The 56,217-nt window shown below is 57.3% G+C and carries 59 protein-coding genes, 4 tRNA genes, 1 rRNA gene and 1 pseudogene (1 of these 65 only partly in view); 7 read left to right on the top strand and 58 right to left on the bottom strand.

Going from position 1 to position 56,217, the window contains the following annotated elements; translation table 11 throughout:
• A protein-coding gene (locus tag K7431_RS10280) for a DEAD/DEAH box helicase (protein ID WP_015886119.1) crosses the window boundary here: on the top strand, nt 1-4,235 show its 3' portion. 25 nt of this gene lie to the left of the window's left edge; the window shows 4,235 of its 4,260 coding nt (coding positions 26-4,260); the start codon falls outside the window, past its left edge; the stop codon is at nt 4,233-4,235.
• 133 nt (nt 4,236-4,368) lie between these two features.
• On the opposite strand, the gene K7431_RS10275 is transcribed toward K7431_RS10280, so the two are convergent.
• Nucleotides 4,369-6,474 carry a mechanosensitive ion channel family protein gene (locus K7431_RS10275; protein ID WP_043205975.1) on the bottom strand — a complete coding sequence of 702 codons (2,106 nt, stop codon included), beginning with the start codon at nt 6,472-6,474 and terminating at the stop codon, nt 4,369-4,371.
• Between the two features lie 185 nt (nt 6,475-6,659).
• Here K7431_RS10275 and K7431_RS10270 point away from each other — a divergent pair.
• The 4 genes and pseudogenes from K7431_RS10270 to K7431_RS10255 all read left to right on the top strand — a co-directional run.
• A pseudogene (locus tag K7431_RS10270) lies at nt 6,660-6,874 on the top strand (hypothetical protein); the annotation flags it as partial.
• 132 nt (nt 6,875-7,006) lie between these two features.
• Nucleotides 7,007-7,786 (top strand): endonuclease/exonuclease/phosphatase family protein, encoded by a 780-nt coding sequence (locus K7431_RS10265; protein ID WP_015886121.1) that lies wholly within the window; start codon nt 7,007-7,009, stop codon nt 7,784-7,786.
• On the top strand, nt 7,783-9,045 hold the full coding sequence (gene clsB, locus K7431_RS10260) for a cardiolipin synthase ClsB (RefSeq protein WP_015886122.1): 1,263 nt from the start codon (nt 7,783-7,785) through the stop codon (nt 9,043-9,045). The genes K7431_RS10265 and clsB overlap by 4 nt, the downstream gene beginning before the upstream one ends.
• Nucleotides 9,035-9,991: a lysylphosphatidylglycerol synthase domain-containing protein gene (locus tag K7431_RS10255; RefSeq protein ID WP_015886123.1), complete on the top strand. Its 957-nt coding sequence runs from the start codon at nt 9,035-9,037 to the stop codon at nt 9,989-9,991. Before clsB ends, K7431_RS10255 begins: the two co-directional genes overlap by 11 nt.
• 65 nt (nt 9,992-10,056) lie before the next feature.
• Here K7431_RS10255 and K7431_RS10250 read toward each other — a convergent pair whose 3' ends face one another.
• The 3 genes from K7431_RS10250 to K7431_RS10240 form a co-directional block, all read right to left on the bottom strand.
• The gene (locus K7431_RS10250; protein ID WP_015886124.1) at nt 10,057-10,812 is read right to left on the bottom strand and encodes an alpha/beta hydrolase family protein; all 756 of its coding nucleotides are present in this window, start codon (nt 10,810-10,812) and stop codon (nt 10,057-10,059) included.
• On the bottom strand, nt 10,802-11,911 hold the full coding sequence (locus K7431_RS10245; protein WP_015886125.1) for a DUF3182 family protein: 1,110 nt from the start codon (nt 11,909-11,911) through the stop codon (nt 10,802-10,804). Before K7431_RS10245 ends, K7431_RS10250 begins: the two co-directional genes overlap by 11 nt.
• A gap of 171 nt (nt 11,912-12,082) precedes the next feature.
• Complete coding sequence (locus tag K7431_RS10240) at nt 12,083-13,042, bottom strand: GlxA family transcriptional regulator (protein ID WP_043205977.1); 960 nt, start codon at nt 13,040-13,042, stop codon at nt 12,083-12,085.
• A 96-nt stretch (nt 13,043-13,138) separates the two neighbouring features.
• On the opposite strand from K7431_RS10240, the gene K7431_RS10235 reads away from it, so the two are divergent.
• Nucleotides 13,139-13,699 carry a cysteine hydrolase family protein gene (locus tag K7431_RS10235; RefSeq protein WP_015886127.1) on the top strand — a complete coding sequence of 187 codons (561 nt, stop codon included), beginning with the start codon at nt 13,139-13,141 and terminating at the stop codon, nt 13,697-13,699.
• Nucleotides 13,700-13,720: 21 nt separating this feature from the next.
• Here K7431_RS10235 and tam read toward each other — a convergent pair whose 3' ends face one another.
• The 4 genes from tam to K7431_RS10215 all read right to left on the bottom strand — a co-directional run bounded on the left by tam (nt 13,721) and on the right by K7431_RS10215 (nt 17,435).
• Entirely contained in the window at nt 13,721-14,482 is a 762-nt protein-coding gene (gene tam, locus K7431_RS10230) for a trans-aconitate 2-methyltransferase (RefSeq protein ID WP_015886128.1), read from the bottom strand.
• A 105-nt stretch (nt 14,483-14,587) separates the two neighbouring features.
• Nucleotides 14,588-15,346 carry a DUF4365 domain-containing protein gene (locus K7431_RS10225; protein ID WP_015886129.1) on the bottom strand — a complete coding sequence of 253 codons (759 nt, stop codon included), beginning with the start codon at nt 15,344-15,346 and terminating at the stop codon, nt 14,588-14,590.
• Between the two features lie 169 nt (nt 15,347-15,515).
• Nucleotides 15,516-16,031 (bottom strand): single-stranded DNA-binding protein, encoded by a 516-nt coding sequence (locus tag K7431_RS10220; protein WP_015886130.1) that lies wholly within the window; start codon nt 16,029-16,031, stop codon nt 15,516-15,518.
• 9 nt (nt 16,032-16,040) lie between these two features.
• Nucleotides 16,041-17,435: an MFS transporter gene (locus K7431_RS10215; protein WP_015886131.1), complete on the bottom strand. Its 1,395-nt coding sequence runs from the start codon at nt 17,433-17,435 to the stop codon at nt 16,041-16,043.
• A gap of 178 nt (nt 17,436-17,613) precedes the next feature.
• Between K7431_RS10215 and uvrA the strand changes: the two genes are divergently transcribed.
• Nucleotides 17,614-20,448 (top strand): excinuclease ABC subunit UvrA, encoded by a 2,835-nt coding sequence (uvrA, locus tag K7431_RS10210; RefSeq protein ID WP_015886132.1) that lies wholly within the window; start codon nt 17,614-17,616, stop codon nt 20,446-20,448.
• A 65-nt stretch (nt 20,449-20,513) separates the two neighbouring features.
• Here the strand turns inward: uvrA and bfr are convergent, their stop codons facing one another.
• The 50 genes from bfr to rrf all read right to left on the bottom strand — a co-directional run bounded on the left by bfr (nt 20,514) and on the right by rrf (nt 56,215).
• The gene (bfr, locus tag K7431_RS10205) at nt 20,514-20,978 is read right to left on the bottom strand and encodes a bacterioferritin (RefSeq protein ID WP_015886133.1); all 465 of its coding nucleotides are present in this window, start codon (nt 20,976-20,978) and stop codon (nt 20,514-20,516) included.
• 155 nt (nt 20,979-21,133) lie between these two features.
• Nucleotides 21,134-22,582, bottom strand: coding sequence for a catalase (locus tag K7431_RS10200; RefSeq protein WP_015886134.1), 1,449 nt, complete (start codon nt 22,580-22,582; stop codon nt 21,134-21,136).
• A 238-nt stretch (nt 22,583-22,820) separates the two neighbouring features.
• Complete coding sequence (gene rplQ, locus K7431_RS10195) at nt 22,821-23,207, bottom strand: 50S ribosomal protein L17 (RefSeq protein WP_003176402.1); 387 nt, start codon at nt 23,205-23,207, stop codon at nt 22,821-22,823.
• A gap of 41 nt (nt 23,208-23,248) precedes the next feature.
• Complete coding sequence (locus K7431_RS10190) at nt 23,249-24,250, bottom strand: DNA-directed RNA polymerase subunit alpha (RefSeq protein ID WP_003176403.1); 1,002 nt, start codon at nt 24,248-24,250, stop codon at nt 23,249-23,251.
• Between the two features lie 22 nt (nt 24,251-24,272).
• The gene (rpsD, locus tag K7431_RS10185) at nt 24,273-24,893 is read right to left on the bottom strand and encodes a 30S ribosomal protein S4 (protein ID WP_003176404.1); all 621 of its coding nucleotides are present in this window, start codon (nt 24,891-24,893) and stop codon (nt 24,273-24,275) included.
• A gap of 18 nt (nt 24,894-24,911) precedes the next feature.
• Nucleotides 24,912-25,301 (bottom strand): 30S ribosomal protein S11, encoded by a 390-nt coding sequence (gene rpsK, locus K7431_RS10180; RefSeq protein ID WP_002555466.1) that lies wholly within the window; start codon nt 25,299-25,301, stop codon nt 24,912-24,914.
• 30 nt (nt 25,302-25,331) lie between these two features.
• On the bottom strand, nt 25,332-25,688 hold the full coding sequence (gene rpsM, locus K7431_RS10175; protein WP_003210063.1) for a 30S ribosomal protein S13: 357 nt from the start codon (nt 25,686-25,688) through the stop codon (nt 25,332-25,334).
• 129 nt (nt 25,689-25,817) lie between these two features.
• Entirely contained in the window at nt 25,818-25,934 is a 117-nt protein-coding gene (rpmJ, locus tag K7431_RS10170; RefSeq protein WP_002555468.1) for a 50S ribosomal protein L36, read from the bottom strand.
• 28 nt (nt 25,935-25,962) lie between these two features.
• Nucleotides 25,963-27,291, bottom strand: a complete 1,329-nt coding sequence (gene secY / locus K7431_RS10165) for a preprotein translocase subunit SecY (protein ID WP_003176406.1) — start codon at nt 27,289-27,291, stop codon at nt 25,963-25,965.
• Nucleotides 27,292-27,729 carry a 50S ribosomal protein L15 gene (gene rplO / locus K7431_RS10160; RefSeq protein ID WP_003176407.1) on the bottom strand — a complete coding sequence of 146 codons (438 nt, stop codon included), beginning with the start codon at nt 27,727-27,729 and terminating at the stop codon, nt 27,292-27,294.
• A gap of 3 nt (nt 27,730-27,732) precedes the next feature.
• Complete coding sequence (gene rpmD, locus K7431_RS10155; RefSeq protein ID WP_003176408.1) at nt 27,733-27,909, bottom strand: 50S ribosomal protein L30; 177 nt, start codon at nt 27,907-27,909, stop codon at nt 27,733-27,735.
• A gap of 2 nt (nt 27,910-27,911) precedes the next feature.
• Nucleotides 27,912-28,412: a 30S ribosomal protein S5 gene (gene rpsE, locus K7431_RS10150; protein ID WP_003176409.1), complete on the bottom strand. Its 501-nt coding sequence runs from the start codon at nt 28,410-28,412 to the stop codon at nt 27,912-27,914.
• Between the two features lie 3 nt (nt 28,413-28,415).
• Entirely contained in the window at nt 28,416-28,766 is a 351-nt protein-coding gene (gene rplR / locus K7431_RS10145) for a 50S ribosomal protein L18 (RefSeq protein ID WP_015886135.1), read from the bottom strand.
• A 10-nt stretch (nt 28,767-28,776) separates the two neighbouring features.
• Nucleotides 28,777-29,310 (bottom strand): 50S ribosomal protein L6, encoded by a 534-nt coding sequence (gene rplF / locus K7431_RS10140; RefSeq protein ID WP_003176412.1) that lies wholly within the window; start codon nt 29,308-29,310, stop codon nt 28,777-28,779.
• A gap of 12 nt (nt 29,311-29,322) precedes the next feature.
• Nucleotides 29,323-29,715: a 30S ribosomal protein S8 gene (gene rpsH, locus K7431_RS10135; protein ID WP_010566853.1), complete on the bottom strand. Its 393-nt coding sequence runs from the start codon at nt 29,713-29,715 to the stop codon at nt 29,323-29,325.
• 208 nt (nt 29,716-29,923) lie between these two features.
• Nucleotides 29,924-30,229 carry a 30S ribosomal protein S14 gene (gene rpsN, locus K7431_RS10130; RefSeq protein ID WP_003176414.1) on the bottom strand — a complete coding sequence of 102 codons (306 nt, stop codon included), beginning with the start codon at nt 30,227-30,229 and terminating at the stop codon, nt 29,924-29,926.
• 13 nt (nt 30,230-30,242) lie between these two features.
• On the bottom strand, nt 30,243-30,782 hold the full coding sequence (gene rplE / locus K7431_RS10125) for a 50S ribosomal protein L5 (RefSeq protein WP_003176415.1): 540 nt from the start codon (nt 30,780-30,782) through the stop codon (nt 30,243-30,245).
• A 20-nt stretch (nt 30,783-30,802) separates the two neighbouring features.
• Nucleotides 30,803-31,117, bottom strand: a complete 315-nt coding sequence (gene rplX, locus K7431_RS10120; RefSeq protein ID WP_003176416.1) for a 50S ribosomal protein L24 — start codon at nt 31,115-31,117, stop codon at nt 30,803-30,805.
• An 11-nt stretch (nt 31,118-31,128) separates the two neighbouring features.
• Nucleotides 31,129-31,497, bottom strand: a complete 369-nt coding sequence (rplN, locus tag K7431_RS10115; protein ID WP_002555479.1) for a 50S ribosomal protein L14 — start codon at nt 31,495-31,497, stop codon at nt 31,129-31,131.
• 23 nt (nt 31,498-31,520) lie between these two features.
• Nucleotides 31,521-31,787 carry a 30S ribosomal protein S17 gene (gene rpsQ / locus K7431_RS10110; protein ID WP_003176419.1) on the bottom strand — a complete coding sequence of 89 codons (267 nt, stop codon included), beginning with the start codon at nt 31,785-31,787 and terminating at the stop codon, nt 31,521-31,523.
• A 2-nt stretch (nt 31,788-31,789) separates the two neighbouring features.
• A complete protein-coding gene (rpmC, locus tag K7431_RS10105; RefSeq protein WP_002555481.1) occupies nt 31,790-31,981 on the bottom strand; it encodes a 50S ribosomal protein L29 in 192 nt (63 codons plus the stop codon).
• A complete protein-coding gene (gene rplP / locus K7431_RS10100) occupies nt 31,981-32,394 on the bottom strand; it encodes a 50S ribosomal protein L16 (protein WP_003176421.1) in 414 nt (137 codons plus the stop codon). The genes rpmC and rplP overlap by 1 nt, the downstream gene beginning before the upstream one ends.
• A 12-nt stretch (nt 32,395-32,406) precedes the next feature.
• Entirely contained in the window at nt 32,407-33,093 is a 687-nt protein-coding gene (rpsC, locus tag K7431_RS10095; RefSeq protein WP_003176422.1) for a 30S ribosomal protein S3, read from the bottom strand.
• 13 nt (nt 33,094-33,106) lie between these two features.
• A complete protein-coding gene (gene rplV / locus K7431_RS10090; protein WP_003103908.1) occupies nt 33,107-33,439 on the bottom strand; it encodes a 50S ribosomal protein L22 in 333 nt (110 codons plus the stop codon).
• Nucleotides 33,440-33,450: 11 nt separating this feature from the next.
• A complete protein-coding gene (gene rpsS / locus K7431_RS10085) occupies nt 33,451-33,726 on the bottom strand; it encodes a 30S ribosomal protein S19 (RefSeq protein WP_003232420.1) in 276 nt (91 codons plus the stop codon).
• A gap of 16 nt (nt 33,727-33,742) precedes the next feature.
• On the bottom strand, nt 33,743-34,567 hold the full coding sequence (gene rplB / locus K7431_RS10080; RefSeq protein WP_003176423.1) for a 50S ribosomal protein L2: 825 nt from the start codon (nt 34,565-34,567) through the stop codon (nt 33,743-33,745).
• A 14-nt stretch (nt 34,568-34,581) separates the two neighbouring features.
• Nucleotides 34,582-34,881, bottom strand: coding sequence for a 50S ribosomal protein L23 (rplW, locus tag K7431_RS10075; protein ID WP_002555488.1), 300 nt, complete (start codon nt 34,879-34,881; stop codon nt 34,582-34,584).
• The gene (rplD, locus tag K7431_RS10070) at nt 34,878-35,480 is read right to left on the bottom strand and encodes a 50S ribosomal protein L4 (RefSeq protein ID WP_003176424.1); all 603 of its coding nucleotides are present in this window, start codon (nt 35,478-35,480) and stop codon (nt 34,878-34,880) included. Before rplD ends, rplW begins: the two co-directional genes overlap by 4 nt.
• Before the next feature lie 12 nt (nt 35,481-35,492).
• A complete protein-coding gene (gene rplC, locus K7431_RS10065; RefSeq protein ID WP_003194649.1) occupies nt 35,493-36,128 on the bottom strand; it encodes a 50S ribosomal protein L3 in 636 nt (211 codons plus the stop codon).
• An 81-nt stretch (nt 36,129-36,209) separates the two neighbouring features.
• Nucleotides 36,210-36,521 carry a 30S ribosomal protein S10 gene (gene rpsJ, locus K7431_RS10060; RefSeq protein ID WP_003186070.1) on the bottom strand — a complete coding sequence of 104 codons (312 nt, stop codon included), beginning with the start codon at nt 36,519-36,521 and terminating at the stop codon, nt 36,210-36,212.
• 157 nt (nt 36,522-36,678) lie between these two features.
• The gene (gene tuf, locus K7431_RS10055) at nt 36,679-37,872 is read right to left on the bottom strand and encodes an elongation factor Tu (RefSeq protein ID WP_003176426.1); all 1,194 of its coding nucleotides are present in this window, start codon (nt 37,870-37,872) and stop codon (nt 36,679-36,681) included.
• Between the two features lie 30 nt (nt 37,873-37,902).
• Nucleotides 37,903-40,008, bottom strand: a complete 2,106-nt coding sequence (fusA, locus tag K7431_RS10050; RefSeq protein ID WP_015886136.1) for an elongation factor G — start codon at nt 40,006-40,008, stop codon at nt 37,903-37,905.
• A 30-nt stretch (nt 40,009-40,038) separates the two neighbouring features.
• Nucleotides 40,039-40,509 (bottom strand): 30S ribosomal protein S7, encoded by a 471-nt coding sequence (gene rpsG / locus K7431_RS10045; protein WP_002555493.1) that lies wholly within the window; start codon nt 40,507-40,509, stop codon nt 40,039-40,041.
• Between the two features lie 118 nt (nt 40,510-40,627).
• Nucleotides 40,628-40,999: a 30S ribosomal protein S12 gene (rpsL, locus tag K7431_RS10040; protein WP_002555494.1), complete on the bottom strand. Its 372-nt coding sequence runs from the start codon at nt 40,997-40,999 to the stop codon at nt 40,628-40,630.
• A gap of 216 nt (nt 41,000-41,215) precedes the next feature.
• Nucleotides 41,216-45,415: a DNA-directed RNA polymerase subunit beta' gene (gene rpoC / locus K7431_RS10035; protein ID WP_015886137.1), complete on the bottom strand. Its 4,200-nt coding sequence runs from the start codon at nt 45,413-45,415 to the stop codon at nt 41,216-41,218.
• A 64-nt stretch (nt 45,416-45,479) separates the two neighbouring features.
• Nucleotides 45,480-49,553 carry a DNA-directed RNA polymerase subunit beta gene (rpoB, locus tag K7431_RS10030; protein WP_015886138.1) on the bottom strand — a complete coding sequence of 1,358 codons (4,074 nt, stop codon included), beginning with the start codon at nt 49,551-49,553 and terminating at the stop codon, nt 45,480-45,482.
• A gap of 219 nt (nt 49,554-49,772) precedes the next feature.
• On the bottom strand, nt 49,773-50,138 hold the full coding sequence (gene rplL, locus K7431_RS10025; protein ID WP_003210093.1) for a 50S ribosomal protein L7/L12: 366 nt from the start codon (nt 50,136-50,138) through the stop codon (nt 49,773-49,775).
• 78 nt (nt 50,139-50,216) lie between these two features.
• Nucleotides 50,217-50,717, bottom strand: coding sequence for a 50S ribosomal protein L10 (gene rplJ, locus K7431_RS10020; protein WP_015886139.1), 501 nt, complete (start codon nt 50,715-50,717; stop codon nt 50,217-50,219).
• A gap of 199 nt (nt 50,718-50,916) precedes the next feature.
• Nucleotides 50,917-51,612 carry a 50S ribosomal protein L1 gene (gene rplA, locus K7431_RS10015; protein WP_003232403.1) on the bottom strand — a complete coding sequence of 232 codons (696 nt, stop codon included), beginning with the start codon at nt 51,610-51,612 and terminating at the stop codon, nt 50,917-50,919.
• Nucleotides 51,612-52,043 (bottom strand): 50S ribosomal protein L11, encoded by a 432-nt coding sequence (gene rplK / locus K7431_RS10010; protein ID WP_003176435.1) that lies wholly within the window; start codon nt 52,041-52,043, stop codon nt 51,612-51,614. Before rplK ends, rplA begins: the two co-directional genes overlap by 1 nt.
• Before the next feature lie 117 nt (nt 52,044-52,160).
• Complete coding sequence (nusG, locus tag K7431_RS10005) at nt 52,161-52,694, bottom strand: transcription termination/antitermination protein NusG (protein WP_003176436.1); 534 nt, start codon at nt 52,692-52,694, stop codon at nt 52,161-52,163.
• 9 nt (nt 52,695-52,703) lie between these two features.
• Nucleotides 52,704-53,072, bottom strand: a complete 369-nt coding sequence (gene secE / locus K7431_RS10000; protein WP_003194658.1) for a preprotein translocase subunit SecE — start codon at nt 53,070-53,072, stop codon at nt 52,704-52,706.
• Between the two features lie 45 nt (nt 53,073-53,117).
• Nucleotides 53,118-53,193, bottom strand: a tRNA-Trp gene (locus K7431_RS09995).
• A gap of 161 nt (nt 53,194-53,354) precedes the next feature.
• A tRNA-Thr gene (locus tag K7431_RS09990) sits at nt 53,355-53,430 on the bottom strand.
• 26 nt (nt 53,431-53,456) lie between these two features.
• Nucleotides 53,457-53,530: transfer RNA gene (locus K7431_RS09985), tRNA-Gly, on the bottom strand.
• 23 nt (nt 53,531-53,553) lie between these two features.
• A tRNA-Tyr gene (locus K7431_RS09980) sits at nt 53,554-53,638 on the bottom strand.
• A gap of 143 nt (nt 53,639-53,781) precedes the next feature.
• Complete coding sequence (locus K7431_RS09975) at nt 53,782-54,228, bottom strand: hypothetical protein (RefSeq protein WP_015886140.1); 447 nt, start codon at nt 54,226-54,228, stop codon at nt 53,782-53,784.
• Nucleotides 54,229-54,235: 7 nt separating this feature from the next.
• A complete protein-coding gene (locus tag K7431_RS09970; RefSeq protein ID WP_015886141.1) occupies nt 54,236-54,985 on the bottom strand; it encodes a pantothenate kinase in 750 nt (249 codons plus the stop codon).
• On the bottom strand, nt 54,975-55,934 hold the full coding sequence (gene birA / locus K7431_RS09965) for a bifunctional biotin--[acetyl-CoA-carboxylase] ligase/biotin operon repressor BirA (protein ID WP_015886142.1): 960 nt from the start codon (nt 55,932-55,934) through the stop codon (nt 54,975-54,977). Before birA ends, K7431_RS09970 begins: the two co-directional genes overlap by 11 nt.
• A gap of 165 nt (nt 55,935-56,099) precedes the next feature.
• Nucleotides 56,100-56,215: ribosomal RNA gene (gene rrf / locus K7431_RS09960) — 5S ribosomal RNA — on the bottom strand.
• Nucleotides 56,216-56,217 lie beyond the last annotated feature (2 nt).

Here is a 56,217-nt window from a genome sequence, read left to right as displayed (position 1 = left end):
CCGCATTGACCGGCTTCCACCCCGCCGTCAGCACCTGGTTCCGCAGCACCTTCCCCTCGGTGACAGGCGCCCAGGCCCAGGCATGGCCGCTGATCCGCCAGCGCCAATCAACACTGATCGCCGCGCCCACCGGCTCCGGCAAGACGCTCACAGCGTTCCTGGCGGTGCTGGATGACTTGGTCCACCAAGGCCTGGCCAACGGCGGTGAACTACCGGATGAAACCCTGGTGGTCTATGTGTCGCCACTCAAGGCGCTGTCCAACGACATCCAGATCAACCTGCAAAACCCGCTGGCCGGGATCACTGAGCATCTGCGGAACCTGGGCCTGCCGCCGCTGGCCATCCGCACCGCCGTGCGCACCGGTGACACCCCGCAAAAAGACCGCGCACTGATGCGCAAGCGCCCGCCGCATATCCTGGTGACCACCCCGGAATCGCTCTACGTGCTGCTGGGCTCGGACTCCGGCCGACAGATGCTCGCCAGCACGCGCACGGTGATCATCGATGAAATCCACGCCATCGCCGCCGGCAAACGTGGCAGCCACCTGGCCTTGAGCCTGGAACGCCTGCAAGGCTTGTGCGCCGAGCCACTGATGCGCATCGGCTTGTCGGCCACGCAAAAGCCCATCGACGCGGTGTCGCGGTTCCTCGTCGGCAGCGGCCGGGCGTGCGCGATTGTGGATATCGGCCACGCCCGCCCGCGCGACCTGGATATCGAGGTGCCGCCCGTGCCGCTCTCTGCGGTGATGGCCAACGATGTGTGGGAGCGGGTCTACGACCGCCTCGCCGAGTTGGCCCGCGAACACCGTACCACGCTGATTTTTGTCAACACCCGGCGCCTGGCCGAGCGCCTGGCGCGGCATTTGAGCGAGCGCCTGGGCAAAACCGCCGTGGCCGCCCACCACGGCAGCCTGGCCAAGGAAATGCGCCTGGACGCCGAACAGCGCCTCAAGGGCGGCGAGCTGCAGGTGCTGATCGCCACCGCGTCCCTGGAGTTGGGGATTGATATCGGCGATGTCGATCTGGTTTGCCAGATTGGCTCGCCCGGCTCCATCAACGGCTTTCTGCAAAGAGTCGGTCGCTCCCGCCACCAGGTGGGTGGCACGCCCAAGGGACGACTGTTCGCCACCACCCGCGACGACCTGATTGAATGCGCCGCCCTGCTCGACTGCGTGCGCCGGGGCGAACTCGACACGCTGCAGATTCCCGTGGCGCCCCTGGATGTACTGGCCCAGCAGATCATCGCCGAGGTCAGCGCCCAGGAATGGTCCGAGCAGGCCTTGCTGGCGCTCATCCACCGCGCCGCGCCCTACGCCACGCTGGATGAGCGCCACTACCAGGCACTGCTGCAAATGCTCTCCGACGGTTACAACGGTCGCCAGGGCATCCGCAGCGCCTACCTGCACCGCGACGCCCTGACTCGCACCCTGCGCGGTCGACGGGGCGCCAAGCTGACCGCCGTCACCAGTGGCGGCACCATCCCCGACAACGCCGACTACAGCGTGTTGCTCGAACCCCAGAGCCTGAACATCGGCAGCGTCAACGAAGACTTCGCGGTGGAAAGCATCGCCGGGGATATCTTCCAGCTGGGCAACACCTCGTATCGCATCTTGCGGGTCGAAGCCGGCAAAGTGCGCGTCGAGGACGCCCATGGCCAACCGCCGACCATCCCCTTCTGGCTCGGTGAGGCGCCGGGGCGCAGCCACGAATTGTCAGCGGCGGTGGCGCGCCTTCAAGGTCAGATGGACGCGCTGCTCAGCGCCACGCCGGGTGACCTGCACGCCGCACAGGATTGGCTTACCGACACCCTCGGCCTGAACCGCGCCAGCGCCGAGCAGATCCTCGATTACCTGGCCCGCGCTCGCCTGGCCCTGAGTGCGTTGCCGTCCCAGGACACGTTGATCATGGAGCGGTTTTTCGACGCGTCCGGTGGCACTCAACTGATCATCCACACGCCGTTCGGCAGCCGCGTCAACCGCGCCTGGGGCCTGGCCCTGCGCAAGCGTTTTTGCCGCACGTTCAATGTCGAATTGCAGGCGGCGGCCAGTGAAAATGCAATCGTGCTGTCGCTGTCAACCAGCCACAGTTTCGAGCTGGACGAAGTGTGGCGTTACCTCAATAGCCAGAGTGCCGAGCACATCCTGATCCAGGCGGTGCTGGATGCGCCGCTGTTTGGCGTGCGCTGGCGCTGGAATGCGGGGGTGGCGCTGGCGTTGCCGCGCTATACCGGGGGGCGCAAAGTGGCGCCGCAGATTCAGCGCATGAAAAGCGAAGACCTGATTGCCAGCGTCTTCCCCGACCAGATCGCTTGCCTGGAAAACCTCGCCGGCGAGCGCGAGGTGCCTGAACACCCGCTGGTCGAGCAAACGCTCGACGACTGCCTGCACGAAGCCATGGACAGCGAGGGTTGGCTTGCGCTGTTGCGGCGCATGGAACATGGCGAGGTGCGCCTGATCAGCCGCGACCTGCCCGCGCCCTCGCCCATGGCCGCAGAAATCCTCAGCGCCCGCCCCTACACCTTTCTCGACGATGCCCCCCTGGAAGAGCGCCGCACCCAGGCCGTGCTCAACCGGCGCTGGAGCGACCCGCAGAGCACCGACGACCTCGGCGCACTGGATGCGGATGCCATCGCCGGCGTGCGCGAAGAAGCCTGGCCGGCGCCCAACGGACCGGACGAAATGCATGAGGCGTTGATGAGCCTGGCGTGCATCGCCGATAACGAAGTCACGCCGCAATGGGCGACTTGGCTGCACGCATTGGCCCAGAGTGGCCGCGCCTATCAACTGCACACTCACTTACACACCCGCCTGTGGGTCGCCGTCGAACGCCTGAGTTGTGTGCAGACGATCTACCCCGGCAACGTGCCGTTGCTGCCCGGCTTCGATGAGCCCTGGACCGTTGAGGAGGCCGTCACGGAAGTGCTTCGCGCGCGCCTCGGTGGGTTTGGCCCGCTGAGCCTGATCGAGATCGCCGCGCCCCTGGCCTTGCCGGTGGCGGATGTCACTCAGGCACTGGCCCGCCTGGAGCATGAAGGCTACGTGCTGCGCGGGCATTTCAGCCCCGGCGCCACCCAGGAGCAATGGTGCGAACGCCATCTGCTGGCGCGCATTCATCGTTACACGGTTAAGCGCCTACGCCGGGAAATCGAGCCGGTGGCGCTGCAGGACTTCATGCGTTTTCTGTTCGATTGGCAGCATTTGTCCGACGGCACCCGTGGCCAGGGCAGCGCGATGTTGCCGCAGATCGTCGGGCAGTTCGAAGGTTACGCCGCCGCCACTTCCGCCTGGGACAGCGATTTGCTCAGTGCGCGGCTCAAGGATTACTCCTCGACCTGGCTCGATGAGTTATGCCGCAGCGGCAAACTGGTATGGACGCGCTTGAGCAACAAGACCAGCGCCATGGCATTGCGCAGCACTCCGGTGGTGTTGCTGCCACGCAACCAAGTGGGACTGTGGAGCGGACTGACCGAACCCACCGACGCCACCACGCTGTCGCCCAAGGCGCAGAAGGTGCATCAAGCCCTGCGCGACCACGGCGCGCTGTTTTTTGATGAACTGGTGCATGAAGCCCACTTACTGCGCAGCGAACTGGAAACCGCTTTGCAGGAACTGGTCGGTGCCGGTGTGGTGAACGCCGACAGCTTTGCCGGGTTGCGTGCGCTGACCACCCCCGCGAGCAAACGCCAGGCGCGCAGCAGTCGGCGCGGGCGCGGCGCGTTTATCGGCGGTATGGACGATGCGGGGCGTTGGGCGCTGATCCGACGCCCGTCGACTGCCGCAGGTCCGCCTTCCGCCGAGACCCTGGAGCATGTGGCGATGACCTTGCTGCGCCGCTATGGCGTGGTGTTCTGGCGCTTGCTGGAGCGCGAGGCGGAGTGGCTGCCGAGCTGGCGCGAGTTGCTGCGCACTTTCCATCGGCTGGAGGCGCGCGGGGAGATTCGGGGTGGGCGGTTTGTCAGTGGTTTGGCGGGGGAACAGTTTGCGTTGCCGGAGGCGATTCCGTTGCTGCGTGAAGTGCGGCGTCGACCCCATGATGGGAGTTTGATTGCGGTGTGTGGCGCAGACCCGTTGAACCTGGTGGGCACGCTGTTACCGGGCACCAAGGTGCCGGCGGTGAGTGGCAATCGCATTGTGTACCGGGATGGGTTGCCCGCGGCGGTCATGGTGGCGGGCAAGCAGCAGGTGTTAGTAGAGGTGGATCGGCAGGCGGTGCAGGAGAGGCTGATCAGGCATTGAGTGTTGGGGTGACTTCCAAGGACCTCATCGGGGGCAAGCCCCCTCCCACAGGTGGACCGAGTCCAACCTTGGAATAGGGCCCACCTGTGGGAGCGGACTTGCTCGTGAAGGCGTCGGCCCAGTCACCGCAGAATTACTGAGGCCTGGGCTGCTCGGTAAGCACCACCGATGCGGGCACCTCCTCATCCGGCTCATCCACCTGCGCCGCACGTTTAGGCAACAGCACCTGCTGTGGATAAGTCTGCGCGAAGTGCACCTCATCACAGTTATCCACAAGCTTTTTGAGGCGCTGATTGAACGCGCGACTCACTGCATACTGCCCGCCCGACACGGTGCGGAACTGCGCGGTAAGCACCACGCCATTGAGGTCCATCTTGTCGACACCGAACACCTCCAGCGGCCCTTGCAGGTTGTACTTGAGGAACACGTCATCACGGATCGACTGCCCCGCTTCGCGAATCAGCTCCACTGCCTTGTCCACGTCGGTGTCGTAGGTGAACTGCACTGAGAAGAACGCATAGGCAAATTGCCGCGATTGGTTGGTGACCGCCTTGATCTGCCCGAACGGCACCGAGTGCACAAAGCCCTTGCCGTCGCGCAGGCGCAGGGTGCGGATGGTCAGGCCTTCGACGGTGCCGGCGTGGCCGGAGTCAAGCACCACCCAGTCGCCGATGGACAGGGTGTCTTCGATGATGATGAACAGGCCGGTGATCACATCCTGCACCAGTTGCTGCGACCCGAAGCCGATGGCCAGGCCGACCACCCCGGCCCCCGCCAGCAGCGGCGCGACGTTGATCCCGAGGTTGGCCATGGTGGTAATCGCGCAGATCACCACCAGGATGATTTTCACCGCGTTGCGCAGCAGCGGCAGGATGGTTTTGACCCGCGTGCTGGGCTGGCGGCTGGAGCGTTTATTGACCGGTGGCTTGAGCGCTTCCTGGATCGCCGTGTCGAGCACCACCCAGAACAGCCAGGTCATCAGCAGGATCAGGCCGATGCTGCTGAGGGAGTCGCTGATCGCCCGGCCCACCGAGTTACGCTGGGCAAATTCGAACAGCGACACGCCCCAGATTCGTCCAAGAATCTCGATAAAGGCGATGGCCATGACGATACGCAGGATCGCGTGCAACAAGCTGAGGAAGCGTTCCTTGTAGGCGCTGCTGCGCTGGATCGCGACCTGGCTGCGGGATTTGAACAGGTGTTGCAGCACGGTGCTCAGGAACACCGTACCAATCAGCAAAATGGTGGTGAACAACGCACAACGCAGGGCCTTCTGGTTATCGTCGCCGGCCCCGATCAAATTGATCGCCGAGACCAGCACCATCAACAGGATCGGCCAGTACCACAACCCGGAAAACACCCGCAGTGATTGCTGCAACGCCGGGTGTTTAAGGCGTTGAGTCAAGGGTCGATTGCGGATCAGGTGGGCCACCGGTCGACGCAGGCGCACCACCAGCACGCCGAAGATCACGGCGGCGAACAGGCCGGTAAACACCGCGATGCTGCTGGTGATATTGCCGCCGAACTGACGGGCGATTTGCGGGCTGGTCAGCGCGTCGCTGAGGGCGACGAGAAAGCCGATCAGGAACAACGGCGTGGGACAGTAGCTGCGGATAATCTGCACCGCCGGGCGCTTGTGGCCGACATTGAACATCACAATCACGCACAACAGCATCGACGTGGAAAAAATACCGCTGCTGGTGGCGTAGGCAAAACACAACGCCAGCGCACGCCCTATCGATGTGGGTAAAAAGTGGCTGACGTACAGCGTCAGCGGCAGGCAGATCAGCGCGGGAATCGTGTAGGGCAGCACATACCCAAGCACCGCTTGCAGGCGCCCGCGCCGGGCGACAAATGGGCGCCGGCTCACGCGTTGGACGATAAAACGCCCTAGCAGCGTCAGCAGGGTAAAGGCGCCGATCCACACCCCTGACAACAGCAGGAAGTTCCCTGCGATGCTCCATGGCGAACGCTCGGACGTCTGGTCGACCAGCCGCCCGACTTCATCCGCCGCACGGTCGGCCCGCAGGCGCCAGGCGTCGATCAGGTTCTGGTTGAGGTCGAGCTTCTCTTGCACATCATCGATGCTGGAGCTGATCGCGCCGAGCAGGCCGCCCTCGACCAGCAATTCCGGCTTGGCCGGCGCTTCAGGTTCCGGAGCGGTGGCCGCGGCTTGCAGTGCGGCACTGGGACAAAACAGCAGCGCGCCGAGCAGTAATGCAGTCTTTAGATTCAGCAAAACACCGGGCTCCTTCAGAAGGGTCTGTAAGGAACTGACGGGTTTGAGCCTTGATCGTTCCCCGTTTGCGGCATCTTTGACTTGCAGGCAACTATCAAATGCCAATCCCTGGCTTTTTCCGCAACAGCCAACACTCGTCACTGCGCTCCTGATTGAAACCCACCGGAGTTGCAGCCATGCCCATTGCCTTTAACCTGGGGATCGCCGGTGGCGCCTGGGGCGGCGGGTTGATCGTGACGCATATGGCGCTCATCCACACGGCCTGGATCGGTTGGGGCCGGTGTACGCAGAGCGTTCGACGCGGATAGTCGCCGGCACTGAATCAGCAGCCATACACATCCAATGTGGGAGGGGGCTTGCTCCCGATAGCGGTGGGGCAGTTGATGCAGGTGTCGACTGATCGACTGCTATCGGGAGCAAGCCCCCTCCCACATGGGTTCTATGCCGTCTGTAGGAAGGTGGAAACTTTCAGCCAAAAATCATAGTCAGCCATAAACGGGGGCCAGGCCCCCACTTTTTCACAGGAGCAATTATGGCTGCGATCCCTGACTGGGTGCCCGTAACCCCCAGCGTCGCCATCAGTCGCTTCACGGTGCTGACGGTCAATATCCACAAGGGTTTCACCGCCCTCAATCGACGCTTCATCCTGCCCGAGCTGCGTGAGGCGGTGCGCAGTGTGGGCGCCGACATGGTGTTCCTGCAGGAAATTCACGGCACTCATGAGCGTCACCCCCAGCGCTTCAGCGACTGGCCGAACATGCCTCAGTATGAGTTCCTTGCCGACAGCATCTGGCCGCAGTTCGCCTACGGGCGCAATGCGGTCTACCCCCACGGCGACCACGGCAATGCCCTGCTGTCGAAATTCCAGATCGTGCACTACGACAACCTCGATATCTCCCAAAGCGGGCATGAAAACCGTGGGCTGCTGCATTGCGTGCTGCGCTTGCCGGGCACCGGGCAGGAAGTGCACGCGATCTGCATCCACCTGGGCCTGCGTGAGGTGCATCGCCAGCAACAGTTGCGCTTGCTGGAGCAGCGCATCAGCGAGATCCCGGCCGGTGCACCGCTGGTGGTCGCGGGCGACTTCAACGATTGGCGCCAGAAGGCCGACCTCAGTCAAAGCGGACTGCGGGAAGTCTTCATCGAAACCCACGGCAAACTCCCGCGCACCTTCCCGGCGCGCCTGCCCTTGCTGCCACTGGACCGCATCTATGTGCGCAATGTGAAAGTGCATAACCCTCGGGTGCTGACCTCACGGCCTTGGTCGCATTTGTCCGACCACGTGCCGCTGTCGGTGGAGATCGAACTATGAACGTTGCCGTAGAACATATTTCCACTGACCAGCCGCCGGATGAAGCCAAGGCCCGTGACCTGGATTACGGCTGGCAGAGCGGCAACCAGGTTGAGTTGCTCGAGAATGGCGAGGCGTACTTTCCCAAGGTGTTCGAGGCACTGCGCGCGGCGCGGCGGGAGATCCTGCTGGAGACCTTCATTCTCTTCGAAGACAAGGTCGGCCATGAGCTGCAGGGCATTCTCATCGAGGCCGCGCAGCGCGGCGTGAACGTGGTGGTCAGCCTCGACGGTTTTGGCTGCGGCGAGTTGAGCCCGGTGTTTCTCAGTGAGCTGGCCGAGGCGGGCGTGGCTGTGCAGATGTTCGACCCTGCGCCGAAAACCCTCGGCATTCGTACCAATTGGTTCCGCCGCCTGCACCGCAAGATTGTGGTGGTGGACGCCGAGGTGGCGTTCATCGGCGGGATCAATTTTTCCGCCGATCACTTGGGTGACTATGGGCCTGAGGCCAAGCAGGACTATGCGGTTCGGGTGACCGGCCCGGCGGTGGCGGACGTGCATCATTTCGCCCTTGCCCAAAGCGGTCGCCAGGTACGTAAGCGGCGCGGTTGGCGGCGGCGCCAGCAGCGACCGGCGTTGTGGTCCACCGACAAGAGCGACGGCCAGGTGCGCTTGATCTACCGCGACAACCTGCAGCACCGCGACGACATCGAAGAAGCGTATGTGTACGCATTGAGCAAGGCACAACATCGCGTGGTGATCGCCAACGCTTACTTCTTCCCCGGCTACCGCTTGCTGCGCGAGATCCGCAATGCAGCGCGCCGTGGCGTGCAGGTGCAAATGATCATGCAGGGCCAGCCCGATGTGCTGCTGGCCAAGCTGGCGGCGCGCATGCTCTACGACTATCTGCTCAAGGATGGCGTGGTGATTCACGAATACTGCCAGCGCCCGCTGCATGGCAAAGTCGCCTTGGTGGATGACGAATGGAGCACCGTTGGTTCGAGCAACCTGGACCCGTTGAGCCTGTCGCTGAACCTGGAAGCCAACGTGCTGATCCGCGACCGTGCGTTCAATCAGCAGCTGTATGAACGCCTGGAAACCCTGGCAAAAAATCATTGCCAGACGATGCCGAAAAACCGTAAGCCGCGCCTGTGGCTCTGGCGATTGACCGTGGGGTTCCTGGTGTTCCATGTGATGCGCCACTTTCCCGCGCTGACGGGTTGGTTACCGGCGCACAAGCCCCGTTTGAAACCTTTCGAGAGCCCGTCCCATGACGTCTGAAACCAAAGGCTCGCGGTTCAAGCGCTGGAAGAAACCGCTGACCATCGCCTTCTTCCTGCTGCTGATCGTACTGTTCACCATGCTCGCCCGGCGTATCGACTGGAGCGAAGTGGTGCAGACCTTGGGCGATTTCAAACTGCGCACGCTGGTGATCGCAGGCACGCTGACGTTATGCAGTTTTCTGGTGTACGCCAGTTTCGACCTGATCGGCCGCACCTATATTCGCCAGCCCCTGGTGTGGAAGCAGATCCTGCCGGTGGGCATCATCAGCTATGCGTTTAACCTCAACCTGAGTGCGTGGGTCGGGGGCATCGCGATGCGCTATCGGCTGTATTCACGGCTGGGCGTGAGCAACAGCAATATCGCCAAGATCCTGGGCCTGAGCCTGGCCACCAACTGGTTTGGCTACATGGCGATAGCCGGGGTGATTTTCAGCAGCGGCCTGGTCACGATGCCGCCGGGGTGGAAGGTCAGTACCCTTGCATTGCAAGGCATTGGTGCGGTGTTAGTGCTGGTCAGCCTCGGGTATCTGGCGGCCTGCCAGTATTCGAAAAAGCGTGCGTGGACGATTCGCGGCATGGAAATCAACCTGCCGTCGCTGCGCATGGCGTGTTTGCAATTGATGTTGGGCGCGCTGAACTGGTCGCTGATGGCTGCGGTGATTTTCACCCTGCTGCCGGCCAAGCTGGACTATCCACTGGTGCTGGGCGTGTTGCTGATCAGCGCGATTGCCGGGGTGCTCACCCACATACCGGCCGGGCTTGGGGTGCTGGAGGCAGTGTTTATTGCGCTGTTGCAGCACGAGGCGTCGCGGGGCAGTTTGCTGGCGGGGTTGATCGCTTATCGGGCGATCTACTTTATTGTGCCGCTGCTGATTGCGCTGGTGATGTACCTCGGCGTGGAAGCCAAGGCCAAGGCATTGCGGGTGAAGAAAACACCGGCTTGAAAGAATGTGGGGTGATCAAGCGCTATCGCAGGCCAGCCGGCGATAGCGATCTAAAGCGCAACAAACTATTGAGCCTGGATGATGCTCAACCGCTCACCCACCACCATCTCCGTGATCCAGTCCACCAGGATGGAGGTGTAGGCCTGCTGGGACACCGGATCGCTGAGGGAATGATCGGCCCCGTCGATGATGCGGTGAGTCAGTGAATGCGTCTGCTGGCACGCCGCGCGGTAACTCATGATGGTGGCGTGGGGCACATGGTCGTCGGTTTCCGACTCGACGATCAGCACGTCGCCGGTAAACGCCGAACACGCGTGCAAGGCGCGATTGGTCTCGGCGTGGACCAGGGTGCTGCGGTAATCCATCAAATCCATCTTGTCCAGATCGCGCTTGGGCTTAAGCCATTCGTCGTCGCGGTACAACGCAGGCACGCGCAACGCCAGCCAGCGCACCGGACGCAAGGAGGTGAGAATCGCCGCCAGGTATCCACCGTAACTGGTGCCGACGACGGCCACCGCCGAGGTGTCGATGGCCGGGTGTGACAACAGCCGGTCGTACGCCGCCAGCAAGTCGCGCAGGTTGTCGTCGCGGGTCACACGGGCTAACGGAATGCCGGAGCCGGCGTGGCCTCGCAGGTCGAAGGTCAGGCACACGCACCCGAGGCCGGCGATGCCCTTGGCACGTTCAAGGTCGCGCTCCTGGCTCCCGCCCCAGCCGTGCACGAACAACACCCCCGGCACTTTGGATTTGGGGCTGAGGAAGGTGCCGCTCATCTGTTCGTCGTCGATATCGATCGCAATGCTTTCGCTTCTAGCCGTCATAAGATTTAACCGTCACGTACTTGAGAAGAAACTCGCTGTTTTCCGCCGGGCCGCGATACACCTCGATGGCATCAGCCGGCAACGGTTCGTCCACGTAGGTTTCCACCGAGGACACATGGATCGCGCGCAGGCCAGGGTTGTTGATAAAACTCTGCAACGCCGCGACTTCCGCACTGCTCGCCCCGCCCATGCGCCAGGACTGCTCGAGCACGCCGCTGCGACGCTGGCCGTCACTGTCCAGGCCTTGGGCGATGTCGTAGTTGCGCCGTGAGGCATAAAAGCCAGGGTAGGCCTCATCGGCGGCATTGTCGAAAACCTGGGCTTGCTCAATGGCTTCACGCACGTCGTCGGGCAAGTCGAGCAGCAACAGGTCGGCGTAGCCTCCCGGCACCACCAGCAGGTCGGAGCCGCCGTAGACGTCTTCGCCCTGCCCGTCTTCCGTCAGGTATTGCTCGCCGCAGTAACTGAACACGTGCCCGCCGATAAAACTTTGGCCGACGCTGTGGGTGACCACATCGTGCAGGTCCTGCTCCAGCACCACGCCTTCGCTGAACAGCTTCGCAGCGTCAGGTCGCGCCAGCACAGCGTCGAATTCGTCGAGGCTGTGGATAACTTCCTGCCCGCGCCCCGCACAGGCGTGCACAGGTTTTATACGGATTGGCCCGCTGTAGAGCAAGCGTGTGGCGGCAGGCCGTGCGTCCTCAAAGGCGAAAACGCTCAAGCCATCCAGCACGACGTTTCGCACACGCTCGCAGAACAGCGCAGACCAACCTTCCGGCGCTTTGGCCTCGGGGCCGAGCAGGCCATGACTGATGGCCTTGGTGCAGATGAAGTCGTGGTCGACGTAGCCGCCCCACAAATCCTCAGGCCCTTTGATATTGAGCGTTCGAGCCTGCGCCGGGCCGACCAGGGTTTGCGTGGGCAGCAGGTAAAGCGCTCGCCCCGCATGCCGGTCGGGGTCATAGCTGCCGCCGAATTTGAGCCCCAGGATCTGCGCCAGCCAGCGCGCCAGGGCGCGGTTGGTCTCGACCTCATGCAGCGGCGCGCCCTCGCGTATGGAATGCGCGACTACCAGCTTCTTGCGTTGAATCGGGGTCATGCGTCCCCCTTGGCCATCCAGCCATGTGTGTGCAGAGAAGGCTGCAGGGATCAGGCCAAGGCTGTTTCAGGGGAGAAGGTTCTCAAATCAAGCAGTTGCCGGAAAACCGATGGCAGTTGGCCTGCCTCATTCTGCACGACAGTGCTTCAGCGCCGCGGCGTTCTGCACGATTCAGACGCCAAAGCGGCTGCGGTAATCGCTGGGCGCCATGCCGGTGATCTTCTTGAAGATAGCGCGAAAGGCACTGGGGTCCTGGTAACCCACGGTCCAGGCAATATGGTCGATAGTGCCGTTGGTGAACTCAAGCATCTGCCGTGCCTTGCCCACGCGCAGGTGCTGGCAGTATTCGGTGGGTTTCAAGCCGGTGGCGTTGCGAAAACGCCGCAGGAACGTACGCTCTTCCAGGCCCGCCTCCTGAGCCATCGCCGCCACGCACACATCCACCGCACCGCTGGCCTGCAGCCAATGCTGAACCTTGAGGATGGCTGCGTCACCGTGGCCGAGAATGGGCGCGAAGTTACTGCCGCACTGGCTGGCGCTGTCACTGTGCTCGATCACCAGGAAACGCGCTGTGTCGGCCGCGACGCTTGGGCCCATCAGGCGATCGACCAGGCGCAGGCCGAGTTCGGACCAGGCCATCAAACCGGCGGTGGTGATCAGGTCGCCGTCATCGACAATGGGTTTGTTCGCTTCCAGGCGTACGGCCGGGTAGCGGGCCGCGAAGGATTCGGCGGAAGACCAATGGGTGGTGGCGCTGCGCCCGTCGAGCAGTCCACTGCGCGCCAGCATGATCGAGCCCACACACACGCCGCCCAACACCGTGCCGGCCGTGTGTTGCCGGCGAAGCCATTCCAGTAGCGCAGGGGGCGCCTGGTCTTCGGTGAACTCACCCATCGACGGCGGTACCAGTACGGCCATCAACGGTTGATCGGGGCCGGGGGCACTGCTGAACACGCGCACGGGTGTGCCGCTCGCCTCCACCTGCCAATGGCTGACCCGCAGCAACGGCAATTGCGCGGACTGGTGCTCGGCGGCGATGCGATTGGCCACGCCGAACAGGTCGGTCAGGCCATGCACGGCCGCCCATTGCGCGCCTTGGTAGATCAACACGCCCAGCTCAACAACGACCATTGTCAGTTTTCCCCCTGTTATTGTCGGTGCAGCCAATCCTAAGTGCAGGCGCCAGCTAACATACTGGGCCCATCAACCCATCACGAGGCAACACACATGGCCAAGCAAGCGCTCATCCTAATCGATATCCAGAACGACTACTTCCCCCAGGGCAAGTGGCCACTCGACGGCGTGGAGGCCGCGGCAGACAAAGCCGCGCAGGTGCTGCATGCTTTTCGCCAGGCCGGCGATGCAGTGATTCATGTGCGTCATGAGTTCACGTCCGATGAAGCGCCGTTCTTCACGCCAGGCTCCGAGGGCGCGCACCTGCATAGCAAAGTGCTGAACGAGGGCAATGAGCCGGTGGTGCTCAAGCATTTCGTGAATGCGTTTCGCGAGACCAACCTGCGTGCCTTACTGGAGCAACGCAGCATCACCGAAGTGGTGGTAGTCGGCAGCATGAGCCACATGTGTATTGACGGCGTGGTACGGGCGGCGGCGGACCTGGGTTACAAGGTCACGGTGATTCATGATGCGTGTGCGACGCGGGATCTGGAATTTAATGGCACGGTGATTCCGGCGGCGCAGGTGCATGGGGCTTATATGGCGTCGCTGGCGTTTGGTTATGCGGGCGTGGTGTCGGCGGATGAATACTTGAAGGCGCAAGCGGCGTCTTGACCACCGCTTGCTCAGGGCATATCAGCGAGTCGCGATGATGAACAAGCGCGGGAATGGCAGCAGTACGGTGCCGTCAGCCAGCGCTGGGTAAGCCTGGGTGATCCGCGCTTTGTATGCCTGAAGAAAAGCGGCTTTTTCTTCATCACTCAACGGCGCCAGGAATGGACGTAGGGCTGAGGCCTTGAACCATTCCACCACGGCGCCGTGGTCCGCCAGCGGGTGCTGATAGGTGGTGCGCCACACATCGACGGTGCTGCAATGTGTGCTCAGCAGCTCGTAGTAGTCACTCGCGGTGTGGCGCTCATTGTGTTTGACCGCGCCGATTTTGGCAGACCATGGGCCATCGGCCGCGACTTCGCGGGCGAGACGGTGGGCGGGTTCATCAAGGTTGTCCGGGGTTTGCACCGCCAGCGTGCCGCCTTGCGTCAGGTGCTTGACCAGGTGCGGATACAGCGTGGCGTGGTCCGGCAGCCATTGCAGGGACGCGTTGGCCAGGATCACATCGAAGGCTTGCGCGGGGTTCCAGGCACCGATATCCGCCAGCTTGAAGTTCAGCGCGGGGAGGCGTTTACGGGCGTCGGCCAGCATGTCGTCGGAGCTGTCCATGCCGGTGACGTGCGCGTGCGGGAAGCGCGCAGCCAGCACCTCCGTGGAGTTGCCGGGACCGCAGCCCAAGTCCACGGCATGGCGCACTTCAGCATTCGGAATGGCCGCGACCAAGTCACGGACAGGACGGGTGCGCTGCTGTTCGAACATCGTGTACTGCTGGGCTGACCAGGTCATCACGGCTTTCCTTGTTTTGAGGGTGGGCGACAGCCTAATTCTTGTGACCTGCAATGCACAAACGCCAGTGCCTGTTCATGCCGGCGGAAAGAGCATCGTCGCCAATTAAAGGTGAGCAACCTCCAGACGCCGCCCCATCACCTCTCCACGATGAAAGGCCGCTATGGCCTGATCGATTTCCTCCTGACACTCAGGGAAAAATTCAATCACCCACTCACGAATTCTCTCGAGTAAACCTTCGTCTCGCTTTATTTCATTTTTCAAAAACACCGCGTACCCATAGGAAAGGGTTAACACTTCATCTGACGCAAAAAAACGTAACCACTTAACCATCGCCTCCACATCACCACCAAAATTCAACATCAGATCAAGGCACCTGATGAGCTGCGCCGACGCGTTGTGCAACGTGTAATCACCCATCGTTAAGCACGCCTGACAGTGTTCGCCGGCAATCTCCTCAAGCAATGCGAAGCCACTCTCATCCAGTTCCTCGGACTCATCCAGACTAATCGCGCCATGGTTTGCCCGATTGCGCTCGGCCAGCAGAAACCTGATCGTGCCGCTCTCCACTTCAACCACGAAAAGGAAGACAGGCAGTGGCGAAATAGAAAGATAGTTTTCAGTACTTTGCTTGAGTTTCAGGGCTCGTACCTTCTTCCTGGAGCCTTTGACTTGAACCTTGAAGAGGATCCCAGTCGCATGACCACGCTCGCTGAATACTTCAACCTCGCCGTCGATGCCATAGTCTTTATCTTTTTCCAGACGGCGATAAATCCAGCCCCTCGCCGTGATAGCCCGTTCTACCAGAGACTCAGCCAGAGTCCCTATGACGTGAGAAGCTGGACGTTTAGGTAATGCCCTCATTGCTAGCTATCCCCCTCCAAAAGTGGCTTACATCATGCGGCCCCTGCTGAGGTCTACAGCGTGGCCAGCCATGTGATCTTTACTTTCTCACAGGCAAAGAAAAAGCCCCGGATGCTTATGCACCGGGGCTTTCAGGGTAAAACTCTACATCAAGTCTCTGAGCCGTATCCTAGAACGGGATATCGTCATCAAAGCTGTCGAAATCCGGAGCCGGTTGCGGAGCGGCCTGTTGTGGCGCTGGACGCGACTCACGTTGTGGCTGCTGGCTTGGCTGTGGACGCGACTGCTGTGGACGCGGTGCCGAGTTGGACATGCCGCCCTGGCCCTGTTGGTCGCCCTGTGGACGGCCGCCCAGCAGTTGCATGGTGCCTTGCATGTCGACCACGATTTCGGTGGTGTAACGCTTGATGCCGTCTTTTTCCCACTCGCGGGTTTGCAGTTTGCCTTCGATGTAGACCTGCGAACCTTTACGCAGGTATTCACCGGCGATCTCTGCAACCTTGCCGAACATCGACACACGGTGCCATTCGGTTTTCTCGACCTTCTGGCCGCTCTGCTTGTCGGTCCACTGCTCGCTGGTCGCCAGACTCAGGTTGGTCACGGCGTTACCGTTAGGCAAGTAGCGAACTTCGGGATCCTGGCCGCACGTACCGACCAATATGACTTTGTTAACCCCACGGGCCATAACGTTCTCCTAGGCTGGGCGCGCTGTCGGCACTGGGTTGACCAGTTGCTCGAGCGTCGCGCGATCCAATAATTCGGTGTCCAATTTGATGTAAATGGCCGCCTCTTCTGCGACCACAACTGCATCTGTTACCCCTACGACGGCCTTCAGGCGCTCTACCAGGCCGCTTTCACGGATCGCCTCAGGCGATAGCGGCAGACGCAGACTTGTGACGTAGGGAGGTTCGCGCATGGTAACAGCAAAGGCGAGCCAAAGTGCAGCCAGCCCGGCGCATCCGAGGAAGACAACCGACAAACCGCCATGCTGGAACATCCAGCCCCCCATGATGCCGCCCAGTGCCGAACCCAGGAACTGGCTGGTGGAATACACCCCCATGGCCGTGCCTTTGCCGCCCGCCGGTGAAACCTTACTGATCAGCGAAGGCAATGACGCCTCCAGCAGGTTGAACGCGGTGAAGAACACCACCGTGCCGATTACCAGCGCCCGCAGGCTGTCGCCGAACTGCCAGAAGAATAGCTCAGTGAGCATCAGCGTCGCGACGGCGCCGAGCAGAACTCGTTTCATTTTGCGTTTTTTCTCGCCATAGATGATGAACGGGATCATGGCGAAGAACGAAATCAGCAGCGCTGTGAGGTAGACCCACCAGTGCTGTTCCTTGGGCAGGCCGGCTTTTTCCACCAGTGCCAGGGGCAGCGCGACAAAGCTGCACATCAGCATCGCGTGCAACACGAAGATACCTAAATCCAGGCGCAACAGGTCGGGATGCTTGAGCGTCGGCAACAGTGCCTTGCGGGCCACACCCGACTCACGGTGCTGCAACGTCCCGGTGGAACGCGGCACCATAAAGGCCACGATCACAATACCGAACAGCGCCATGCCGCCGGTGGCCAGGAACAGCCCGTGCAGGCCGAACGCGCGGGTCAGCAAGGGGCCGACCACCATGGCTACGGCAAATGACAGGCCGATGGTCATGCCGATCATGGCCATGGCTTTGGTGCGATGTTGTTCGCGAGTCAGGTCCGACAACAGCGCCATGACCGCTGCGGAGATCGCGCCGGCGCCTTGCAGGATACGACCGGCGATCACGCCCCAGATCGAATCCGATTGGGCTGCGAGCACACTGCCGAGGGCAAACACGATCAGCCCCAGGTAGATCACCGGGCGGCGGCCAATGCGGTCGGAAATGATCCCGAACGGAATCTGAAAAATCGCCTGGGTCAGGCCATAGGCGCCAATCGCCAGGCCGATCAATGCGGGGGTCGCGCCTGCGAGATCCATTCCATAGGTCGCCAGCACCGGCAACACCATAAACATGCCCAGCATACGGAAGGCGAACACCAGGGCCAGACCGCTTGCCGCTCGGGTCTCGCCGCTACTCATGCGTTCGCTGTGGGGATCGTGCATGGAAAAACCTCGTGTGAACCGGCGGCGATTCTACCAGTCCCATCGATTGAGAGGGTATATGCGGCGCTTTGCCGCGCAGCTTTCATCTAAGGCTGCAAGCGGCCTTTTGACAGTGTATATTCATCCAGTCTTTAGCCGTATACTCCGGCATTATTTACGCCCGCCGTGCGAGGCCATCTTGGACAAGATCCTGATTCGTGGGGCTAGAACCCACAACCTGAAGAATATCGACCTGACCCTACCCCGGGACAAACTGATCGTCATCACCGGCTTGTCCGGCTCCGGCAAATCGTCCCTGGCGTTCGACACGCTGTATGCCGAAGGCCAACGTCGCTATGTGGAATCGCTGTCGGCCTACGCCCGCCAGTTTCTGTCGATGATGGAAAAACCCGACGTCGACACCATTGAAGGCCTGTCGCCGGCGATCTCCATCGAGCAGAAGTCGACTTCCCATAACCCGCGCTCCACCGTGGGCACCATTACCGAGATCTATGACTACCTGCGCCTGCTGTATGCACGCGTAGGTATCCCGCGTTGCCCCGATCATGACATTCCCCTGGAAGCCCAGACCGTCAGCCAGATGGTGGACCTGGTGCTGGCCCAGCCGGAAGGCGCCAAGCTGATGCTGCTGGCACCGGTGATCCGTGAGCGCAAGGGCGAACACCTTTCCGTCTTCGAAGAGCTGCGTGCGCAAGGTTTTGTGCGCGCGCGGATCAACGGCAAGCTGTATGAGCTGGACGAAGCGCCGAAACTCGACAAACAGAAGAAACACTCGATTGATGTGGTCGTCGACCGCTTCAAAGTGCGCGCCGACCTGCAGCAGCGCCTGGCGGAATCTTTCGAAACCGCGTTGAAGCTGGCCGACGGCATTGCCCTGGTGGCGCCGATGGATGACGAGCCGGGCGAAGAGATCATCTTCTCCGCGCGCTTTGCCTGCCCTATCTGCGGCCACGCCATCAGCGAGCTGGAACCCAAGCTGTTTTCCTTCAACAACCCGGCTGGCGCCTGCCCGACCTGTGATGGCCTGGGGGTGAAGCAATTCTTTGACATCAAGCGCCTGGTCAACGGTGACCTGACGCTGGCGGAGGGGGCGATTCGCGGCTGGGACAGGCGCAACGTCTATTACTTCCAGATGCTTGGGTCGTTGGCGTCGCACTATAAATTCAGCCTGGAAGTGCCCTTCAACCAACTGCCGGCGGACCAGCAGAAGGTCATTCTCCACGGCAGCGGTTCACAGAATGTCGACTTCAAGTACCTGAACGACCGTGGCGATATCGTCAAGCGCTCACACCCGTTCGAAGGTATCGTGCCGAACCTCGAGCGTCGGTACCGTGAGACCGAGTCGGCGAGCGTACGCGAAGAGTTGGCGAAATTCCTCAGCACCCAGCCTTGCCCGGATTGCCGCGGTACTCGTCTGCGCCGTGAAGCCCGGCATGTGTGGGTGGGCGAGAAAACCTTGCCGGCGGTGACCAACCTGCCGATTGGTGATGCCTGCGAGTACTTCGGTGTGCTCAAGCTGACCGGTCGCCGTGGGGAAATCGCCGATAAGATTCTCAAGGAAATCCGCGAACGGCTACAGTTCCTGGTCAACGTTGGCCTGGATTACCTGTCGCTGGATCGCAGTGCCGATACCTTGTCCGGCGGTGAAGCCCAGCGGATTCGCCTGGCCAGCCAGATTGGTGCAGGCCTTGTGGGCGTCTTGTACATCCTTGATGAACCGTCGATCGGCCTGCATCAGCGTGACAATGATCGCCTGCTGGGCACGTTGAAACACCTGCGGGATATCGGCAACACGGTAATTGTGGTCGAGCACGATGAAGACGCGATCCGCCTGGCGGATTACGTCGTCGACATTGGCCCGGGCGCTGGCGTGCATGGCGGCCATATTGTCGCCGAGGGCACGCCCGCCGAAGTCATGGCTCATCCGGATTCACTGACCGGCAAATACCTTTCCGGCCGTGTGAAGATCGCAGTGCCTGCAAAACGTACACCGCGCAACAAGAAGCTGGCGCTGCACCTCAAGGGCGCGCGTGGCAACAACTTGCGCAATGTCGACCTGGAGATTCCACTGGGTCTGCTGACCTGCGTGACCGGTGTTTCCGGCTCGGGTAAATCGACGCTGATCAACAACACGCTGTTCCCCTTGAGTGCCACCGCCCTGAATGGCGCGACCACCCTGGAAGCGGCTGCCCACGACAGCATCAAAGGCCTGGAACACCTGGATAAGGTGGTCGATATCGATCAGAGCCCGATTGGCCGCACGCCGCGCTCCAACCCGGCGACCTACACCGGGTTGTTCACGCCTATTCGTGAGCTGTTTGCTGGCGTGCCGGAATCCCGCTCAAGGGGTTACGGGCCTGGCAGGTTCTCGTTCAACGTCAAAGGCGGTCGCTGTGAAGCCTGCCAGGGCGATGGCTTGATCAAGGTGGAGATGCACTTCCTGCCGGACATCTACGTGCCGTGCGATGTATGCAAGAGCAAGCGCTACAACCGCGAAACCCTGGAGATCAAGTACAAGGGCAAGAGCATCCACGAAACCTTGGAAATGACCATCGAGGAAGCACGGGTGTTCTTTGATGCGGTCCCGGCGTTGGCGCGCAAGCTGCAGACACTGATGGACGTGGGTTTGTCGTATATCAAGCTGGGCCAATCGGCGACCACGCTATCGGGTGGTGAGGCGCAGCGGGTGAAGCTGTCTCGCGAGCTGTCCAAGCGCGATACCGGTAAGACCCTGTATATCCTCGATGAGCCGACCACCGGCCTGCACTTCGCGGATATCCAGCAACTGCTGGACGTGTTGCACCGCCTGCGCGACCACGGCAATACCGTGGTGGTGATCGAGCACAACCTTGATGTGATCAAGACCGCGGATTGGCTGGTCGACCTGGGGCCGGAAGGCGGCTCCAAGGGTGGCCAGATCATCGCCGTTGGCACACCGGAGCAGGTCTCCGAAATGCCACAGTCGCACACCGGTTACTACTTGAAACCGTTGTTGGCACGCGACCGGGCCTGAGTTATTCAGGCCCAATAAAAAGCCCCTGTCACTTTGCAGTGACAGGGGCTTTTTTATAGCCGGAATCAGAACTGCGATTGCAGGTAATTCTCCAGGCCCACCAGCTTGATCAGGCCCAGCTGCTTTTCAAGCCAGTAGGTATGATCTTCTTCGGTGTCATTCAACTGCACCCGCAGAATTTCCCGAGTGACATAGTCGTTGTGCTGCTCGCAGAGCTCGATGCCCTTGCAGAGCGCGGCACGGACCTTGTACTCGAGGCGCAGGTCGGCAGCGAGCATGTCAGGTACCGTGGTGCCCACATCCAGATCATCGGGACGCATACGCGGCGTGCCTTCGAGCATGAGGATACGGCGCATCAGTGCGTCGGCGTGCTGTGCCTCTTCTTCCATCTCGTGGTTGATACGCTCGTAGAGCTCGGTAAAGCCCCAGTCTTCGTACATGCGCGAGTGGATGAAATATTGGTCACGAGCAGCCAGTTCGCCCGTCAGCAACGTGTTGAGGTAATCGATTACGTCGGGGTGACCTTGCATCGCCCTACATCTCCCTGCTTGAAAGTCTGTAGTTTGAACCATGATGACTTGAAGGTCACGGGACCAACGGCAGAAAAGTGAACATTTCCGGAGAAAAGTAGCTGAAATAACGCAAAAACCGCCCAAATGAGGGCGGTTCTGCTTATCGTTTAGAGTTAGTTAAGCGATACACCCAGTGCAGATGCGACCCCTTCTCCATAAGCAGGATCTGCCTTGAAGAAGTACTGCAACTGACGCTGAACAACGTCGCTGGAAACGCCCGCCATGGCGCCGGCAATGTTGTTGATCAGCAGGGCTTTCTGCTCATCATTCATCAAGCGGAACAACGCACCGGCGTGGCTGTAGTAATCGCTGTCTTCGCGATGATCATAACGATCCGCCGCGCCACTCAGTGCCAATGCCGGCTCGGCATACTGCGGAGCCTGCTTCGGTGCATCGGCGTAGCTATTTGGCTCGTAGTTTGGAGCCGCGCCGCCATTGCTGCCGAATGCCATCGAACCATCACGCTGGTAGCTGTTAACCGGGCTGCGTGGCGCGTTCACCGGCAGGTGCTGGTGGTTGGTGCCGACACGGTAGCGGTGGGCATCAGCGTAAGCGAACACACGACCTTGCAGCATGCGGTCCGGCGACAAACCAACACCCGGAACCATGTTGCTTGGACCGAAAGCCGCCTGCTCAACCTCAGCGAAGTAGTTAAGCGGGTTACGGTTCAGCTCCAGCTCACCGACTTCGATCAATGGGAACTCTTTCTGCGACCAGGTCTTGGTCACGTCGAAAGGGTTCTCGTAGTGAGCGCTGGCCTGGGCTTCAGTCATGATCTGGATGCACACACGCCATTTCGGGAAATCACCGCGTTCGATAGCGCCAAACAGATCGCGTTGGGCGTAATCAGGGTCGGTACCGGCCAAGCGTGCAGCGTCAGCAGGCGACAGGTTCTTGATGCCTTGCTTGGTCTTGTAGTGCCATTTGACCCAGTGACGCTCGCCCTTGGCGTTGATCAGGCTGTAGGTGTGGCTACCGAAGCCGTGCATGTGGCGGTAGCCGTCCGGGATACCACGGTCCGAAAACAGGATGGTGACCTGGTGCAACGCCTCAGGGGAGTGCGACCAGAAGTCCCACATCATCTGCGCACTTTTCAGGTTGCTTTGTGGCAGGCGCTTTTGGGTGTGGATGAAGTCAGGAAACTTCAATGGGTCACGAATGAAGAACACAGGGGTGTTGTTACCCACGATGTCCCAGTTGCCCTCTTCGGTATAGAACTTCAGGGCGAAACCACGAGGGTCACGCTCGGTGTCAGCCGAACCGCGCTCACCGCCCACAGTGGAAAACCGCAGGAACGTCGGCGTTTGTTTGCCGATGGACTCAAACAGCTTGGCGCTGGTGTATTGCGTGATGTCTTGTGTGACCGTGAAGGTGCCATAGGCGCCCGAACCCTTGGCATGTACACGACGCTCAGGAATGTTTTCACGGTTGAAGTGGGCAAGCTTCTCGATCAGGTGAAAATCGTCGAGCAGCAAAGGGCCACGCGGGCCGGCGGAACGGGAATTCTGATTGTCCGCAACGGGAGCTCCGCTGGCGGTAGTAAGGATTTTATTCTGGCTCATGCTCAATTTCCCTCAGGTCGGACTTGGAACTGCCGGCTAATCGGCTTGGAGGGAGTATTGATCATCAATATGACGCCTACAAATTCATTAAATTGTAGTCACCGATAGAAAATAACTACCAATATCCCCAAGCCTAATAGTGCCGAGCATAGCTCGAGTAAGCTTGTACAAATCGCGCTTTTATTACGCGCACAAAAAACCGGGCACTAGGCCCGGTTCTTCGTTACAGCTTGTCGTCTTACTCGGCGCTTACAGCTTCGCCGGCAGTAGCACGATCAACCAACTCGACGTACGCCATAGGCGCGTTGTCGCCAGCGCGGAAACCGCACTTGAGGATGCGCAGGTAGCCACCCTCACGGGTAGCGTAACGCTTGCCCAGGTCGTTGAAGAGCTTACCAACGATAGCTTTCGAACGAGTACGGTCGAAAGCCAGACGGCGGTTAGCCAGGCTGTCTGTCTTGGCCAAAGTGATCAGCGGCTCAGCAACGCGACGCAGTTCTTTAGCTTTCGGCAGTGTAGTTTTGATCAGCTCGTGCTCGAACAGCGACACCGCCATGTTTTGGAACATGGCCTTGCGGTGCGAGCTGGTACGGCTCAGGTGACGACCACTTTTACGATGACGCATGGTTCATTCCTTACCAAACTCACGTTCGGTGATTACGACGATCAGGCAGTCGCCTTGTCGTCCTTCTTAAGACTTGCAGGCGGCCAGTTGTCGAGGCGCATGCCGAGGGACAGACCGCGGGAGGCCAGAACGTCCTTGATTTCAGTCAAGGATTTCTTGCCCAGGTTCGGAGTCTTCAACAGTTCTACTTCGGTACGCTGAATCAGGTCACCGATGTAGTAAATGTTTTCCGCCTTAAGGCAGTTAGCCGAACGTACAGTCAGTTCCAGATCGTCAACCGGGCGAAGCAGGATCGGATCGATCTCGTCTTCCTGCTCGATTACCACTGGTTCGCTGTCACCTTTGAGGTCGACGAACGCAGCCAACTGCTGTTGCAGGATGGTTGCAGCGCGACGGATAGCCTCTTCAGGGTCCAGAGTACCGTTGGTTTCCAGATCAATAACCAGCTTGTCCAGGTTAGTACGCTGCTCGACACGGGCGTTTTCCACCACGTATGCGATACGGCGAACCGGGCTGAACGAAGAGTCAAGCTGCAAGCGACCAATGCTGCGGCTTTCGTCTTCATCGCTCTGACGCGAGTCGGCCGGTTCATAACCACGACCACGAGCTACGGTGAGCTTCATGTTCAGGGCGCCGTTAGACGCCAGGTTAGCGATTACGTGATCGGGGTTAACGATCTCGACATCATGATCCAGCTGAATATCGGCAGCGGTAACCACCCCCGAACCCTTCTTCGACAAGGTCAGCGTAACTTCGTCACGGCCGTGCAGCTTGATAGCCAGACCTTTAAGGTTCAACAGGATTTCAATTACGTCTTCCTGTACACCTTCGATGGCGCTGTACTCGTGGAGCACACCGTCAATCTCGGCCTCGACTACTGCACAGCCGGGCATTGAGGACAACAGGATGCGGCGCAGCGCGTTGCCCAGGGTGTGGCCAAAACCACGCTCGAGAGGCTCGAGAGTAATTTTGGCGCGGGTTGGACTGACAACCTGCACATCAATGTGGCGGGGTGTCAGGAACTCATTTACCGAAATCTGCATGGATGCACCTATTTTCTAGCCCTTACTTGGAGTAGAGCTCGACAATCAGGCTTTCGTTGATGTCGGCGGACAGATCACTGCGAGCAGGAACGTTCTTGAAAACGCCCGACTTCTTCTCAGTGTCTACTTCTACCCATTCTACGCGGCCACGTTGGGCACACAGATCGAGAGCTTGGACAATGCGAAGTTGGTTTTTTGCTTTCTCGCGGACTGCGACCACGTCACCAGCACGAACCTGGTAGGACGGAACGTTTACGGTCTGACCGTTAACGCTGATCGATTTGTGCGATACCAGCTGACGGGATTCGGCACGAGTCGAACCAAAGCCCATACGGTATACAACGTTGTCCAGACGGCATTCGAGCAGTTGCAGCAGGTTTTCACCGGTTGCACCTTTCTTGCCAGCAGCTTCTTTGTAGTAGCCGCTGAACTGACGCTCGAGAACGCCGTAGATACGACGGACCTTCTGCTTTTCACGCAGTTGGGTGCCGTAATCGGACTGGCGACCGCGGCGTTGGCCGTGGATACCAGGTGCTGCTTCAATGTTGCACTTCGATTCGATCGCGCGCACGCCGCTCTTCAAGAAGAGATCGGTGCCTTCACGACGAGCGAGTTTGCATTTTGGACCAATGTAACGAGCCATTCTTTACAATCTCCTGGATTACACGCGGCGCTTCTTCGGCGGACGGCACCCGTTGTGCGGGATTGGCGTCACGTCGGTGATGCTGGCGATCTTATAGCCACAGCCGTTCAAAGCACGGACAGCAGACTCACGACCTGGACCTGGACCTTTGACGTTAACGTCGAGGTTTTTCAGGCCGTATTCCAGCGCAGCTTGACCAGCACGTTCAGCAGCTACTTGAGCAGCAAACGGGGTGGACTTGCGGGAACCGCGGAAACCCGAACCACCGGAGGTAGCCCAAGAAAGCGCGTTACCTTGACGGTCGGTGATGGTCACGATGGTGTTGTTAAAAGATGCATGGATGTGGGCGATGCCATCAACCACTGTCTTTTTAACTTTTTTACGAGGACGAGCAGCAGGTTTTGCCATGATAATTTTCCTGTCGATTCGCGTGGGCGATTACTTGCGGATCGGCTTACGCGGACCTTTACGGGTACGCGCGTTAGTCTTGGTACGCTGACCGCGCACTGGAAGACCACGACGATGACGCAGACCACGGTAGCAACCGAGGTCCATCAAACGCTTGATTTTCATGTTGATTTCGCGACGCAGGTCACCTTCAGTGGTGAACTTCGCCACTTCGCCACGCAACAGCTCAATCTGCTCGTCGCTCAGATCTTTGATCTTTGCGGCTGGGTTTACCCCAGTATCTGCGCAAATTTTCTGCGCAGTAGTGCGACCAACACCATAGATGTAGGTCAGCGAGATAACAGTGTGCTTGTTATCTGGAATGTTAACGCCTGCAATACGGGCCATTCAGTGGGACTCCAATTGACAGCTACCTACGCCCCGGAAGCCAAGAAATAGGGCGCGAGATAATATCGCTGTAATAACAAATAATCAACCCGGCAGCGCACTAGCTGCCGGGCTTCAAGCGGATCACACTCAGCCTTGGCGCTGTTTGTGACGCGGTTCCGCGCTGCAAATTACTCGAACAACACCTTCGCGGCGAATAATCTTGCAGTTACGGCACAGCTTTTTCACCGATGCACGAACTTTCATCACCAACTCCTCGAACCTTATGGGGTACTCAGCGCAACATGCCGCTGCCGTAGCCCTTCAGGTTGGCTTTCTTCATCAGGGATTCGTACTGGTGCGAAACGAGGTGCGATTGTACTTGGGACATGAAGTCCATCACAACCACGACCACGATCAGCAACGAGGTCCCGCCAAGGTAGAACGGAACGTTTGCTGCAACCACCAGGAACTGGGGAAGCAAGCACACGGCCGTCATATATAGAGCACCGAACAGGGTCAAACGAGTCAGAACGCCATCAATGTAGCGCGCAGACTGCTCACCTGGACGGATGCCCGGAATAAAGGCACCGGACTTCTTCAGGTTTTCCGCTACGTCTTTCGGATTGAACATCAACGCCGTATAGAAGAAGCAGAAGAAAATAATCCCTGCACTAAACAGCAGAATATTCAACGGCTGACCAGGAGCGATCGACTGAGAGAGGTCCTGCAGCCAGCCCATATTTTCAGACTGACCAAACCAGGTACCCAACGAAGCCGGAAACAGCAAAATGCTGCTCGCGAAAATTGCCGGAATAACACCGGCCATATTCACTTTCAGCGGCAAGTGGCTGGTCTGCGCAGCAAAGACCTTACGGCCCTGCTGACGCTTGGCGTAGTGAACAGCAATACGACGCTGGCCACGCTCAATGAACACCACAAAACCGATAATCGCTACTGCCAGCAAACCGATGGCAACCAGGGCGAAAATATTGATATCACCCTGACGCGCAGACTCGAAAGACTGCCCGATTGCTCTCGGAAGACCGGCGACGATACCTGCGAAAATCAACATCGAGATACCGTTACCAACACCACGCTCAGTAATCTGCTCACCCAGCCACATCATGAACATCGCACCAGCCACAAACGTGGATACCGCGACGAAATGGAAGCCAAAGTCACCAGTGAACGCAACACCCTGCCCGGCCAAGCCAACGGACATGCCGATAGCTTGAACCAGGGCGAGGATGACAGTGCCGTAGCGGGTGTACTGGCTAATCTTGCGACGGCCAGCTTCACCTTCCTTCTTCAACTGCTCCAGCTGCGGGCTGACGGCGGTCATCAGTTGCATGATGATCGATGCCGAGATGTACGGCATGATCCCCAGTGCAAAGATGCTCATCCGTTCCAGCGCGCCGCCGGAAAACATGTTGAACAAGCTAAGAATGGTCCCCTCATTCTGTCGAAACAGGTCTGCGAGTCGGTCCGGGTTGATACCTGGAACCGGGATGTGTGCGCCTATTCGGTAGACGATAATCGCCAGGAACAGAAAACGCAGACGAGCCCAAAGTTCAGACATACCGCCTTTGCCGAGCGCTGAGAGAGCACCTTGCTTAGCCATTTATTCCTCGAACTTGCCGCCAGCTGCTTCGATAGCCGAACGCGCACCTTTGGTGGCGCCGATTCCCTTGCCGATAGTGACAGCGCGAGTCACTTCACCGGACAGCATGATTTTCACACGCTGTACGTTGACGTTGATCACGTTGGCATCTTTCAGGGTCTGCACAGTAACGATGTCGCCTTCCACTTTAGCCAGCTCGGACAGACGCACTTCTGCGCGATCCATAGCTTTCAGGGATACGAAACCGAACTTAGGCAGGCGACGATGCAGCGGCTGTTGACCGCCTTCAAAGCCTGGAGCGATGGTGCCACCGGAGCGGGAGGTTTGACCTTTGTGGCCACGGCCACCAGTCTTACCCAAACCGCTACCGATACCACGGCCCGGACGATGCTTTTCGCGACGGGAACCCGGCGCTGGACTCAGATCATTGAGTTTCATCGATTAACCCTCTACACGCAGCATGTAGTAAGCCTTGTTGATCATCCCGCGATTCTCGGGAGTATCCTGGACTTCTACAGTGTGACCGATGCGACGCAGACCCAAACCTTTAACGCACAGTTTGTGGTTAGGGATGCGGCCGGTCATGCTTTTGATCAGCGTTACTTTAACGGTAGCCATGATCAGAAGATCTCCTTGACAGTCAGACCACGCTTGGCAGCGATGGACTCAGGAGATTGCATAGCTTTCAAACCTTTGAAAGTGGCGTGAACCACGTTTACCGGGTTAGTCGAGCCGTAGCACTTGGCCAGAACGTTCTGAACACCAGCCACTTCGAGGACAGCACGCATAGCGCCACCAGCGATGATACCGGTACCTTCAGAAGCAGGCTGCATGTACACCTTGGAAGCGCCATGGGCGGATTTCATTGCGTACTGCAGAGTGGTGCCGTTCAGATCAACTTGGATCATGTTGCGACGAGCAGCTTCCATTGCCTTCTGGATCGCAGCAGGCACTTCACGTGACTTGCCACGGCCGAAGCCAACACGCCCTTTACCATCACCTACCACTGTCAACGCGGTGAAAGTGAAGATACGGCCGCCTTTAACGGTTTTGGCTACGCGGTTAACTTGAACCAGCTTCTCAATGTAGCCTTCGTCGCGCTTTTGGTCGTTATTTGACATAACTTAGAACTCCAGCCCAGCTTCACGAGCAGCATCAGCCAGCGCTTTCACGCGACCGTGGTACTTGAAGCCAGAGCGGTCGAAAGCCACTTGCGAGACGCCGGCGGCCTTAGCACGCGTAGCGACCAGCTGGCCAACCTTTGTGGCCGCGTCGATGTTGCCAGTGGCACCATCACGCAGTTCTTTATCCAAAGTCGAGGCGCTTGCCAGGACTTTGTTGCCGTCGGCCGAGATGACCTGGGCGTAGATGTGCTGCGACGAGCGATACACGCAGAGACGCACGACTTCGAGTTCGTGCATTTTCAGGCGTGCTTTGCGAGCGCGACGCAGTCGAGTAACTTTTTTGTCGGTCATTTGCTATGCCCTACTTCTTCTTGGCTTCTTTACGACGGACGACTTCGTCCGCGTAGCGCACACCTTTGCCTTTGTACGGCTCTGGTGGACGGAAGTCGCGGATCTCAGCGGCCACCTGACCTACCAGCTGCTTATCGATGCCCTTGATCAGGATATCGGTTTGGCTAGGGGTCTCAGCGGTGATGCCTTCCGGCAGTTCGTAATCCACTGGGTGCGAGAAGCCAAGGGCCAGGTTCAAAACCGTGCCTTTTGCTTGCGCTTTGTAACCAACACCGACCAGCTGGAGCTTACGCTCGAAGCCTTGGCTTACGCCTTGGACCATGTTGTTTACCAACGCACGCGTGGTACCGGCCATTGCGCGAGTTTGTTGATCGCCATTGCGAGCAGCGAAACGCAGCTCACCAGCTTCTTCAACGATCTCAACGGACGAATGGATGTTCAGTTCAAGAGTACCCTTGGCACCCTTCACCGAAAGCTGTTGGCCTGCGAATTTGACTTCGACACCGGCTGGCAGCTTAACGGGGTTCTTAGCGACGCGTGACATGCTTATCCCCCCTTAGAACACAGTGCAAAGAACTTCGCCGCCGACACCGGCAGCGCGCGCAGCACGATCCGTCATCACACCTTTGTTGGTGGAGACGATAGACACACCCAGACCGCCACGAACTTTCGGCAGATCTTCGGCGGACTTGTACTGACGCAGGCCTGGACGGCTAACGCGCTTCACTTCCTCGATGACCGAACGGCCTTCGAAGTACTTCAGCTCGATGGACAGCAGTGGCTTGGTTTCGCTGCTGATCTGATAACCCGCAATGTAGCCTTCGTCTTTCAGGACTTTGGCAACAGCTACCTTCAACTTGGAAGATGGCATGCTTACGACGGACTTTTCAGCCATCTGGGCATTACGGATACGAGTTAGCATGTCCGCTAACGGGTCCTGCATACTCATGGGCTAGACGCTCCTAATACAAAAAAATTAGCCTTGCGGCTACATATGTCGCCGAGAATCTCCGAGCGTAAAAAACACGGGCTCAGGCGAGCCGCGTATTTTAGACACACTACGGAAATGAAACAAGCCCCAAAAGGGGCTTGTTCCAGATTCAAGGTCACCGGCGGTCAGTATCTTGCGACTCAGACCACCCGGACGTTGAAAGTACTTACCAGCTGGCTTTAACCAGACCTGGTACGTCACCACGCATTGCCGCTTCACGCAGTTTGTTACGGCCGAGGCCGAACTTGCGGTAAACGCCGTGTGGACGACCGGTCAGGCGGCAGCGGTTACGCATGCGCGAAGCGCTTGCGTCACGTGGCTGCTTCTGCAGGGCAACTGTAGCTTCCCAACGCGCTTCTGGACTTGCGTTCAGATCAACGATGATTGCTTTCAGTGCTGCACGCTTCTTGGCGTACTTGGCAACCGTGAGCTGACGCTTCAGCTCGCGGTTTTTCATGCTCATCTTGGCCATGGTCCTACTCCAATCAGTTGCGGAACGGGAATTTGAAAGCACGCAGCAGGGCGCGACCTTCATCATCGTTCTTGGCAGTGGTGGTCAGGGTGATGTCCAGACCGCGGAGAGCATCGATCTTGTCGTAGTCGATTTCCGGGAAGATGATCTGCTCTTTCACGCCCATGCTGTAGTTACCACGACCATCGAAGGACTTGGCATTCAGGCCGCGGAAGTCGCGAACCCGAGGCAGGGAGATCGACAGCAGACGATCCAGGAATTCGTACATACGCTCACGGCGCAGAGTCACTTTGACGCCGATCGGCCAACCTTCACGGACTTTAAAGCCAGCGATGGATTTCCGAGCGTAAGTCACAACGACTTTTTGACCGGTGATCTTTTCCAGGTCAGCTACAGCGTGTTCGATGACTTTTTTGTCGCCGACCGCTTCGCCAAGACCCATGTTCAGGGTGATTTTGGTAACGCGTGGAACTTCCATCACGTTCGAAAGCTTAAGTTCTTCCTTAAGTTTCGGTGCGATTTCTTTCCAGTAAATCTCTTTTAGTCGTGCCATGGTCTTCTACCTAGCAGTGTTCAAGCATCAACCGCTTTTTGGGTCGACTTGAAGACACGAATTTTCTTGCCATCTTCTACTTTGAAACCAACGCGGTCAGCCTTGTTGGTTTCGCCGTTGAAAATGGCGACGTTAGAAGCGTCCAGTGGAGCTTCTTTTTCGACGATACCGCCTTGTACGCCCGACATCGGGTTAGGCTTGGTATGACGCTTAACCAGGTTCAGACCACCGATAACCAGACGGTTATTAGCGAGAACCTTAAGCACCTTACCGCGCTTACCTTTGTCTTTGCCGGCGATCACGATGATCTCGTCGTCACGACGAATCTTTTGCATGTCGGATCTCCTTACAGCACTTCTGGGGCGAGCGAGACGATCTTCATGAACTTCTCAGTACGAAGTTCACGGGTCACTGGCCCAAAGATACGGGTGCCGATCGGCTCTTGCTTGTTGTTCAGAAGAACAGCAGCGTTGCCATCAAAGCGGATAATGGAGCCATCAGCACGGCGTACGCCGTGACGAGTGCGGACTACAACAGCAGTCATCACTTGGCCTTTTTTCACTTTACCGCGAGGAATTGCTTCCTTCACGGTAACTTTGATGATGTCACCGATACCAGCGTAACGACGATGGGAGCCACCCAGCACCTTGATGCACATAACGCGGCGAGCGCCGCTGTTATCGGCCACATCGAGCATGGATTGAGTCTGAATCATATAATTTCTCCGACCCCTAGTCCTTAGACTTCCACAGCGCGTTCGAGAACATCAACCAGCGCCCAAGACTTGGTCTTGGCCAGGGGACGAGTTTCACGAATAGTGACTTTGTCGCCGATGTGGCACTGGTTGGTTTCGTCGTGCGCGTGCAGCTTAGTCGAACGCTTAACATATTTACCGTAGATCGGGTGCTTAACGCGACGCTCGATCAAAACGGTGATGGTTTTGTCCATCTTGTCGCTGACAACACGGCCAGTCAGCGTACGGACAGTCTTTTCGGCTTCAGCCATGATCACTTACCTGCCTGCTGGTTGAGCACAGTCTTCACGCGAGCAATGTCACGCTTAACTTGCGAGAGCAGATGAGACTGCCCCAACTGGCCAGTTGCTTTCTGCATACGCAGATTGAACTGGTCGCGCAGCAGGCCGAGCAGTTGCTCGTTCAGCTGCTGTGCGGATTTTTCACGAAGTTCATTCGCTTTCATCACATCACCGTCCGTTTAACAAAGGAGGTGGCGAGCGGCAGCTTTGCAGCAGCCAGGGCGAAAGCCTCACGCGCCAGCTCTTCAGAAACACCCTCGATTTCATACAGGACTTTACCTGGCTGAATCTGGGCTACCCAGTATTCCACGTTACCCTTACCTTTACCCATCCGAACCTCAAGAGGTTTTTTGGAGATCGGCTTGTCCGGGAATACACGGATCCAGATCTTGCCGCCACGTTTTACGTGACGGGTCAGAGCACGACGCGCTGACTCGATCTGACGAGCGGTGAGACGACCACGAGCTACAGACTTCAGCGCGAACTCGCCGAAGCTGACTTTGCTACCGCGCTGAGCCAGACCACGGTTGTGGCCTGTCATCTGCTTGCGGAACTTCGTACGCTTAGGTTGCAACATTTGGCGTACCCCTTACTTAGCAGCTTTTTTACGAGGCGCTGGTGCTTGTGGTTTCAGTTCTTCTTGGCGACCACCAATTACTTCGCCTTTGAAGATCCAAACCTTTACACCGATCACACCGTAAGTGGTGTGAGCTTCGTAGTTGGCATAGTCGATGTCGGCACGCAGGGTGTGCAGTGGCACACGACCTTCGCGATACCATTCAGTACGTGCGATTTCAGCACCGCCGAGACGACCGCTCACTTGGATTTTGATGCCTTTGGCACCAATGCGCATGGCGTTCTGTACAGCGCGCTTCATAGCGCGACGGAACATTACGCGACGCTCCAGCTGCTGAGCTACGCTCTGCGCAACCAGCATACCGTCGAGCTCCGGCTTACGGATCTCTTCGATATTGATGTGCACAGGCACACCCATTTGCTTGGTCAGGTCCTGACGCAGTTTCTCAACATCTTCACCTTTCTTCCCGATAACGATACCTGGACGAGCGGTGTGGATGGTGATACGTGCAGTTTGCGCCGGACGATGGATATCGATACGGCTTACGGACGCGCTTTTTAGTTTGTCTTGGAGATACTCACGCACCTTCAGATCAGCGAACAAATAGTCCGCATAAGTCCGACCGTCTGCGTACCAGACGGAGGTGTGCTCCTTGACGATTCCCAGGCGAATGCCAATGGGATGTACTTTCTGACCCATCTCTTCGACTCCGTTACTTGTCAGCAACCTTGACAGTGATATGGCAAGACCGCTTGACGATGCGATCAGCACGGCCTTTGGCACGTGGCATGATGCGCTTCAGCGAACGCCCTTCGTTGACGAAAACGGTGCTGACCTTCAGGTCATCAACGTCTGCGCCTTCGTTATGCTCGGCGTTGGCTACGGCCGACTCCAGCACTTTCTTCATGATCTCGGCGGCTTTCTTACTGCTGAAAGCCAACAGGTTGAGCGCTTCGCCCACCTTCTTCCCGCGGATCTGGTCGGCGACCAAGCGGGCTTTCTGGGCGGAGATTCGAGCGCCCGACAACTTAGCGGCTACTTCCATTTCCTAACCCCTTAACGCTTGGCTTTCTTGTCTGCCACGTGCCCACGATAAGTGCGGGTACCGGCAAACTCGCCTAGTTTGTGGCCGACCATGTCTTCGTTCACGAGAACTGGGACGTGCAAGCGACCGTTGTGTACAGCGATGGTCAAACCGACCATTTGTGGCAGGATCATCGAACGACGCGACCAGGTCTTAACTGGTTTGCGATCGTTCTTTTCCGCCGCCACTTCGATCTTCTTCAGTAGGTGAAGATCAATAAAAGGACCTTTTTTCAGAGAACGTGGCACTGTCGTATCCCTCTATTTACTTGCGACGACGGACGATCATTTTGTCGGTACGCTTATTACCACGAGTCTTCGCGCCCTTAGTCGGGAAGCCCCATGGCGATACCGGATGACGACCACCAGAGGTACGACCTTCACCACCACCGTGTGGGTGGTCAACCGGGTTCATGGCAACACCACGAACGGTTGGGCGAACGCCACGCCAGCGTTTGGCACCAGCTTTACCCAGCGAACGCAGGCTGTGCTCGGAGTTCGAGACTTCGCCCAGGGTCGCGCGGCATTCAGCCAGCACTTTACGCATCTCACCAGAACGCAGACGCAGGGTCACGTAGACACCCTCACGAGCGATCAGCTGAGCCGAAGCACCAGCGGAACGAGCGATTTGCGCGCCTTTACCTGGCTTCAATTCGATGCCGTGTACGGTGCTACCAACTGGAATGTTGCGCAGTTGCAGAGCGTTGCCCGGCTTGATCGGCGCCAAGGCACCTGCGATCAGCTGGTCACCAGCACTCACGCCTTTAGGGGCGATGATGTAGCGACGCTCGCCATCTGCGTACAGCAGCAGTGCGATGTGAGCAGTACGGTTTGGATCGTATTCAATACGCTCGACAGTGGCGGAGATGCCATCTTTGTCGTTGCGACGGAAATCGACCAGACGATAATGCTGCTTATGGCCACCACCGATGTGACGAGTGGTAATACGACCATTGTTGTTACGACCACCAGTCTTCGATTTTTTCTCGAGCAGCGGTGCGTGAGGAGCGCCTTTATGCAGCTCCTGGTTGACCACCTTGACCACAAAACGGCGGCCAGGGGAAGTCGGTTTGCATTTAACGATTGCCATGATGCACCCCTTCCTTACTCAGCACTGCTGCTGAAATCGAGATCTTGGCCTGGCTGAAGGGAGATAACTGCCTTCTTCCAGTCATTACGCTTGCCCAGACCGCGAGCAGTGCGCTTGCTCTTACCCAGAACATTCAGGGTAGTAACACGCTCTACTTTCACGCTGAACAGGCTTTCGACGGCCTTCTTGATTTCCAGCTTGGTTGCGTCAGTTGCAACCTTGAAAACGAACTGGCCTTTCTTGTCAGCCAGAACCGTAGCCTTTTCGGAAACGTGCGGGCCAAGCAGAACTTTAAATACGCGTTCCTGGTTCATCCCAGCAGCTCCTCGAATTTCTTCACGGCCGACACGGTGATCAACACCTTGTCGTATGCGATCAGACTAACTGGATCGGAACCTTGCACGTCACGTACATCAACGTGTGGCAGGTTGCGAGCAGCCAGGTACAGGTTCTGATCAACAGCTTCCGACACGATCAAAACGTCGGTCAGGCTCATGTTGTTCAGTTTGCCCAGCAGATCTTTGGTTTTTGGACTCTCAACAGCGAAATCCTGAACCACGACCAGACGGTCAGTACGCACGAGTTCAGCAAGGATGGAGCGCAGAGCTGCGCGGTACATCTTCTTGTTGAGCTTCTGCGAGTGATCCTGTGGACGAGCTGCGAAAGTGGTACCGCCGCCACGCCAGATTGGGCTACGGATAGTACCGGCACGAGCACGGCCAGTACCTTTCTGACGCCAAGGGCGCTTACCGCCACCACGAACGTCGGAACGGGTCTTTTGCTGCTTGCTACCTTGACGGCCGCCGGCCATGTAGGCCACGACTGCTTGGTGAACCAGCGTCTCGTTGAACTCGCCGCCAAACGTCAGTTCGGAAACTTCGATCGCTTGAGCGTCATTTACATTTAATTGCATGTCAGCTTCCCCTTAACCGCGAGCCTTGGCCGCTGGACGTACAACCAGGTTGCCGCCAGTAGCGCCAGGAACAGCACCCTTGACCAACAACAGATTGCGTTCAGCGTCGACGCGCACTACTTCGAGGGACTGCACGGTCACGCGCTCAGCGCCCATATGACCGGACATTTTTTTGCCCTTGAATACACGACCAGGAGTCTGGCACTGGCCAATAGAGCCCGGGACGCGGTGGGAAACGGAGTTACCGTGAGTGTTGTCTTGGCCACGGAAATTCCAACGCTTGATCGTACCCTGGAAGCCTTTACCTTTGGACTGACCGGTTACATCAACCAGTTGACCAGCGGCGAAGATTTCAGCGTTGATCAGATCGCCAGCCTGGTAGTCGCCGTCTTCGAGACGGAACTCCATAACAGTGCGACCAGCTGCAACGTTTGCTTTAGCGAAGTGACCTGCTTGAGCAGCAGTCACGCGCGAAGCACGACGCTCGCCGACAGTGACTTGCACTGCACGATAGCCATCGGTCTCTTCAGTTTTGAACTGGGTGACGCGATTCGGTTCGATCTCAATGACCGTGACCGGAATGGAGACACCTTCTTCGGTGAAAATACGGGTCATACCGCATTTACGACCGACTACACCAATAGTCATGTTGTAAACCTCATGAGTGTACGGGGCTTTCACCCGCTATGGCCGCCCATTTCAGAGCGTTACACGACTAAGACCCAAGTCTTAGCCGAGGCTGATCTGTACTTCCACACCGGCCGCCAGATCGAGCTTCATAAGTGCATCAACGGTTTTATCCGTTGGCTGGACGATGTCCAGTACGCGCTTATGAGTACGGATCTCGTACTGGTCACGCGCGTCTTTGTTGACGTGCGGGGAGACCAGAACGGTGAACCGCTCTTTACGGGTAGGCAGTGGAATTGGACCACGCACTTGAGCACCAGTACGTTTCGCGGTTTCCACGATTTCCTGGGTGGATTGGTCGATCAGGCGATGGTCAAAAGCCTTCAACCTGATACGGATTTGCTGATTTTGCATTGGATTTCAGACTCCGGCTGCTATTCCCAGCGAGCGCAATACGCCCGTTAAAAGGAGGCGCAATTCTATAGACGCCCCAGATAGGTGTCAACCCAATAAAAAGGCCCCCGCTAAGCGGGGGCCTTCTCAAAAAACCGAGCTATCTCAGAAGAGATAATTACTCGATGATTTTAGCTACAACACCAGCACCAACGGTACGGCCACCTTCGCGGATAGCGAAACGCAGACCGTCTTCCATTGCGATGGTTTTGATCAGGGTGACAACCATTTTGATGTTGTCGCCTGGCATTACCATTTCAACGCCTTCCGGCAGCTCGCAGTTACCAGTCACGTCAGTAGTACGGAAGTAGAACTGTGGACGGTAGCCTTTGAAGAACGGAGTGTGGCGACCGCCTTCTTCTTTGCTCAGCACGTACACTTCAGCTTCGAACTTGGTGTGCGGCTTAACCGAACCTGGCTTGACCAGAACCTGGCCACGCTCAACGTCGTCACGCTTGGTACCACGCAGCAGAACGCCGCAGTTCTCGCCAGCACGACCTTCGTCGAGCAGCTTACGGAACATTTCAACACCGGTGCAGGTGGTGACGGTAGTGTCACGCAGACCAACGATTTCCAGTGGATCTTGAACCTTAACGATACCGCGCTCGATACGACCAGTCACAACAGTACCACGACCGGAGATCGAGAATACGTCTTCGATTGGCATCAGGAACGGCTTGTCGATAACACGGACTGGATCTGGGATGTAGCTGTCCAGAGTCTCAACCAGTTTACGAACGGACGTGGTGCCCATTTCGTTGTCGTCTTTGCCTTCCAGAGCCATACGAGCAGAACCGATGATGATCGGAGTGTCGTCGCCTGGGAAGTCGTAAGTGCTCAGCAGATCGCGCACTTCCATCTCAACCAGTTCCAGCAGCTCAGCGTCGTCTACCAGGTCAGCCTTGTTCAGGTAAACCACGATGTACGGAACGCCTACCTGACGGGACAGCAGGATGTGCTCACGGGTTTGTGGCATCGGACCATCAGCGGCCGAGCAAACCAGGATCGCGCCGTCCATCTGGGCAGCACCGGTGATCATGTTCTTCACATAGTCAGCGTGACCTGGGCAGTCAACGTGAGCGTAGTGACGGATCAGCGAGTTGTATTCAACGTGCGCGGTGTTGATGGTGATACCACGAGCTTTCTCTTCTGGTGCGCTGTCGATTTTATCGAAATCAACGATTGCAGAACCGAATACTTCGGAGCAAACGCGAGTCAGAGCAGCAGTCAGAGTGGTTTTACCGTGGTCAACGTGACCGATAGTGCCAACGTTGACGTGCGGTAGGGAACGATCAAATTTTTCTTTAGCCACGACAATTAACTCCTTGCCTAAAGGACTGAATCAGCCTTGTTTTTTGGATACAGTTTCAGCGATGTGCGCCGGAGCTGTGTTGTATTTTTTGAATTCCATAGAGTAGCTTGCGCGACCCTGGGACATGGAGCGAACGTCGGTCGCATAACCGAACATCTCACCCAACGGAACCTCGGCGCGAATCACTTTGCCGGAAACCGTGTCTTCCATACCCAAGATCATGCCGCGACGACGGTTAAGGTCGCCCATGACATCACCCATATAGTCTTCAGGTGTAACAACTTCTACCGCCATGATTGGCTCAAGCAACTCACCACCGCCCTTCTGGGCCAGTTGCTTGGTTGCCATGGAAGCAGCCACCTTAAACGCCATCTCGTTGGAGTCGACGTCGTGGTAAGAACCGTCAAAAACGGTTGCTTTCAGGCCGATCAGCGGATAGCCGGCAACAACACCGTTCTTCATCTGCTCTTCGATACCCTTCTGGATAGCAGGGATGTATTCCTTAGGAACAACACCACCTACTACTTCGTTCACGAATTGCAGACCTTCCTGACCTTCGTCAGCAGGAGCAAAACGGATCCAGCAGTGACCGAACTGACCACGACCGCCGGACTGACGAACGAACTTGCCTTCGATTTCACAGTTCTTCGTGATGCGCTCACGATAGGAAACCTGAGGCTTACCGATGTTGGCTTCGACGTTGAACTCACGGCGCATCCGGTCAACCAGGATGTCCAGGTGCAACTCGCCCATGCCGGAGATGATCGTTTGACCAGTCTCTTCATCAGTTTTGACGCGGAAAGATGGATCTTCCTGAGCAAGCTTGCCCAGAGCGATACCCATTTTTTCCTGGTCATCCTTGGTCTTAGGCTCTACGGCAACCGAAATAACCGGCTCCGGGAAGTCCATGCGAACCAGGATGATTGGCTTGTCAGCGTTGCACAAAGTTTCACCAGTGGTGACGTCCTTCATGCCGATCAAGGCCGCGATGTCACCAGCGCGCACTTCCTTGATTTCTTCACGGGCGTTTGCGTGCATTTGCACCATACGACCCACGCGCTCTTTCTTGCCTTTAACCGAGTTGATCACGCCGTCGCCGGAGTTCAACACGCCCGAGTAAACACGGACGAAGGTCAAGGTACCCACGAATGGGTCAGTGGCAATTTTAAATGCCAGAGCGGAGAACGGTTCTGCGTCGTCTGCATGACGCTCCAGCTCGATAGTCTCGTCATCCGGGTCGGTACCCTTGATGGCAGGAATATCAACAGGTGCTGGCAGATAGTCGATCACAGCATCGAGAACCAGGGGAACACCCTTGTTCTTGAACGAGGAACCGCAAACAGCCAAGACGATCTCACCAGCAATAGTACGCTGACGCAGAGCAGCCTTGATTTCCACGTTGGTGAGCTCTTCACCTTCGAGGTACTTGTTCATCAGCTCTTCGTTGGCTTCAGCCGCAGCTTCAACCATGTTGTTGCGCCACTCGTCAGCCAGTTCCTGCAACTCTGCAGGGATAGGCTTGCGAACAGGAACCATACCTTTGTCAGCGTCGTTCCAGTAAACCGCTTCCATGGTCAGCAGATCGATCTGGCCTTGGAAGTTGTCTTCGGAACCGATAGCCAACTGGATTGGCACTGGGGTGTGACCCAGACGTTGCTTGATCTGACCGATCACGCGCAGGAAGTTGGCACCAGCACGGTCCATCTTGTTTACGTAAACAAGACGTGGAACGCCGTATTTGTTGGCTTGACGCCATACGGTTTCCGACTGAGGCTCAACACCCGAGGTGCCGCAGAACACAACGACAGCGCCGTCGAGTACGCGCAGGGAACGCTCAACTTCAATGGTGAAGTCTACGTGGCCTGGGGTATCGATTACGTTGAAACGGTGCTCGTCTTTGTACTGCTTCTCGGAACCCTTCCAGAAGGCGGTAATAGCAGCAGAAGTAATGGTAATACCACGCTCCTGCTCCTGAACCATCCAGTCTGTGGTCGCGGCGCCGTCATGCACCTCGCCCATTTTGTGACTTTTGCCGGTGTAAAACAGTACGCGCTCAGTGGTGGTGGTTTTACCAGCATCCACGTGAGCAACGATACCGATGTTACGGTAGCGGCTAATCGGAGTAGTACGAGCCATAAAGCCCTCGCAAAATTAGTGAAGCTAAGATTAGAAGCGGTAGTGCGAGAAAGCTTTGTTAGCTTCAGCCATACGGTGCACGTCTTCACGCTTCTTAACAGCAGCACCTTTACCTTCAGCAGCGTCCAACAACTCGCCGGCCAAACGCAGAGCCATAGACTTCTCGCCACGCTTACGGGCGAAGTCTACCAACCAGCGCATTGCCAGGGCGTTACGACGGGACGGACGAACTTCAACCGGAACCTGGTAAGTAGCACCGCCTACACGGCGCGACTTCACTTCGACCAGCGGAGCGATGGCGTCGAGAGCTTTCTCGAAGATTTCCAGGGGGTCGCTGTTCTTGCGTTCTTTAACCTTTTCCAGCGCGCCATAAACGATACGCTCGGCAACGGCTTTCTTGCCGCTTTCCATCACGTGGTTCATGAACTTGGCCAGAATTTGGCTTCCGTATTTTGGATCGTCAAGCACTTCGCGCTTGGCTGCTACGCGTCTTCTTGGCATGGATAAGCCCTCAAACGGTCTTCAGGTTCGCTCGGAATCGGTGCCCTTTCGGGACGCCTCCGACCTTACTCTTATCGACTCAGAAAATAAGATGATTCAGTTTTGCAAAAAGCCGCTACTACTTAGGCTTCTTGGTACCGTACTTCGAACGACCCTGGTTACGACCTTTAACGCCGGAAGTATCCAAGGAGCCGCGTACGGTGTGGTAACGAACACCTGGCAAGTCTTTTACACGACCGCCGCGGATCAGTACCACGCTGTGCTCTTGCAGGTTGTGACCTTCACCACCGATGTACGAGGAAACCTCGAAACCGTTGGTCAGGCGCACACGGCATACTTTACGCAGTGCCGAGTTAGGTTTTTTCGGCGTAGTGGTATACACGCGAGTGCATACGCCACGACGTTGCGGGCAGTTCTGCAGCGCAGGCACGTCGGATTTCTCGACGATACGCTTACGCGGCTGACGTACCAGCTGGTTGATAGTTGCCATCTACTAGCTCCACTGTTGTCTTGCGACGCTATTGTCTTGCAAGAAAAGCAAAATGGCAGGAACGAATTCCCGCCAAATTTAGGGGTACAAGAGTCTAAAGAGGATCTTGCCCCCAGTCAAGGCAAGGCCCCGACCTCCCCTCTCGTCGAACCGGGGCAAATTTGCCTCGTTCCGACGAATGGGGCTGCCAGGGCCCGGACTTATCTAGTGCAGAACTCAGTTACCGCTTGAGTTCAGTGCTTCGGTCAGTGCAGCTTCCACTTCACTGGCGCTTACGCGCAACGGCTTGTCAGCATCACGGCGGCGCTTGCGCTCGCTGTGGTAAGCCAAACCGGTACCTGCCGGGATCAGACGACCCACGACCACGTTTTCTTTCAGGCCGCGCAGGTAATCGCGCTTGCCGGTTACCGCTGCTTCGGTCAGTACGCGAGTGGTCTCCTGGAAGGAGGCCGCCGAGATGAACGACTCAGTGGACAACGACGCCTTGGTGATACCCAGCAACACACGAGTGAACTTGGAGACAAACTTGTCTTCCGCGCCCAGACGTTCGTTCTCTACCAGTACGTGAGTCAGTTCCATCTGGTCGCCCTTGATGAAACTGGAATCGCCGGACTCAGCGATTTCAACTTTACGCAGCATCTGACGCAGGATGGTCTCGATGTGCTTATCGTTGATCTTCACGCCTTGCAGGCGGTAAACGTCCTGGATCTCGTTAACGATGTACTTGGCCAGCGCACTCACACCCAGCAGACGCAGGATGTCGTGTGGATCGCTTGGGCCGTCGGAGATAACTTCGCCGCGGTTTACCTGTTCGCCTTCGAACACGTTCAGGTGACGCCACTTCGGAATCAGCTCTTCGTACGGATCGCTACCGTCGTTCGGGGTAATAACCAGACGGCGCTTGCCTTTGGTCTCTTTACCGAACGCGATGGTGCCGCTGACTTCAGCCAGAATCGACGCTTCTTTCGGACGACGAGCTTCGAACAAGTCGGCAACACGCGGCAGACCACCGGTGATGTCGCGGGTTTTCGAAGTTTCTTGCGGGATACGCGCGATAACATCACCGATCGCGATCTTCGCACCATCCGCCACACCGACCAAGGCGTTGGCTGGCAGGAAGTACTGAGCGATTACGTCAGTGCCTGGCAGCAACAGATCCTTGCCGTTGTCGTCGACCATCTTCACGGCAGGACGGATATCTTTGCCGGCAGCTGGACGATCTTTGGCGTCGAGTACTTCAATGTTGGTCATACCGGTCAATTCGTCAGTCTGACGCTTGATCGTGATGCCTTCTTCCATGCCCACGTAGGTCACGGTACCTTTCATTTCGGTAACGATTGGGTGAGTGTGCGGGTCCCACTTAGCCACGATTGCGCCAGCGTCGACCTTGTCACCTTCTTTAACCGAAATCACAGCACCGTACGGCAGCTTGTAGCGCTCACGCTCACGACCGTAGTCATCAGCGATCGCCAGCTCACCGGAACGGGACACAGCAACCAGGTGGCCATCCACTCGCTCAACGTGTTTCAGGTTGTGCAGACGTACGGTACCGCCATTCTTCACCTGAACGCTGTCGGCTGCAGAGGTCCGGCTTGCCGCACCACCGATGTGGAACGTACGCATGGTCAGCTGGGTACCCGGCTCACCGATGGACTGGGCAGCGATAACGCCGACCGCTTCACCGATGTTCACTTGGTGACCACGAGCCAAGTCACGACCGTAGCACTTGGCGCAGATGCCGTAGCGGGTTTCGCAGCTGATCGGCGAGCGAACGATCACTTCGTCGATGCTGTTGAGTTCGATGAACTCGACCCACTTCTCGTCTACCAGGGTGCCTGCAGGAACAATAATTTCCTCGGTACCTGGCTTGAATACGTCACGGGCGATTACTCGACCCAGTACGCGCTCACCCAACGGTTCTACAACGTCGCCGCCTTCGATGTGCGGAGTCATCAGCAGACCGTGCTCGGTACCGCAGTCGACTTCAGTCACAACCAAGTCTTGTGCAACGTCTACCAGACGGCGAGTCAGGTAACCGGAGTTAGCGGTTTTCAACGCGGTATCCGCCAGACCTTTACGAGCACCGTGAGTCGAGATGAAGTACTGAAGTACGCTCAAACCTTCACGGAAGTTCGCAGTGATCGGCGTTTCGATGATAGAACCGTCCGGCTTGGCCATCAGGCCACGCATACCGGCGAGCTGACGGATCTGCGCAGCAGAACCCCGTGCGCCCGAGTCGGCCATCATGTACATCGAGTTGAACGACTCTTGATCGACTTCTACACCATGACGGTCGATAACCTTTTCTTTCGAAAGGTTAGCCATCATCGCCTTCGACACTTCGTCGTTGGCCTTGGACCAAAGGTCGATCACTTTGTTGTACTTCTCGCCCTGGGTTACCAGGCCGGATGCGTACTGGCTTTCGATCTCTTTCACTTCATCGGTAGCAGCACCGATGATCTGGGCTTTTTCATCCGGGATAACGAAGTCGTTAACACCGATCGAAACGCCGGAAATGGTCGAATAAGCAAAACCTGTGTACATCAACTGGTCAGCGAAGATCACGGTCTCTTTCAAACCAACCACGCGGTAGCACTGGTTGATCAGCTTGGAGATCGCCTTTTTCTTCATCGGCAAGTTAACAACGTCGTACGACAGACCTTTTGGCACAACTTGATACAACAGCGCACGGCCGACAGTGGTGTCGACGATACGGGTGTTGGTCACGCTGCCGCCATCACGGTCATTGACGGTTTCGTTGATCCGCACTTTGACCTTGGCGTGCAGGGCGGCTTCGCCGGCACGGAACACACGGTCAACTTCCTGCAGATCAGCGAATACACGACCTTCGCCCTTGGCGTTGATCGCTTCACGCGTCATGTAGTACAGACCCAATACAACGTCCTGCGACGGAACGATGATTGGCTCACCGTTGGCTGGCGACAGAATGTTGTTGGTCGACATCATCAACGCACGCGCTTCCAACTGGGCTTCCAGTGTCAGCGGTACGTGCACGGCCATTTGGTCGCCGTCGAAGTCGGCGTTGTACGCAGCACAGACCAGAGGGTGCAGCTGGATAGCCTTACCTTCGATCAGTACCGGTTCAAACGCCTGGATACCCAGACGGTGAAGGGTCGGTGCACGGTTGAGGAGAACCGGGTGTTCGCGAATCACTTCAGCGAGAACGTCCCAAACCTCTGGCAGTTCGCGCTCGACCATTTTCTTGGCCGCTTTGATGGTGGTCGCGAGACCGCGCATTTCCAGCTTGCCGAAGATGAATGGCTTGAACAGCTCAAGTGCCATCTTCTTAGGCAGACCGCACTGGTGCAGACGCAGGGTCGGGCCTACGGTAATTACCGAACGACCGGAGTAGTCAACACGCTTACCGAGCAAGTTCTGACGGAAACGACCTTGCTTACCCTTGATCATGTCAGCCAGGGATTTCAGAGGACGCTTGTTGGAACCGGTGATAGCGCGGCCACGACGACCGTTGTCGAGCAAGGCATCGACAGCTTCCTGCAACATACGCTTTTCGTTGCGCACGATGATGTCCGGAGCGGACAGATCAAGCAGGCGCTTCAAGCGGTTGTTACGGTTGATCACGCGGCGGTACAGGTCGTTAAGGTCGGACGTCGCAAAACGACCACCGTCCAACGGTACCAGCGGACGCAGGTCTGGCGGCAGAACCGGCAGAACGGTCAGCACCATCCACTCTGGCAAGTTGCCGGAACCCTGGAAGGCTTCCATCAACTTCAGACGCTTGGACAGCTTCTTGATCTTGGTTTCCGAGTTGGTTTGCGGAATTTCTTCGCGCAGGCGGCCAATCTCGTGCTCCAGGTCGATAGCGTGCAGCAGTTCGCGGACAGCTTCGGCACCCATGCGGGCATCGAAATCGTCGCCAAACTCTTCCAGCGCTTCGAAGTACTGCTCGTCGTTCAGCAGCTGACCTTTTTCAAGGGTGGTCATGCCTGGATCGATAACGACATAGCTCTCGAAATAGAGAACGCGCTCGATATCACGCAGGGTCATGTCCATCAGCAAGCCGATACGGGACGGCAGCGATTTCAGGAACCAGATGTGGGCAACCGGCGAAGCCAGTTCGATGTGCGCCATGCGCTCACGACGAACCTTGGCCAGTGCAACTTCAACGCCGCACTTCTCGCAGATAACGCCACGGTGCTTCAAGCGCTTGTACTTACCGCACAGGCACTCGTAATCCTTTACCGGGCCAAAGATCTTGGCGCAGAACAGGCCGTCACGCTCAGGTTTGAACGTACGGTAGTTGATGGTTTCCGGCTTTTTAACTTCACCGAACGACCACGAACGGATCATCTCAGGCGATGCCAATCCAATACGGATGGCGTCGAACTCTTCGACTTGACCCTGGTTTTTCAGCAAATTCAGTAGGTCTTTCAAGGCCTTTCCTCCTGGCGGAGCAGAGAGCGGGCTAAACAGCCCCGCTCTCGATTCGCGTCACGTGTTATTCGGTTTCCAGATCGATATCGATGCCGAGGGAACGAATTTCTTTGATCAACACGTTGAAAGACTCGGGCATGCCCGGCTCCATACGGTGATCGCCGTCCACGATGTTTTTGTACATCTTGGTCCGACCGTTCACATCGTCCGACTTCACTGTGAGCATTTCTTGCAGAGTGTAAGCAGCACCGTATGCTTCCAGTGCCCAGACCTCCATCTCCCCGAAACGCTGACCACCGAACTGAGCCTTACCACCCAGCGGCTGCTGGGTAACCAGGCTGTACGAACCGGTAGAACGAGCGTGCATCTTGTCGTCTACCAAGTGGTTCAGCTTCAGCATGTACATGTAGCCAACAGTAACCGGGCGCTCAAACTTGTTGCCGGTACGGCCGTCGAACAGCTGCATCTGGCCGCTTTCTGGCAGATCTGCCAGTTTCAGCATGGCCTTGATTTCGCTTTCCTTGGCACCGTCGAACACCGGGGTAGCCATTGGAACGCCGCCGCGCAGGTTCTTCGCCAGATCCAGGATTTCCTGGTCGGAGAAGGTATCCAGCTCTTCTTTGCGGCCGCCGATCTCGTTGTAGATCTCGTGCAGGAACTTGCGCAGGTCAGCAACCTTGCGCTGCTCTTCGATCATACGGTTGATCTTCTCGCCCAAACCTTTAGCCGCGAGGCCCAGGTGGGTTTCAAGGATCTGACCAACGTTCATACGCGAAGGTACGCCCAATGGGTTGAGGACGACGTCGACCGGGGTGCCATTGGCATCGTGCGGCATGTCTTCAACCGGCATGATCACGGAGACCACACCCTTGTTACCGTGACGACCGGCCATCTTGTCGCCCGGCTGGATGCGGCGACGGATTGCCAGGTAAACCTTGACGATTTTCAGCACGCCTGGAGCCAGGTCATCGCCCTGCTGCAGTTTGCGCTTCTTGTCTTCGAACTTGTCGTCCAGCAGACGGCGGCGATCAACGATGTAGGCCTGGGCCTTCTCGAGCTGCTCGTTCAGAGCATCTTCAGCCATGCGCAGTTTGAACCACTGGCCGTGCTCAAGACCGTCGAGGATTTCGTCGGTGATGTCCTGACCTTTTTTCAGGCCTGCGCCGCCTTCGGCCTTGTGGCCTACCAGCGCGGAACGCAGACGTTCGAAGGTCGCGCCTTCAACGATACGGAACTCTTCGTTCAGGTCCTTGCGGATCTCGTCGAGTTGAGTCTTCTCGATGGACAGCGCACGAGCATCACGCTCAACACCATCACGAGTGAAGACCTGTACGTCGATGACAGTGCCCTTGGTACCGGTAGGTACGCGCAGGGAGGTGTCTTTAACGTCGCTGGCTTTTTCACCGAAGATGGCACGCAGCAGTTTTTCTTCCGGCGTCAGTTGGGTCTCGCCTTTCGGAGTGACCTTACCAACCAGGATGTCGCCTGCGCCTACTTCAGCACCTACGTAAACGATACCGGCTTCGTCCAGCTTGTTCAGTGCAGCTTCACCCACGTTCGGGATGTCTGCAGTGATTTCTTCTGGCCCAAGCTTGGTGTCACGTGCCACACAGGTCAGTTCCTGAATGTGGATCGTGGTGAAACGGTCTTCTTGAACAACACGCTCGGACAGGCAGATGGAGTCTTCGAAGTTGAAGCCGTTCCATGCCATGAACGCGATGCGCATGTTCTGACCCAGTGCCAATTCACCCATGTCGGTGGACGGGCCGTCAGCCATGATGTCGCTGCGCTGAACGCGATCACCCTTACGTACCAGCGGACGCTGGTTGATGCAGGTGTTCTGGTTCGAGCGGGTGTATTTGGTCAGGTTGTAGATGTCGACACCGGCTTCGCCAGTTTCAACTTCGTCATCGGCAACACGAACCACGATACGGCTGGCATCAACGGAGTCGATCACGCCGCCACGACGAGCCACGACGCAAACGCCGGAGTCACGGGCTACGTTACGCTCCATGCCGGTACCTACCAGCGGCTTGTCAGCACGCAGGGTGGGTACAGCTTGACGCTGCATGTTGGAACCCATCAACGCACGGTTGGCGTCATCGTGCTCCAGGAACGGGATCAGCGACGCAGCAACCGAAACTACCTGCTTCGGCGATACGTCCATCAAGGTGACGTCTTCCGGCGCCTTGACGGTGAACTCGTTCAAGTGACGAACAGCTACCAGCTCGTCGATCAGGACTTTCTTGTCGTTCATCGTGGCCGAAGCCTGAGCGATCACGTGATCAGCTTCTTCGATGGCGGACAGGAATACGATCTCGTCGGTGACCAGAGCGTCTTTCACCACACGGTACGGGCTCTCGAGGAAGCCATACTGGTTGGTGCGCGCATAAGCGGCCAGGGAGTTGATCAGACCGATGTTCGGACCTTCCGGCGTTTCGATCGGGCATACACGACCATAGTGCGTCGGGTGTACGTCACGAACTTCAAAGCCTGCACGTTCACGCGTCAGACCGCCCGGGCCCAGTGCGGAAACACGGCGCTTGTGGGTGATCTCGGAGAGCGGGTTGTTCTGGTCCATGAACTGCGAGAGCTGGCTGGAACCGAAGAACTCTTTCACCGCCGCAGCCACTGGCTTGGCGTTGATCAGGTCTTGCGGCATCAGGCCTTCGCTTTCAGCCATCGACAGACGCTCTTTGACCGCACGCTCAACACGTACCAGGCCAACGCGGAACTGGTTCTCGGCCATCTCGCCTACGCAGCGAACACGACGGTTACCCAGGTGGTCGATGTCATCGACAATGCCTTTGCCGTTACGGATGTCGACCAGAGTCTTCAGGACCGCAACGATGTCTTCCTTGCACAGCACGCCTGAACCTTCGATCTCGGTACGACCGATACGACGGTTGAACTTCATCCGGCCGACCGCAGACAGGTCATAACGCTCAGGGCTGAAGAACAGGTTGTTGAACAGGGTTTCGGCAGCGTCTTTGGTTGGTGGCTCGCCAGGACGCATCATGCGATAGATCTCGACCAGCGCTTCCAATTGGTTGCTGGTGGAGTCGATCTTCAATGTGTCGGAGATGAACGGACCGCAGTCGATATCGTTGGTATACAGGGTTTCGATGCGAACGACCTGAGCCTTGGCGATTTTTGCCAGGATCTCGGTGTTCAGCTCGGTGTTGCACTCAGCCAGGATTTCGCCTGTGGCCGGGTGAACAATAACCTTAGCGGTGGTGCGACCCAGGACGTAGTCCAGAGGCACGTCCAACGACTTGATACCGGCTTTTTCGATCTGGTTGATGTGGCGCGCAGTAATACGACGGCCAGCTTCAACAATGACCTTGCCCTTTTCATCCTGGATGTCCAGTACGGCAATTTCACCACGCAGACGCGAAGCAATCAGCTCCAGGCTGAGGGTTTCATCCTTCAGGCTGAATACGTTGGTAGTGTAGAAAGCGTCCAGCACTTGCTCAGTGGTATAGCCGAGCGCACGCAGCAGTACCGAGGCCGGCAGCTTGCGACGACGGTCGATACGCACGAACACGCAGTCTTTCGGGTCGAACTCGAAGTCCAACCACGAACCGCGGTACGGAATGATCCGCGCGGAGTACAGGAGTTTGCCGGAGCTGTGCGTCTTGCCGCGGTCGTGGTCGAAGAACACGCCCGGGGAACGGTGCAGCTGGGAAACGATAACACGCTCGGTACCGTTGATAACGAAGGTACCGTTCTCAGTCATCAATGGGATTTCGCCCATGTAGACTTCTTGCTCTTTGATGTCCTTGATCGCTTTGTTCGACGATTCTTTGTCGAAAATGATCAGGCGGACTTTTACCCGCAAAGGTACGGCGTACGTGACACCGCGCAACACGCATTCTTTGACATCAAATGCCGGTTCGCCCAGGCGATAACCGACGTACTCCAGCGCAGCATTGCCGGAGTAGCTGATGATCGGGAAAACGGATTTGAAGGCCGCATGCAGGCCCACGTCGCGGAACTGATCTTTGGTCGCTCCCGCCTGCAAGAATTCACGATACGAATCCAGCTGGATAGCCAGAAGGTACGGGACATCCATGACGTCCGGCAACTTGCTAAAGTCCTTGCGGATACGTTTTTTCTCAGTATATGAGTAAGCCATCAGCGTTCCCCAGCTTGGTCACCTGCTTGTTTGGCCCTCCCGACGGGAGCAGCCAGAAAATCTCGCAAACCCCATGGTTTGCACCACCGCATCGGGTGGCTACAGCACGTTAATGGCGGCGACCGAGTCGACAGCCAATAACGGAAAAAGGCCGGTGGCAAGAGCCACCAGCCATCAGCCTTCAGCTTAACGCTTGGGCTGGAGACGCAAGGTCGATGCTTACTTCAGCTCGACTTTAGCGCCTGCTTCTTCCAGAACAGCTTTGGCTTTGTCAGCGGCGTCTTTCGACACTGCTTCCAGAACCTGGGCTGGAGCGCCGTCAACTACAGCCTTGGCTTCTTTCAGGCCCAGACCGGTCAGTTCACGTACTGCCTTGATCACGTTTACTTTCTTCTCGCCAGCTTCCAGCAGCATGACGTTGAATTCGGTTTGCTCTTCAGCAGCGACAGCAGCAACAGCTGGGCCAGCGGAAGCAGCGGCAGCGGAAACGCCGAATTTTTCTTCGAAAGCTTTGATCAGCTCAACAACCTGCAGAACCGACATTTCAGCTACGGCGTTGAGGATATCGTCTTGGGAGATAGACATTGCTGTATTTCCTGAATTGGGGGACGGCCTACGCGGCCATCGAAATAAACAAAAATACGCGAGAGAAGTTGTTCAGCCTTAGGCTGCGGCAGCTTCTTTTTGCTCGCGAACTGCGGCCAGAGTACGAGCCAACTTGCTGGTAGCGCCTTGAATCACGCTCATCAGCTGAGAAATAGCTTCGTTACGGGTCGGCAGTGTTGCCAGTACGTCGATTTGGTTAGCTGCGAGGAACTTGCCCTCGAACGCAGCTGCCTTGATCTCGAACTTATCCTGACCCTTGGCGAATTCCTTGAACAAACGGGCAGCAGCGCCAGGATGGTCGGTGGAGAACGCAATCAGGGTCGGGCCGGTGAACACGTCGTTGAGGACACTGTATTCAGTGTCAGCAACAGCGCGCTTGAGCAGGGTGTTACGTACAACACGTACGTATACGCCAGCTTCACGAGCCTCTTTACGGAGTCCGGTCATAGCGCTTACTGTCACACCACGGGCATCAGCCACGACAGCGGACAGAGCAGCTTTGGCAGCCTCGTTGACTTCAGCGACGATGGCCTTCTTGTCTTCGAGATTAATTGCCACGGGTTTAACTCCTGCTTGTTACCGTTTCATCTGGCCGGAGCCGGATGTCGTTTTGGTGTCTGATTCGGTAAGGAACCGGGAGCACCATCTGCGTAGGCTTGTGGTTTAAGACTTACGTCGCCTACGGTCTTGGATAGCCCCCGCCAGGCAGGGACCCCAATTTTTTCAATTGACGCGATTTCTCGCGTCAACCTGTGTCTTATACGTCCAGCGAGCCTTGGTCGATGACCAGACCTGGGCCCATAGTGGTGCTCAGGGTAACGCGCTTGACGTAGATACCTTTCGAGGAAGCTGGCTTGATACGCTTCAGATCAGCGATCAGGGCTTCAACGTTTTCCTTCAGCTTGACGGCGTCGAAGCCGACTTTGCCAACGGAGGTGTGGATGATGCCGTTTTTGTCGGTGCGATAACGAACCTGACCAGCCTTGGCGTTTTTAACCGCGGTGGCTACGTCTGGGGTTACAGTGCCGACTTTAGGGTTAGGCATCAGACCACGTGGACCGAGGATCTGACCCAACTGACCTACAACGCGCATTGCATCCGGGGAAGCAATAACTACGTCATAGTTCAGGTCGCCGCCTTTCATTTCGGCAGCCAGGTCGTCCATGCCAACGCGGTCAGCGCCAGCGGCCAGAGCAGCTTCAGCTGCCGGGCCTTGGGTGAAGACAGCTACACGTACAGTCTTGCCAGTACCGTGTGGCAGCACAGTTGCGCTACGAACGACCTGGTCGGATTTACGTGGGTCAACACCCAGGTTTACAGCAACGTCAACGGACTCGCTGAACTTGACAGTCGACAGCTCGGTCAGCAGGGCAGCAGCGTCTACAAAGTTGTAGGCCTTGCCTGCTTCGATTTTGCCGGCGATAGCCTTTTGGCGCTTGGTCAGCTTAGCCATTACACACCCTCCACGTTAAGGCCCATGCTACGAGCAGAACCGGCGATGGTACGCACGGCTGCATCCATATCAGCTGCAGTCAGATCCGCGTTTTTGGTTTTCGCGATTTCTTCCAGCTGAGCACGAGTCACGGTGCCAACCTTAACGGTGTTCGGACGAGCGGAACCGCTAGTCAGACCAGCAGCTTTCTTCAGCAGAACCGAAGCCGGGGTCGACTTGGTTTCGAAAGTGAAGCTACGATCGCTGTATACAGTGATGATCACTGGAGTTGGCAGACCTGGCTCAAGACCCTGAGTACGGGCGTTGAAGGCTTTGCAGAACTCCATGATGTTCACGCCGTGCTGACCCAGAGCTGGACCGACGGGTGGGCTAGGGTTGGCCTGAGCGGCCTTCACTTGCAGCTTGATGTAAGCGGTAATCTTCTTGGCCATGAGGCACTCCAATTACGGGTTCGAACGCCTCGAAAGGCTCCCCGGTTACTTGCGCGTTTATCCCAGTGACGACAAAACCCCACAGCCTAGGGCTGCGGGGTTGGGATGCTTGCTCAGCTAGACCTTCTCGACCTGGCTGAACTCCAACTCTACCGGGGTAGAGCGACCGAAAATGAGCACTGCCACTTGGATCCGGCTCTTTTCGTAGTTAACTTCTTCGACAGTACCGTTGAAATCAGCAAACGGACCATCTGTGACACGAACAACCTCACCCGGCTCGAAGAGCGTCTTCGGCTTAGGCTTGTCGCTACCATCAGCAACACGACGCAGAATTGCTTCTGCCTCTTTGTCGGTGATCGGAGCAGGCTTATCAGCGGTACCGCCAATGAAACCCATAACACGAGGAGTGTCCTTGACCAAGTGCCAAGTACCTTCGTTCATGTCCATCTGTACTAGCACGTAGCCAGGGAAGAACTTACGTTCACTCTTACGCTTCTGGCCATTCCGCATTTCAACCACTTCTTCAGTGGGAACCAGAATTTCGCCGAAGCCATCTTCCATGCCTGCCAGCTTTACGCGCTCCAGCAAAGAGCGCATAACATGCTTCTCGTAACCCGAGTAAGCATGCACAACGTACCAACGCTTAGCCACGGGACACCCTTAGCCAACAATCAAGGAAACAAGCCAGCCGAGCAGGGAATCAAGCCCCCACAACAGCAACGCCATAACCAGAACAACAGCCACAACAATCAACGTGGTCTGCGTGGTTTCTTGGCGAGTCGGCCAAACGACTTTACGGATTTCGGTGCGAGCTTCCTTTACCAGGACCGCGAAAGACTTGCCTTTGGCAGTCTGCAGGCCCACAAAGGCAGCTACAGCAGCAAGAGCAAGCAAAGCGAGCACACGGTACAGGATCGGCGAAGCAGAATAGTACTGATTGCCAACAACGCCTACGACCACCAAGGCGACTACAGCGAGCCACTTGACCAGATCGAAACGAGAGCTTTGAGCTTCAGCCTTAGGAGTCATCTATGAAGATCCTGTGAAAAGAAAGCCAGATACACCACGTGAATCTGGCAGGTCAGGAGGGAATCGAACCCCCAACCTACGGTTTTGGAGACCGTCGCTCTGCCAATTGAGCTACTGACCTAAAACAAAATCAGGCCGACCATTATGCAGGCCTGAAAAAGACTTTACAACAACCAACCCCTATAGACTTGAAATCACCCAGCAACAAAGCCAAGCACAACACCATCAAGCCGAGGCAGCTGTTAAAACAAAGGCAGATATTTTCATATCTGCCTTGTTATATGGAGCTCTTGAGCGGATTTGAACCGCTGACCTCACCCTTACCAAGGGTGTGCTCTACCAACTGAGCTACAAGAGCAAAACACCGTGCACAACCTGCAAACTTGGAGCGGGTAGCGGGAATCGAACCCGCATCATCAGCTTGGAAGGCTGAGGTTCTACCACTAAACTATACCCGCGGAGCTTGCAGCTCACGCTAAAATGGTGGAGGGGGAAGGATTCGAACCTTCGAAGTCGTAGACGTCAGATTTACAGTCTGATCCCTTTGGCCGCTCGGGAACCCCTCCTAAGCGAGCCGGCATTTTACATTACGCCGACCTTCTGTCAAGCATTTTCTCATTTAAAAATATGAGGTTAGCTGCATTGACCTTCGCTTCACGCTGTCGACCTTAAAGGTCTTCACTGCGAAGCGGGCGCCATTCTATGCAAACTATTCGAGAGTTGCAACGCCTTCGCACAACATTATTTTATGTTTTAACTCATTGAATTCCTTAGCAAGGTTTTCAAAGGGCAGATCGTCAGCCAGGCGTCGACTTTCAGGGGCCACACGCAGCCAGTAGCCAGATGCATCCGCAGTATTCAGCAGCTGAACCTTGACCTTTATATCCAAGCTTAGGAGCCGCTGCTCAACAGACTGCGCTTGACGCTGGTCCGCAAACCCACCGATATACAGGCAAGTATTTTGCGCTTCAGATGCTTTTGCGCGCTCTCTACGCACCACAGCATCGGAGGACTCACTGAGCAGTCGAATATCCTGCTGCGAGCCCTTGTAAAGGCTCAGAGGCGTGACATCTTTAGCGCGCAAAGGGGCTTCTTGCTGATGCCAAATGTAATAGAAGGCATTGAGAACAAGTAAAAGCAAAAATAGCCAACGCATAATCACCTCAGGACAAAGGACAAGCCATCGCCAAACCGACAAAGACCAGATCGGGCACGAGCTCCGCCTGCGGCACTGCATCCACCACCAAATCAGCATCCCCCCCGGTCAGAAACACGGTGAAGTCATCGCCCCAGTAGCTTCGCGCCAACTCTAACTGAGTCAGTACAAACCCTCTCAGCATCAACGTACAACCGCGCTCCACGGCCTCCACCGTCGTACGACCGGGAGAAAGACGCTCCAGCGCCCTTTCCGCGGCGGCGTCGTCATACCGAATCTTGCGCGTATGCGTTCGCAGTTGGTTGCGCATGAGGGGCATACCTGGGCAAATGAAGCCACCCAAGTGCTCACCATCCGCCGCAATAAAATCTGCTGTGGCAGCCGTACCAAAATCAAGTACCAGGCAAGCGCCGCGCGCCAGCTTGAATCCACCCAGCATCGCCAGCCAACGATCGAGCCCCAGACGCTCGAAATCTTCGTAGCCGTTGCGTACTCCGGCCATTTCTCGTGCCGGGGCAGCGCAGGAAACGGTAACGCCAAAAGCCTCGTGCAAGGCCTCGACCAGCTTACTTGTTTCTTCCAGGGCCCGAACGCTGACCAATCGGCAGCGCGTCAGCAGCAATCGAGGCAGCGCTGACAGATTTTCAATCAATGCCAGATCAGAACGAACAACCCCCTCCGCAGAGGCACTTGCGGAACCCGAATCAAGCACACGCCACTTGATAAAGCTATTCCCACAGTCGAGTTCAAGAATCATCACGCAACCTCAGGCTTAACTCACCACCACTGTATATTTTCTCAACGCCCTCAACACTCAAACGCAACGCCCCCTGACGGTCTACACCCAGTACAACCCCATCGACCTGGTTGACACCCGCAATGAGAGACACCGACCGCCCCTGCCAAGCGTGACTCTGCTCCCACTCCTCTTGAAGTGCGACAAAACCACCCTCCCGATGTCGTTCAAGGTAGCGCTGCAGCTGCACACCCAATTGCGCCACCAGAGCATTGCGATCAACAGAAGAGCCTGTCTCAAGCAGCACCGAAGTCCATTGCTGATCCACCTCGTCAGCCCTCTGCATGTTCACATTTATGCCTATTCCGAGGACAACGTGACAGATATCAGCCGGGTCTCCTACCAACTCCAGCAAAATCCCGGCGATCTTCTTCTGCCCTACCAGCACATCGTTTGGCCATTTCAGTGCCGCCCCACGCACGCCTGACTCGCGTAAAGCCTGCATCACCGCCAAGCCCACAACGAGACTTAGGCCCTCCAATTGCCGAAGGCCAGACTCAATGCGCAATACAAGGCTGTAATAAACATTTTGTGCGAACGGACTGACCCACTTTCGCCCTCTTCTGCCCCTTCCCGCGGTTTGCTGCTCGGCAAGCACCAGGAACGGCGCCGCACATCCAGCATCAACAAGGCGCAAAGCTTCGGCATTCGTGGAGTCAATGGAATCAGAGATATGAACGGGCCATGCCAAGACGGGCGCATTCATCGCGATACCTTCAGCACTCAAGAACACCAGCGGTGACGCCAACTGATATCCCTTGCCACGAACCTTATGAATGGACAGATTCAATTCAGCCTCAAGGTGCTGGAGCTGCTTCCAGACAGCACTACGGCTGACACCCAGGGCAGCACCAAGTGCTTCTCCGGAGTGGAATCGTCCATCTTTCAGAAGTTTTAACAACGTCAGCATGCAAGTATCGCCTCACAAAGAGGCACGCATGATAGCCATGCGCAGGGTCATTGCATAGAAACGCCGGACTTTAGGACTGAAAGCAACCGTAGCGCACCTCTATGCATTTTCGACCGCCCAAAACAAAACCCCATCTGCTTTCGCAAATGGGGTTTCGGAATTTAATCTTGACGATGACCTACTCTCACATGGGGAAACCCCACACTACCATCGGCGATGCATCGTTTCACTTCTGAGTTCGGGATGGGATCAGGTGGTTCCAATGCTCTATGGTCGTCAAGAA

The organism is Pseudomonas fluorescens group sp. (assembly GCF_020093335.1).
In the GTDB taxonomy this organism is placed as follows: Bacteria; Pseudomonadota; Gammaproteobacteria; order Pseudomonadales; family Pseudomonadaceae; genus Aquipseudomonas; species Aquipseudomonas petroselini.
Note: the sequence above shows the minus strand (reverse complement) of the source record. Positions and strands in the feature narration are given on the sequence as shown.

Bases quoted from the DNA above. Each gene is read 5' to 3' on its own strand.
- K7431_RS10265 (WP_015886121.1), top strand. From the start codon at position 7,007: ATGGCTGCGATCCCTGACTGGGTGCCCGTAACCCCCAGCGTCGCCATC.
- clsB (WP_015886122.1), top strand. From the start codon at position 7,783: ATGAACGTTGCCGTAGAACATATTTCCACTGACCAGCCGCCGGATGAA.
- K7431_RS10255 (WP_015886123.1), top strand. From the start codon at position 9,035: ATGACGTCTGAAACCAAAGGCTCGCGGTTCAAGCGCTGGAAGAAACCG.
- K7431_RS10250 (WP_015886124.1), bottom strand. From the start codon at position 10,812: ATGACGGCTAGAAGCGAAAGCATTGCGATCGATATCGACGACGAACAG.
- K7431_RS10245 (WP_015886125.1), bottom strand. From the start codon at position 11,911: ATGACCCCGATTCAACGCAAGAAGCTGGTAGTCGCGCATTCCATACGC.
- K7431_RS10240 (WP_043205977.1), bottom strand. From the start codon at position 13,042: ATGGTCGTTGTTGAGCTGGGCGTGTTGATCTACCAAGGCGCGCAATGG.
- K7431_RS10235 (WP_015886127.1), top strand. From the start codon at position 13,139: ATGGCCAAGCAAGCGCTCATCCTAATCGATATCCAGAACGACTACTTC.
- tam (WP_015886128.1), bottom strand. From the start codon at position 14,482: ATGACCTGGTCAGCCCAGCAGTACACGATGTTCGAACAGCAGCGCACC.
- K7431_RS10225 (WP_015886129.1), bottom strand. From the start codon at position 15,346: ATGAGGGCATTACCTAAACGTCCAGCTTCTCACGTCATAGGGACTCTG.
- K7431_RS10220 (WP_015886130.1), bottom strand. From the start codon at position 16,031: ATGGCCCGTGGGGTTAACAAAGTCATATTGGTCGGTACGTGCGGCCAG.
- K7431_RS10215 (WP_015886131.1), bottom strand. From the start codon at position 17,435: ATGCACGATCCCCACAGCGAACGCATGAGTAGCGGCGAGACCCGAGCG.
- bfr (WP_015886133.1), bottom strand. From the start codon at position 20,978: ATGCAAGGTCACCCCGACGTAATCGATTACCTCAACACGTTGCTGACG.
- K7431_RS10200 (WP_015886134.1), bottom strand. From the start codon at position 22,582: ATGAGCCAGAATAAAATCCTTACTACCGCCAGCGGAGCTCCCGTTGCG.
- rplQ (WP_003176402.1), bottom strand. From the start codon at position 23,207: ATGCGTCATCGTAAAAGTGGTCGTCACCTGAGCCGTACCAGCTCGCAC.
- K7431_RS10190 (WP_003176403.1), bottom strand. From the start codon at position 24,250: ATGCAGATTTCGGTAAATGAGTTCCTGACACCCCGCCACATTGATGTG.
- rpsD (WP_003176404.1), bottom strand. From the start codon at position 24,893: ATGGCTCGTTACATTGGTCCAAAATGCAAACTCGCTCGTCGTGAAGGC.
- rpsK (WP_002555466.1), bottom strand. From the start codon at position 25,301: ATGGCAAAACCTGCTGCTCGTCCTCGTAAAAAAGTTAAAAAGACAGTG.
- rpsM (WP_003210063.1), bottom strand. From the start codon at position 25,688: ATGGCCCGTATTGCAGGCGTTAACATTCCAGATAACAAGCACACTGTT.
- rpmJ (WP_002555468.1), bottom strand. From the start codon at position 25,934: ATGAAAGTTCGTGCATCGGTGAAAAAGCTGTGCCGTAACTGCAAGATT.
- secY (WP_003176406.1), bottom strand. From the start codon at position 27,291: ATGGCTAAGCAAGGTGCTCTCTCAGCGCTCGGCAAAGGCGGTATGTCT.
- rplO (WP_003176407.1), bottom strand. From the start codon at position 27,729: ATGAAACTCAATGATCTGAGTCCAGCGCCGGGTTCCCGTCGCGAAAAG.
- rpmD (WP_003176408.1), bottom strand. From the start codon at position 27,909: ATGGCTACCGTTAAAGTAACGCTGATCAAAAGCATGACCGGCCGCATC.
- rpsE (WP_003176409.1), bottom strand. From the start codon at position 28,412: ATGTCAAATAACGACCAAAAGCGCGACGAAGGCTACATTGAGAAGCTG.
- rplR (WP_015886135.1), bottom strand. From the start codon at position 28,766: ATGACCGACAAAAAAGTTACTCGACTGCGTCGCGCTCGCAAAGCACGC.
- rplF (WP_003176412.1), bottom strand. From the start codon at position 29,310: ATGTCACGCGTCGCTAAGAACCCCGTTAAGCTGCCAGCCGGTGTCGAA.
- rpsH (WP_010566853.1), bottom strand. From the start codon at position 29,715: ATGAGTATGCAGGACCCGTTAGCGGACATGCTAACTCGTATCCGTAAT.
- rpsN (WP_003176414.1), bottom strand. From the start codon at position 30,229: ATGGCCAAGATGAGCATGAAAAACCGCGAGCTGAAGCGTCAGCTCACG.
- rplE (WP_003176415.1), bottom strand. From the start codon at position 30,782: ATGGCACGACTAAAAGAGATTTACTGGAAAGAAATCGCACCGAAACTT.
- rplX (WP_003176416.1), bottom strand. From the start codon at position 31,117: ATGCAAAAGATTCGTCGTGACGACGAGATCATCGTGATCGCCGGCAAA.
- rplN (WP_002555479.1), bottom strand. From the start codon at position 31,497: ATGATTCAGACTCAATCCATGCTCGATGTGGCCGATAACAGCGGCGCT.
- rpsQ (WP_003176419.1), bottom strand. From the start codon at position 31,787: ATGGCTGAAGCCGAAAAGACTGTCCGTACGCTGACTGGCCGTGTTGTC.
- rpmC (WP_002555481.1), bottom strand. From the start codon at position 31,981: ATGAAAGCGAATGAACTTCGTGAAAAATCCGCACAGCAGCTGAACGAG.
- rplP (WP_003176421.1), bottom strand. From the start codon at position 32,394: ATGTTGCAACCTAAGCGTACGAAGTTCCGCAAGCAGATGACAGGCCAC.
- rpsC (WP_003176422.1), bottom strand. From the start codon at position 33,093: ATGGGTCAGAAAGTACATCCCATTGGCATTCGCCTGGGAATCGTCAAG.
- rplV (WP_003103908.1), bottom strand. From the start codon at position 33,439: ATGGAAGTAGCCGCTAAGTTGTCGGGCGCTCGAATCTCCGCCCAGAAA.
- rplB (WP_003176423.1), bottom strand. From the start codon at position 34,567: ATGGCAATCGTTAAATGCAAACCGACTTCCCCTGGCCGCCGTTTTGTG.
- rplW (WP_002555488.1), bottom strand. From the start codon at position 34,881: ATGAACCAGGAACGCGTATTTAAAGTTCTGCTTGGCCCGCACGTTTCC.
- rplD (WP_003176424.1), bottom strand. From the start codon at position 35,480: ATGCAATTAAATGTAAATGACGCTCAAGCGATCGAAGTTTCCGAACTG.
- rplC (WP_003194649.1), bottom strand. From the start codon at position 36,128: ATGACTATTGGTGTAGTCGGTCGTAAATGCGGTATGACCCGTATTTTC.
- rpsJ (WP_003186070.1), bottom strand. From the start codon at position 36,521: ATGCAAAATCAGCAAATCCGTATCAGGTTGAAGGCTTTTGACCATCGC.
- fusA (WP_015886136.1), bottom strand. From the start codon at position 40,008: ATGGCTCGTACTACTCCGATTAGCCGCTACCGTAACATCGGTATCGTT.
- rpsG (WP_002555493.1), bottom strand. From the start codon at position 40,509: ATGCCAAGAAGACGCGTAGCAGCCAAGCGCGAAGTGCTTGACGATCCA.
- rpsL (WP_002555494.1), bottom strand. From the start codon at position 40,999: ATGGCAACTATCAACCAGCTGGTACGTCAGCCGCGTAAGCGTATCGTC.
- rpoB (WP_015886138.1), bottom strand. From the start codon at position 49,553: ATGGCTTACTCATATACTGAGAAAAAACGTATCCGCAAGGACTTTAGC.
- rplL (WP_003210093.1), bottom strand. From the start codon at position 50,138: ATGTCTATCTCCCAAGACGATATCCTCAACGCCGTAGCTGAAATGTCG.
- rplA (WP_003232403.1), bottom strand. From the start codon at position 51,612: ATGGCTAAGCTGACCAAGCGCCAAAAGGCTATCGCCGGCAAAATCGAA.
- rplK (WP_003176435.1), bottom strand. From the start codon at position 52,043: ATGGCCAAGAAGATTACCGCTTACATCAAGCTGCAAGTGAAGGCCGCT.
- secE (WP_003194658.1), bottom strand. From the start codon at position 53,072: ATGACTCCTAAGGCTGAAGCTCAAAGCTCTCGTTTCGATCTGGTCAAG.
- K7431_RS09975 (WP_015886140.1), bottom strand. From the start codon at position 54,228: ATGCGTTGGCTATTTTTGCTTTTACTTGTTCTCAATGCCTTCTATTAC.
- K7431_RS09970 (WP_015886141.1), bottom strand. From the start codon at position 54,985: ATGATTCTTGAACTCGACTGTGGGAATAGCTTTATCAAGTGGCGTGTG.
- birA (WP_015886142.1), bottom strand. From the start codon at position 55,934: ATGCTGACGTTGTTAAAACTTCTGAAAGATGGACGATTCCACTCCGGA.